The organism is Pseudomonas sp. NY15435 (assembly GCF_048068295.1).
GTDB lineage: Bacteria > Pseudomonadota > Gammaproteobacteria > Pseudomonadales > Pseudomonadaceae > Pseudomonas.
This window is the reverse complement of sequence record NZ_JBLUQA010000016.1, coordinates 1-56,185: the sequence shown is the minus strand read 5'-3', so window position 1 is coordinate 56,185 and position 56,185 is coordinate 1. Positions and strand designations below refer to the sequence as shown.

At 58.7% G+C, this 56,185-nt stretch carries 54 protein-coding genes and 1 pseudogene (1 of these 55 cut by a window edge); 21 read left to right on the top strand and 34 right to left on the bottom strand.

Going from position 1 to position 56,185, the window contains the following annotated elements; translation table 11 throughout:
- Positions 1–226 carry the 3' portion of a hypothetical protein gene (locus ACNFH5_RS27605; RefSeq protein WP_416751617.1) on the top strand. The gene continues 113 nt to the left of window position 1, outside the view, so the window shows 226 of its 339 coding nt (coding positions 114–339); its start codon lies beyond the left edge, outside the window; the stop codon is at positions 224–226.
- A gap of 456 nt (positions 227–682) precedes the next feature.
- Here ACNFH5_RS27605 and ACNFH5_RS27600 read toward each other — a convergent pair whose 3' ends face one another.
- The 5 genes from ACNFH5_RS27600 to ACNFH5_RS27580 all read right to left on the bottom strand — a co-directional run bounded on the left by ACNFH5_RS27600 (position 683) and on the right by ACNFH5_RS27580 (position 8,263).
- Positions 683–2,608: a UvrD-helicase domain-containing protein gene (locus ACNFH5_RS27600; protein ID WP_416751615.1), complete on the bottom strand. Its 1,926-nt coding sequence runs from the start codon at positions 2,606–2,608 to the stop codon at positions 683–685.
- Complete coding sequence (locus ACNFH5_RS27595; protein WP_416751613.1) at positions 2,605–5,022, bottom strand: AAA family ATPase; 2,418 nt, start codon at positions 5,020–5,022, stop codon at positions 2,605–2,607. The genes ACNFH5_RS27600 and ACNFH5_RS27595 overlap by 4 nt, the downstream gene beginning before the upstream one ends.
- A gap of 346 nt (positions 5,023–5,368) precedes the next feature.
- A complete protein-coding gene (locus ACNFH5_RS27590; RefSeq protein WP_416751611.1) occupies positions 5,369–6,175 on the bottom strand; it encodes a hypothetical protein in 807 nt (268 codons plus the stop codon).
- Between the two features lie 172 nt (positions 6,176–6,347).
- Positions 6,348–7,712, bottom strand: coding sequence for a reverse transcriptase domain-containing protein (locus tag ACNFH5_RS27585; protein ID WP_416751609.1), 1,365 nt, complete (start codon positions 7,710–7,712; stop codon positions 6,348–6,350).
- The gene (locus ACNFH5_RS27580) at positions 7,709–8,263 is read right to left on the bottom strand and encodes an SLATT domain-containing protein (RefSeq protein WP_009617044.1); all 555 of its coding nucleotides are present in this window, start codon (positions 8,261–8,263) and stop codon (positions 7,709–7,711) included. The genes ACNFH5_RS27585 and ACNFH5_RS27580 overlap by 4 nt, the downstream gene beginning before the upstream one ends.
- 276 nt (positions 8,264–8,539) lie before the next feature.
- Here ACNFH5_RS27580 and ACNFH5_RS27575 point away from each other — a divergent pair, with 276 nt between their 5' ends.
- Complete coding sequence (locus tag ACNFH5_RS27575) at positions 8,540–9,082, top strand: HEPN domain-containing protein (protein ID WP_416751606.1); 543 nt, start codon at positions 8,540–8,542, stop codon at positions 9,080–9,082.
- A 531-nt stretch (positions 9,083–9,613) separates the two neighbouring features.
- Here the strand turns inward: ACNFH5_RS27575 and ACNFH5_RS27570 are convergent.
- The 7 genes and pseudogenes from ACNFH5_RS27570 to ACNFH5_RS27540 all read right to left on the bottom strand — a co-directional run bounded on the left by ACNFH5_RS27570 (position 9,614) and on the right by ACNFH5_RS27540 (position 15,933).
- The gene (locus ACNFH5_RS27570) at positions 9,614–9,970 is read right to left on the bottom strand and encodes a hypothetical protein (RefSeq protein WP_416751703.1); all 357 of its coding nucleotides are present in this window, start codon (positions 9,968–9,970) and stop codon (positions 9,614–9,616) included.
- 28 nt (positions 9,971–9,998) lie between these two features.
- Positions 9,999–10,280 (bottom strand): annotated as a pseudogene (locus ACNFH5_RS27565) (mCpol domain-containing protein); the annotation flags it as partial.
- A 218-nt stretch (positions 10,281–10,498) separates the two neighbouring features.
- On the bottom strand, positions 10,499–10,894 hold the full coding sequence (locus tag ACNFH5_RS27560; RefSeq protein ID WP_416751604.1) for a hypothetical protein: 396 nt from the start codon (positions 10,892–10,894) through the stop codon (positions 10,499–10,501).
- Between the two features lie 931 nt (positions 10,895–11,825).
- A complete protein-coding gene (locus ACNFH5_RS27555) occupies positions 11,826–12,953 on the bottom strand; it encodes a hypothetical protein (RefSeq protein WP_416751602.1) in 1,128 nt (375 codons plus the stop codon).
- Positions 12,937–13,581 (bottom strand): hypothetical protein, encoded by a 645-nt coding sequence (locus tag ACNFH5_RS27550; RefSeq protein ID WP_416751600.1) that lies wholly within the window; start codon positions 13,579–13,581, stop codon positions 12,937–12,939. Before ACNFH5_RS27550 ends, ACNFH5_RS27555 begins: the two co-directional genes overlap by 17 nt.
- 298 nt (positions 13,582–13,879) lie before the next feature.
- The gene (locus ACNFH5_RS27545) at positions 13,880–14,134 is read right to left on the bottom strand and encodes a hypothetical protein (RefSeq protein ID WP_416751598.1); all 255 of its coding nucleotides are present in this window, start codon (positions 14,132–14,134) and stop codon (positions 13,880–13,882) included.
- A gap of 815 nt (positions 14,135–14,949) precedes the next feature.
- Complete coding sequence (locus ACNFH5_RS27540) at positions 14,950–15,933, bottom strand: hypothetical protein (RefSeq protein WP_416751595.1); 984 nt, start codon at positions 15,931–15,933, stop codon at positions 14,950–14,952.
- Positions 15,934–16,154: 221 nt separating this feature from the next.
- On the opposite strand from ACNFH5_RS27540, the gene ACNFH5_RS27535 reads away from it, so the two are divergent.
- The 5 genes from ACNFH5_RS27535 to ACNFH5_RS27515 are packed head-to-tail and all read left to right on the top strand — an operon-like array spanning position 16,155 to position 19,559.
- Entirely contained in the window at positions 16,155–16,910 is a 756-nt protein-coding gene (locus ACNFH5_RS27535) for a metallophosphoesterase (protein WP_416751592.1), read from the top strand.
- A complete protein-coding gene (locus tag ACNFH5_RS27530; RefSeq protein WP_416751590.1) occupies positions 16,907–17,314 on the top strand; it encodes a DUF6957 family protein in 408 nt (135 codons plus the stop codon). Before ACNFH5_RS27535 ends, ACNFH5_RS27530 begins: the two co-directional genes overlap by 4 nt.
- Positions 17,315–17,341: 27 nt before the next feature.
- Positions 17,342–18,652, top strand: coding sequence for a type II toxin-antitoxin system HipA family toxin (locus tag ACNFH5_RS27525; protein ID WP_416751588.1), 1,311 nt, complete (start codon positions 17,342–17,344; stop codon positions 18,650–18,652).
- A gap of 33 nt (positions 18,653–18,685) precedes the next feature.
- Positions 18,686–19,381: a helix-turn-helix domain-containing protein gene (locus tag ACNFH5_RS27520; RefSeq protein WP_416751715.1), complete on the top strand. Its 696-nt coding sequence runs from the start codon at positions 18,686–18,688 to the stop codon at positions 19,379–19,381.
- A complete protein-coding gene (locus ACNFH5_RS27515; protein WP_416751586.1) occupies positions 19,275–19,559 on the top strand; it encodes a type II toxin-antitoxin system PrlF family antitoxin in 285 nt (94 codons plus the stop codon). The genes ACNFH5_RS27520 and ACNFH5_RS27515 overlap by 107 nt, the downstream gene beginning before the upstream one ends.
- Before the next feature lie 1,312 nt (positions 19,560–20,871).
- Here the strand turns inward: ACNFH5_RS27515 and ACNFH5_RS27510 are convergent.
- The 11 genes from ACNFH5_RS27510 to ACNFH5_RS27460 all read right to left on the bottom strand — a co-directional run bounded on the left by ACNFH5_RS27510 (position 20,872) and on the right by ACNFH5_RS27460 (position 28,769).
- Positions 20,872–21,876: a tyrosine-type recombinase/integrase gene (locus tag ACNFH5_RS27510; protein ID WP_416751584.1), complete on the bottom strand. Its 1,005-nt coding sequence runs from the start codon at positions 21,874–21,876 to the stop codon at positions 20,872–20,874.
- A complete protein-coding gene (locus ACNFH5_RS27505; protein WP_416751582.1) occupies positions 21,876–23,171 on the bottom strand; it encodes a hypothetical protein in 1,296 nt (431 codons plus the stop codon). Before ACNFH5_RS27505 ends, ACNFH5_RS27510 begins: the two co-directional genes overlap by 1 nt.
- Before the next feature lie 140 nt (positions 23,172–23,311).
- Positions 23,312–24,493, bottom strand: coding sequence for a zonular occludens toxin domain-containing protein (locus ACNFH5_RS27500; protein ID WP_416751580.1), 1,182 nt, complete (start codon positions 24,491–24,493; stop codon positions 23,312–23,314).
- Between the two features lie 12 nt (positions 24,494–24,505).
- Positions 24,506–24,832, bottom strand: coding sequence for a DUF2523 domain-containing protein (locus ACNFH5_RS27495; protein ID WP_259753269.1), 327 nt, complete (start codon positions 24,830–24,832; stop codon positions 24,506–24,508).
- Positions 24,832–26,340 carry a virulence factor TspB C-terminal domain-related protein gene (locus ACNFH5_RS27490; RefSeq protein ID WP_416751578.1) on the bottom strand — a complete coding sequence of 503 codons (1,509 nt, stop codon included), beginning with the start codon at positions 26,338–26,340 and terminating at the stop codon, positions 24,832–24,834. Before ACNFH5_RS27490 ends, ACNFH5_RS27495 begins: the two co-directional genes overlap by 1 nt.
- 144 nt (positions 26,341–26,484) lie before the next feature.
- Complete coding sequence (locus tag ACNFH5_RS27485) at positions 26,485–26,727, bottom strand: major capsid protein (RefSeq protein WP_242015387.1); 243 nt, start codon at positions 26,725–26,727, stop codon at positions 26,485–26,487.
- Positions 26,728–26,740: 13 nt separating this feature from the next.
- Positions 26,741–26,953 (bottom strand): hypothetical protein, encoded by a 213-nt coding sequence (locus ACNFH5_RS27480; protein ID WP_218435645.1) that lies wholly within the window; start codon positions 26,951–26,953, stop codon positions 26,741–26,743.
- A 98-nt stretch (positions 26,954–27,051) separates the two neighbouring features.
- Positions 27,052–27,465, bottom strand: a complete 414-nt coding sequence (locus ACNFH5_RS27475; protein ID WP_138215344.1) for a DNA-binding protein — start codon at positions 27,463–27,465, stop codon at positions 27,052–27,054.
- A gap of 224 nt (positions 27,466–27,689) precedes the next feature.
- Positions 27,690–27,917, bottom strand: a complete 228-nt coding sequence (locus ACNFH5_RS27470; RefSeq protein ID WP_416751575.1) for a hypothetical protein — start codon at positions 27,915–27,917, stop codon at positions 27,690–27,692.
- Positions 27,918–27,920: 3 nt separating this feature from the next.
- Positions 27,921–28,253, bottom strand: coding sequence for a lysogeny maintenance protein PflM (gene pflM, locus ACNFH5_RS27465; RefSeq protein WP_416751573.1), 333 nt, complete (start codon positions 28,251–28,253; stop codon positions 27,921–27,923).
- 300 nt (positions 28,254–28,553) lie between these two features.
- Positions 28,554–28,769 carry a DNA-binding protein gene (locus ACNFH5_RS27460; protein WP_259753261.1) on the bottom strand — a complete coding sequence of 72 codons (216 nt, stop codon included), beginning with the start codon at positions 28,767–28,769 and terminating at the stop codon, positions 28,554–28,556.
- 562 nt (positions 28,770–29,331) lie between these two features.
- Here ACNFH5_RS27460 and ACNFH5_RS27455 point away from each other — a divergent pair.
- From ACNFH5_RS27455 to ACNFH5_RS27445, 3 genes are read left to right on the top strand one after another with little or no spacing between them, the layout of a single operon-like run.
- Complete coding sequence (locus ACNFH5_RS27455) at positions 29,332–30,456, top strand: PP2C family protein-serine/threonine phosphatase (RefSeq protein ID WP_259753260.1); 1,125 nt, start codon at positions 29,332–29,334, stop codon at positions 30,454–30,456.
- Positions 30,440–31,495: a serine/threonine-protein kinase gene (locus ACNFH5_RS27450; RefSeq protein ID WP_416751570.1), complete on the top strand. Its 1,056-nt coding sequence runs from the start codon at positions 30,440–30,442 to the stop codon at positions 31,493–31,495. The genes ACNFH5_RS27455 and ACNFH5_RS27450 overlap by 17 nt, the downstream gene beginning before the upstream one ends.
- Entirely contained in the window at positions 31,495–32,565 is a 1,071-nt protein-coding gene (locus ACNFH5_RS27445; RefSeq protein WP_416751568.1) for a serine/threonine-protein kinase, read from the top strand. Before ACNFH5_RS27450 ends, ACNFH5_RS27445 begins: the two co-directional genes overlap by 1 nt.
- Positions 32,566–32,966: 401 nt before the next feature.
- Here ACNFH5_RS27445 and ACNFH5_RS27440 read toward each other — a convergent pair whose 3' ends face one another.
- Complete coding sequence (locus ACNFH5_RS27440) at positions 32,967–33,137, bottom strand: hypothetical protein (RefSeq protein ID WP_371318959.1); 171 nt, start codon at positions 33,135–33,137, stop codon at positions 32,967–32,969.
- 281 nt (positions 33,138–33,418) lie between these two features.
- Between ACNFH5_RS27440 and ACNFH5_RS27435 the strand changes: the two genes are divergently transcribed.
- Positions 33,419–33,628 (top strand): cold-shock protein, encoded by a 210-nt coding sequence (locus tag ACNFH5_RS27435; protein WP_218435701.1) that lies wholly within the window; start codon positions 33,419–33,421, stop codon positions 33,626–33,628.
- A 225-nt stretch (positions 33,629–33,853) separates the two neighbouring features.
- Complete coding sequence (locus ACNFH5_RS27430; RefSeq protein ID WP_416751565.1) at positions 33,854–35,698, top strand: diguanylate cyclase; 1,845 nt, start codon at positions 33,854–33,856, stop codon at positions 35,696–35,698.
- 31 nt (positions 35,699–35,729) lie between these two features.
- On the opposite strand, the gene ACNFH5_RS27425 is transcribed toward ACNFH5_RS27430, so the two are convergent.
- The 3 genes from ACNFH5_RS27425 to ACNFH5_RS27415 form a co-directional block, all read right to left on the bottom strand.
- A complete protein-coding gene (locus tag ACNFH5_RS27425; protein WP_416751563.1) occupies positions 35,730–36,401 on the bottom strand; it encodes a hypothetical protein in 672 nt (223 codons plus the stop codon).
- 88 nt (positions 36,402–36,489) lie between these two features.
- Positions 36,490–37,710 (bottom strand): cytochrome c biogenesis protein DipZ, encoded by a 1,221-nt coding sequence (locus ACNFH5_RS27420; RefSeq protein WP_416751561.1) that lies wholly within the window; start codon positions 37,708–37,710, stop codon positions 36,490–36,492.
- Positions 37,711–37,793: 83 nt separating this feature from the next.
- Positions 37,794–38,066, bottom strand: a complete 273-nt coding sequence (locus ACNFH5_RS27415; protein WP_416751559.1) for a DUF2790 domain-containing protein — start codon at positions 38,064–38,066, stop codon at positions 37,794–37,796.
- 224 nt (positions 38,067–38,290) lie between these two features.
- On the opposite strand from ACNFH5_RS27415, the gene ACNFH5_RS27410 reads away from it, so the two are divergent.
- The 4 genes from ACNFH5_RS27410 (at position 38,291) to ACNFH5_RS27395 (ending at position 41,708) form a co-directional block, all read left to right on the top strand.
- Entirely contained in the window at positions 38,291–39,031 is a 741-nt protein-coding gene (locus ACNFH5_RS27410; RefSeq protein WP_138521520.1) for a response regulator, read from the top strand.
- Positions 39,028–40,338 carry an ATP-binding protein gene (locus tag ACNFH5_RS27405; RefSeq protein WP_416751557.1) on the top strand — a complete coding sequence of 437 codons (1,311 nt, stop codon included), beginning with the start codon at positions 39,028–39,030 and terminating at the stop codon, positions 40,336–40,338. The genes ACNFH5_RS27410 and ACNFH5_RS27405 overlap by 4 nt, the downstream gene beginning before the upstream one ends.
- A gap of 124 nt (positions 40,339–40,462) precedes the next feature.
- Positions 40,463–41,101 (top strand): hypothetical protein, encoded by a 639-nt coding sequence (locus ACNFH5_RS27400; protein WP_416751555.1) that lies wholly within the window; start codon positions 40,463–40,465, stop codon positions 41,099–41,101.
- Between the two features lie 91 nt (positions 41,102–41,192).
- On the top strand, positions 41,193–41,708 hold the full coding sequence (locus ACNFH5_RS27395) for a DoxX family protein (RefSeq protein ID WP_416751553.1): 516 nt from the start codon (positions 41,193–41,195) through the stop codon (positions 41,706–41,708).
- Between the two features lie 969 nt (positions 41,709–42,677).
- Here the strand turns inward: ACNFH5_RS27395 and ACNFH5_RS27390 are convergent.
- From ACNFH5_RS27390 to ACNFH5_RS27370, 5 genes are all read right to left on the bottom strand, one after another.
- Positions 42,678–43,100 carry an organic hydroperoxide resistance protein gene (locus ACNFH5_RS27390; RefSeq protein ID WP_416751551.1) on the bottom strand — a complete coding sequence of 141 codons (423 nt, stop codon included), beginning with the start codon at positions 43,098–43,100 and terminating at the stop codon, positions 42,678–42,680.
- Positions 43,101–43,112: 12 nt separating this feature from the next.
- Positions 43,113–43,886, bottom strand: a complete 774-nt coding sequence (locus tag ACNFH5_RS27385; RefSeq protein ID WP_416751549.1) for a DNA-binding domain-containing protein — start codon at positions 43,884–43,886, stop codon at positions 43,113–43,115.
- Positions 43,879–44,724, bottom strand: coding sequence for a DUF692 domain-containing protein (locus ACNFH5_RS27380; RefSeq protein WP_416751547.1), 846 nt, complete (start codon positions 44,722–44,724; stop codon positions 43,879–43,881). The genes ACNFH5_RS27385 and ACNFH5_RS27380 overlap by 8 nt, the downstream gene beginning before the upstream one ends.
- Positions 44,725–44,785: 61 nt before the next feature.
- Positions 44,786–45,310, bottom strand: coding sequence for a hypothetical protein (locus ACNFH5_RS27375; protein ID WP_416751545.1), 525 nt, complete (start codon positions 45,308–45,310; stop codon positions 44,786–44,788).
- A 522-nt stretch (positions 45,311–45,832) separates the two neighbouring features.
- On the bottom strand, positions 45,833–46,210 hold the full coding sequence (locus ACNFH5_RS27370) for a RidA family protein (RefSeq protein WP_017519416.1): 378 nt from the start codon (positions 46,208–46,210) through the stop codon (positions 45,833–45,835).
- Between the two features lie 450 nt (positions 46,211–46,660).
- Between ACNFH5_RS27370 and ACNFH5_RS27365 the strand changes: the two genes are divergently transcribed.
- The 5 genes from ACNFH5_RS27365 (at position 46,661) to ACNFH5_RS27345 (ending at position 52,804) form a co-directional block, all read left to right on the top strand.
- Positions 46,661–47,989 carry an OprD family porin gene (locus ACNFH5_RS27365; protein ID WP_416751543.1) on the top strand — a complete coding sequence of 443 codons (1,329 nt, stop codon included), beginning with the start codon at positions 46,661–46,663 and terminating at the stop codon, positions 47,987–47,989.
- 368 nt (positions 47,990–48,357) lie between these two features.
- Positions 48,358–48,702 (top strand): hypothetical protein, encoded by a 345-nt coding sequence (locus tag ACNFH5_RS27360; protein ID WP_416751541.1) that lies wholly within the window; start codon positions 48,358–48,360, stop codon positions 48,700–48,702.
- Between the two features lie 203 nt (positions 48,703–48,905).
- A complete protein-coding gene (locus tag ACNFH5_RS27355) occupies positions 48,906–50,576 on the top strand; it encodes a diguanylate cyclase (protein WP_416751539.1) in 1,671 nt (556 codons plus the stop codon).
- Between the two features lie 384 nt (positions 50,577–50,960).
- On the top strand, positions 50,961–51,764 hold the full coding sequence (locus tag ACNFH5_RS27350; RefSeq protein ID WP_416751537.1) for a gamma-glutamyl-gamma-aminobutyrate hydrolase family protein: 804 nt from the start codon (positions 50,961–50,963) through the stop codon (positions 51,762–51,764).
- A gap of 266 nt (positions 51,765–52,030) precedes the next feature.
- The gene (locus tag ACNFH5_RS27345) at positions 52,031–52,804 is read left to right on the top strand and encodes an SDR family NAD(P)-dependent oxidoreductase (RefSeq protein ID WP_416751534.1); all 774 of its coding nucleotides are present in this window, start codon (positions 52,031–52,033) and stop codon (positions 52,802–52,804) included.
- Here ACNFH5_RS27345 and chrA read toward each other — a convergent pair.
- Both chrA and ACNFH5_RS27335 read right to left on the bottom strand, forming a co-directional pair.
- A complete protein-coding gene (gene chrA, locus ACNFH5_RS27340) occupies positions 52,801–53,997 on the bottom strand; it encodes a chromate efflux transporter (protein WP_416751532.1) in 1,197 nt (398 codons plus the stop codon). The two genes, ACNFH5_RS27345 and chrA, sit on opposite strands and share 4 nt — an antisense overlap.
- A 57-nt stretch (positions 53,998–54,054) precedes the next feature.
- A complete protein-coding gene (locus ACNFH5_RS27335; protein ID WP_416751530.1) occupies positions 54,055–55,308 on the bottom strand; it encodes an RNA polymerase sigma factor in 1,254 nt (417 codons plus the stop codon).
- Positions 55,309–56,185: the final 877 nt, after the last annotated feature.

Sequence of the window (56,185 nt, the reverse complement as noted above, 5' to 3'; positions counted from 1 at the left end):
TCAATCAATTGGTGATGATGCTGACGTCCATTGCGAGAACTGGGGGATTTGGTATAGCCCCCATCTACGGCGCTACTACGCCGTGACCTATGAGCCTCGCAACTACGACTGGCACGGGATTCGACTGAAAGCCAGAAGCACTCGTGTAGCTCAGGAGGAGCTCAACAACATAATTCGTAAAGCGGATGACGCTGTTGCTTACGAGCAGTACGACAGAAGCAACTGAGGGCACCGGCACCAAGTCACTATGGCATTCGAGACCGGAGCCCTCGACCTGCAACTTCCACAGATCTCTCCGGCCACCCTCCTCCACCTCAACTCCCCTACCTGTAAACCAATTTTCTCGCCTGTAAACTTGATTGGTTAACAGTCGAGAAAATCGGTTTACACCCTCTCTACAAGCCACGTCATTAGCCGCCTCCAGGCATTCTAGGGCATCCCAAAAGGTGTCGGCAGTGAGGCCTCAAAACTCCGGTTTCGGCTCACTCCACCACTGCCTAGTCATCACGATATCTATGTCGATCAGCACGTCGACAGCCAGTCGGCTGCACGCGTTTGCGTGCTTCATACATGACGACCTACCTGACCTGGCAGCCCATGATCAGGTGTCGTTGGCATACGACGAACCTAGGTCCGCTTTCGGCTCTGGCTTCAAATAGGTCAGGCAATCGTTCGCCTATGGTCATCCAACTAATACTTCCTGCGTAAAGACTGCGCTTCGCGGCAAGATCCCGCTCGCCACGACGTTTTCCAGGGTGGCCGCAGGGTCGGCGACAAAGAACGCTAGTACCAGCCCCCGCTGGGCACGAGTGCAGCAGACGTAAAGCAGTCGCAGCGTTCGGCTCCAAGTGTTTTCATCACCGTCTAGTGCTCGTGCACGATCAGCAGCACGGGCCTCAGCACTCGCGAAGACACGCTCGTAGTTGTACGTTCGGTAGTCGCTTTCTTCCTCGTCCATCACCACCATGACGCGTTCGAACTGCGCTCCCTTCACGCCGTGCTGCGTGGCATAGGGGGAGCCTTCTGAGACATAGCGTTCATAGGGCAAAAGCTCTTGCGCAGAGCAATTGAAGAACTTGGCCATTGCCGCGTCCAAGGATAATCCTTCGGCCGGAACTGCATCAGCAGCCTCGGGCTCCTGAGCGGTGTCAGCAATATCCCTGACAAACCCAAGAACACGCGCATAGCGCTCGTCGAACTCAAAAAGACCCGTGTCACAGAGATGGAGAGCTATGTCACCAATGGTGGTCCCTGCCTCGTCCAGCATGGCGACAAGCCTCGACACGGCAGCGTGCAGCTCTCGCAATACTTCCGCGGCACGTCGGCCGGTCAGAGCCGCAGGCGCCAGGCGCGGGCTGAATGCCCGGAGCAGGCTCATCGCCGCGAACTCATTGCCGGCCTTCACAGCTGCAATGATCGGTAGCGCAAAACTTAGGAAGGGTCGAACGGGCCAACCGGTGCCGTCCTGCATTCCTTGCTTCATGGCATCCGACGTCTTGTCGTTCAGCGCCGAGTAGATGCCGCCGAAGCCAAGCCGGTTTGCGGCCATGCGGTGCACGATGACAAGAATCTTGACTGCGATGTCTGGGGTTGTCCAACCCTCGTCGTTGTTCGTCGCCGAGCTCCACGCTCGGACTCTTGCCAAAGCCTCGGTTCGGTTCAGCGTGTTCGGCAAGACGAACATCCGGGCCGACCCCTCCACCAGCTTGAGGTTCCCATCGACCCTCTCGTGCAGCCCGCGGACTTGCTCCATGCCATCGCCCTGCGCGCGCACGGCATTCGCGACGTCAAGGATCTGCTTGGCGCAGCGAAAGTTCTCCGGCTTCGTGATGGCCCGCCAATGATCCGCAAGCTGGATGTCCCCTGCGCCTCTCATGAAGATCGACTGCATCGGGTCGCCGAAAAAACCAAGGCAGAACTTGCCCTGCATCTGGGCTTCCACTTCCTTGAAAGACTTCACTACACCCGGGAACGTGTCCTGACTCTCATCGATAAACACGAACGGGTAGCTCAGCGCCACGACCCGTCGGAACAGCGGGCGGTTTTGTAGCAGGAAGTCGGCGAGCTGAAGGATGTCCTCGTGGCCAAGTATGCCCTTGGCGTAGTCACTGCCCACGCCGTAGTTGAACGTCCTGACGCCGGCCACAGCCTCCAGGCTTCGGGCATATCGCTCTTGGTCGGCCTTGTTCCTGTCGCGCGTGGTCTGCCGGACACGCGAGCTGTAATTCTCGAACTCTTCTTCAAGTTCGGAGATCCGCCTGCGGATGTCGTTCTGCAGCCAAACCTTGATGTCGGCCTGGAACGTCTTTGCAATAGACCAGTAAAAGCTGTGGATGGTCGAGACATGAACCAGCGGGTCATCGTTGACGTCCGCCAGGATTTCATTGGTGGCAAGGTCAGTATACGTGATGCACGCGACCTTCTGCTTCCTCGCCCGCATGCTGGCGCCGTGCTCCGAGATCACCCAGTCCAGCGCCTTGATGAGGGAGGTGGTCTTGCCGGAACCTGCGCCAGCACGAACCACGAAGGGCTGCGGAGGCGTCGCTACAATGCATGCGTGGATCTCGCGGTCGGCGTCGGTATCTGGGCTATCAATTCGTCTGCTCATGCCGTCTGCGCGGGGTCAACAATGATAGCGACAACATCGGCTGTAGTCGGCTCAATAGTCGCGACCTCGGTGGCGATGGCGGCATCCGCCTCAAGCTCGTGGGCCACTTTGGCTTCGAGCCAGGCCAAGCCCTCGGCGATGTACGCGGGAACCTTCCAGCCATTGAGCGGCCCGCTTGCGAGTACCTCCAGCGCAAAGCGGGTCTTGTCGAAGTTCTTGCCGACCACCCTATCGTGTAACTTCTCAGCCAGCTCTTCAGGGCTGCTCGGTGCGCGCTTGAGCTTGAGGCCGACCGACCGGTTTGCCTCAGCCTGGCACCAGTCCGCGTTCTCAAGACCAAAGGCCTCCTCAAGTGTGCGGCCGCAGAGCTGTGATGTCGTCGCACCCACCGTCACCGAGACCTTGGTCTGGTAAGCCACCCGAACCTCAGCGCTGGAATCCTCAGCCAGCGACAGCGTCTTTTGCTCCGCCGTGACTTCCCAGAGTTCTGCCATCGACCGCTTCTTCGGGATCCAGCTGATGAGGGTTTGGTTGGACGTGACGGCACCTTCCACATGTGCATGGCAGGTGCTGCCACGCTTCTTGGACTTCTTCTTGCCACCCGGTTCTGCTTCGTCGTCGTCTTCAAGCTCGAAGGGCTTCAGGTCGTCGTCCTCGTCATCTCCGTCAACGGCGCCCTCAGCGCCTGCGCCTTGCGCGGCGGCCTTCTCGGCGTCGGTCTTGACCGTCACGCTGTCCAGATCCGTGATGACTAGTGTTGTGAGCCCAACGAAGGCGATCAGCTCCTGGAACCGATGCGCGAACGCACCACCGACTTCAAGGATGGTTAGGGCGGAAGAACGCAGGCGCTTGGCCACCAACTCGATCATTGCAGGCAGGAGCAGACGCTCGACGTTGCCTTCCACCAATATCACCGCGTCGGAAAAAAAGAGATCGCAGTGCGTCAGCTTCAGATACCGCTGGAGGAATTCGCGCGCTGGAGCGTCGGACGCGCCCGTTTTGAATAGCGACAGATTGCGCACATCCGTGTGATGGCCCAACTGGTCGCTGACGCGGCGGAAGTAACGAATGGGCGAGAATCCGCGTTCATAGAGGATGTGCGGGGAGTGCGTGGTGATGACGAGCTGCGTGTGGAACAAAGTCGCGTGATCGTTAGCATCCTCAAGGAGGCGCAAAACGTTCCTGATGAAGACCTGCTGGATCTGCGCGTGCAGATGCGCCTCAGGCTCCTCAATGAAGACCAAATGAAGCGGAGCTCGCTTGTCCTCCTCGGCTTTCCACTGCTCGTGCAAGTCGAGCAGCTCAACCACCATGTAGACCAGATTCTTGAACCCCAGGCCATTGTAGCTGTCTGGCAGTTGGGCGGAAGCTACGCCCGGGATCACGTAGTGAACCTTGGCGTCTTGCCCCAAGACAGTGGTCGGATCCAAGGCCGCCCGAATCACGATCTCGGGATTGTTGACGCCCGGATAGCCGAGCTTGGCCAAGCGCGTGAGGGTGTCATTGAAGACTTCCTTCAGGTGGAAGTTCAGCTCCTTCTCCGAGGTATCTAGCGCCTTGAGAGCCGCATGGTCGTCGCCACGCTTCTCCAGGTTGCGGTGATAGAACCTGCTCAGACGCCGCGACAAGCTCTCTGCGCGATCAGAGCTACCGGCATCTGGGTCATCGAGGTGCCGCTGCGCGCGCAGGAAGTCGACCCTCACCAGCGACTTGAGAATGGCCGCACCGCCCGGCTCCTTGCCTAGGGGTAGCGGCTCGTAGTCGGCCTCCTTTGCCTGATAGCCGACAAAAGCCCGCTCATCGAGCACGTAGTAGCGGAAGGTGTATTCCTTGCTCAGTTCCTTGGTGAGGTACTTCGTCAGGCTTTCCGGCCAAGGCTTGTACTCGCCGGCATCGGCCACCACCGCAGCCGCGTCTTCCGCGCCCGCCTCCACGGCTTGCTCCCCGGCGGCCTTGCGCTTGGCCGCAAGCGCGACAGCTGCGTTGTTGGCCTTCTCATGTAGTTCATGGAACTTCCAGACGAGCTCGTGGGCATCTCGAGGCTCGAACGCCACCCGGATCCCGACGCACTTGCCGTCCCACTCAGTGCTCGGCAGCAGCGACATCGCAGTGGCAAGGTCGTCTTCACCGACGCGGAACCAGAGATCCAAGAGGATGGACGGTAACCTTTTGGGCGCATCCTCATCGCCAGGGGGCGTCCTGCCGACCGCGTCGATCTCGGCCCACAGCGCCGCACTGAAGTCGAAAAGTTCGAACTTCTTCGCTTCGCCACGGAGCATCGAGTACAGGCCTTGTACGGCAGACGTCTTGCCGCTGTTGTTGGCGCCAACGAAGATGGAAATCTCGTCGTCAAGCTCAATGACGACGTCGCGCAGTCGGCGATAGTTCTGCAGCCGATATGCCTGTAGCTTCATGATCACCTATTCCTAAGTGTTGCCGGGACAACTTGGTGCTGAGCACGCAAGCCGGCAGCTTTCCTTTGAGCGCTCGCGCTTTTTCCCACTAACTGCATCCATGTGCGGATGCCGAGATGGGACTTATATAGCGCACGCCATGCTGACTCACCACGCTAAACCTCCAACCTAAGCCCCCTCAGGAGCTGTTGAACAGCGCAAGCCTCCTATTTAATCTGCGTCGATATGCGTGCAACCCATCAGTTTGAGGAGATCACTTTGCACTTGAACCGCGCTGCAGAATACGCCAAGGGTATGCTTCTGTTACCTTGGCGGTGAGCTACTAGTGCAGCGGGAGACAAGGATGCTACGCACACATTTCACACCAAGTTATGTTGCTTACGTACATGCCCGGTTCGCGATGGACGTCCCTGATGCGCTCGGGGTGGTAGTGATCCTTGATGCAGCCAGCCGGAATATCCTCATGAATGACATAGCAGGGGGGTGAGTCCATGCCGAGGCGCTTACCTGTCACGTTCTGCCCCCACGCGGACAAAATCATGTTCGCGACTTCAGTTCTCTGCTTTGGTTGGATAAGGGCAAAGGGGATGTCCACTTCAAGAACAGTGGGCACGCCAATCTCGCGAAGCCTCCAGCGATAATCCTCTCCATATAGGTCAAAGCGGGTCAGCCTGGCAGCCAGCGACATCAGGTATTCGCTGCCATTGATGGAGTAGTGTCCGAAGTCATCAAGCATTTTGCGATCGTCCCCGGTCAGCCAAATTTTCCCTTTCTCACTGGTGCTCCGGCTGCCCAGCTCATCGATAGCTTTCTGGAGTTGATTGGGATCGACGTCGTGGAACAGCTCTCGAAATCGAGTCTGGATTCGGTCTGGCTGATGTCCTTGTAGGCCATGCTCGTAGTAGGAACGGGTGTTCTCAGGGCGGCAGCCATGAAACGCTTTCACATAGCTGTAATAGCTCGCCAGCAGTTCACAGAAGGCGGGTACGAGTTCTTCGTGGTTAGGCAGCCAAGACAGATCATCTGACCAACATTGTGGCCGTTTGCGCTCAAGGTGTCGGCGCAGGGCAGGATCTAACAGCTCACCTGCGTAGAAACGAATCGAGCCGAGCCAACTACGGCGATTACGCCAGTCAAGTGTCCGTTGTTTCATCTGCTTTCCTTGAGTAAGGCCGGAGCTTTGGGGGAGCGCGTTACAAGCGATCCAGGGCGGCCGAGGGTAGGGCAATCGCGCTTTGATGCAGCGAAGAGCAACGCAGAGCCGTGACTGACTAATAGCCCAAACACCGTGCTCGAAAGTGCACCGTAATGGGGGGCTGGCAGCATCAGGAAGCTTGAGCGATATCCTCCTCAAGCTCCCGAACGGCCTTAGTAACTTTGATTTCAAAGAGCCGTTCAACGCGGGCATCGGACATTTCCCGCACTTCGTCGCCGATCCAAATCGCCAGTAGCGACCTCTTCTGATCAATGTCGAGATCATCCAGATTGGGAATGTAAGAGTGGCTCTTAGGTTTGCCTCGCTTCAGCTCATAGAAAGTCTTGATAAGTGACTTCGTCTGAATCTTTCCCTCTAGGGAGAAGCGCTGGGTGAGCTTGCGAATGGTGTGATTGACCGATCGCAGCTGCGTCGTCGAAGTAATCTGGGAAAAGTAAGATGCCCAGCCTCGTCGTTTGCCCTCAAAGAAACAGCCGGTGATCCGCAGGTTGACCTTCCACTCGCAGTAGGCCCTGGCTCGCTGTAGGTCTTTATTCGAGCGGGAGGCGGCGACCTTGTGCCGGTAGGCGGTGAAAATCTTCGCGAGGGAGGACTCAAACCTGAGGATGCTCTCGTGGCGAATCTTGATCTGATCGCCGTCGATCTGGTAACCCAGAAAACTGAAAGGCTCAGTGAGATCCGCCACTTTCGACTTGGATTCAGGGCCGAAGTCGTGGGGCGAAAGCCCGAGGCCTTTCAAGGCCGCGATGAGATCATCAGCCACGCGTTTGGCCTTGCCCTTCGGCGCCAAGATCAGGATGTCGTCGACATAGCGCTTGTACCAGATGCGTCGACGGGCCTTGAACTCTGCATCGATGTCCTGAAGGGCGATTTCAGCAAGCAGGTTTGAAATGGCAAGTCCTTGAGGAACACCGAGAGTCGAGTCGGGCGAGTCCTTTCGGCCCTTGGATTCGGGCACTGTCGGTGTGATGATCGCTGATTCGATCAGATGCCGGAATTGAGGTTTGCGCACCTTTTTCCAGATCGTCGACTTGATCAGGGAGTGGGGAATTGACGGGTAGAAATTCTTCAGATCGATCTTGGCATATTCTGCGTATTTGCCTGACTTCAGTCCTTCCTTCAGGTCATCGATGACTTCTTGGGGCAGCGATAGCTTTGCCGCAGGAAAGACCTCCGCAAGACTGTCGCATAAAGCTCGCAACACGATCCTGTCTCGGGCCGTTGGAATCGAGATCTGTCGAGGGGTGGAGGTAGCGCCCTTGAGGATCAACTTCTCTTTGTACGCAGTGAAGCGATACGTCCCCTCATGAGCCTTGCGAATGATGAAGTCGAGCACCTCACTCAGGTTTTCATCCAGCTTGGCGGGCCGCATACGATCAAGGCCAATAGCTCCTGACATTTTGACCTTTTCGGTATAGATCCGGAGCAGTGGCTTGCGGGCAAAGTGTTTGTTGAAGCTATGCGCAGCGCTCATATGACTGACCGAGCGTTAAGGCCCACGATCAGCGGCAGGGCGTACAGCGCTGTGGTCATGATTAGGCGAATAGAAAGCCAGTAGAAGGCGTACGTGTTCTCAAAGACTGTTGGATGGCGACTGCTGAGATTGTTGGCGAACACCCGGGCGATACGGTCGTCGACTTCCGTGTGGTTCTCGCATTCAGCCAAAAGGTCAGCGTACTGGCTAATCTGTGTCGGCGTTGGAGGATTGCCGGCAGCCTCCTCAGCAACCAGTACATTGTAGAGGTTTTGCAATTGCAGGTAGTTATTGCGCATCGCCATGGCACGACCTCGGAAGTCGCGGTTGGTCACAGCGAGGGATACCCCGAGCAGTGCAACAGAAAGCACGGTGGCCATAACATCGGTGTCAGGACCAAGGATGTGAGGGTAGCGAATAGTCAGTACGCAAAGAACCGTACTGAGGATTGCATACCAGACAAGTAGCGTTTGAGAGTGGAAGTCCAACCACTCCAAGCGCTTATGTGCTTGGATGCGCGCCTTGAAGGTAAACCAGACCTTGTCCTTCACCTGTACCTCTCCTGAGAAATGGGGGAAGAAGGCAGGAGGATTTGAGTAACATTGAACATCCCCAGGGGATCAGTGAGCGTGCGCTCAACGGTCGAAACCGTTCATTATCAGAACCACCCTCGTGTGAGCGAGAGGAAGAACCTGCCTCTTCCTGGGGTGATTCTACAATGCCATTATCCGCACTGGAAAGGAGGGTGCCCCAGAGCGGGATGGGTTGACCACTACAGGGTGTGGGCCAGTGACGCGGAAATCGCGTTATCTACGAAAGGGATTTTGATGTCAAAAGCAGAGCAAGCTTTCCAGTACTCGATTAAAGACGCCGAGGAGCTCCTAGAGCACTTCGACTCACTCAACGCCAACCCACCACCGGCCAATGCTGAGATACTCAAGCGTGCGGGCCTAGTAATGGCCCTGACCGCCTGGGAAACCTATGTTGAAGATCGGGTCACCGAAGCGCTGGCGATCCAGCTCAAGCTGATCAAGGGAAGCAGATGTGGAGACTTTATGGCCGAGAAGCTGGAGAACGAGCTCAAGCGTTTTCACAACCCTGATTCAACTAAGACTAAGCAGCTGTTTCTGGACTACCTCGGTGTTGACGTCACCGCCAGCTGGGCCGGTATGAGCACTGATGCGGCAGGAAATAGAAAGGCGCTTGATACTTTGATCAGCAAGCGGGGCCAAGCTGTGCATCGATCCAAGGTACAGAGCACGGGTGCGCCAGCGGCTCATTTGGTCAAGCGGGAGGAGCTTGAAAAGGCTATCCGCCTCATCAAGCTGCTTGTAGAAAAGACGGATAATTGCCTTGATGCGAACATCTGAGCAATCCACTCGAGTGACTAGGCTAAGGCCAGCATTCGAATCACCACGAGTTTTCTAGACACTTTTCAGGCTCTTTGCGTAACGTTTTTCAAACTCTATCTCGTAGGCACCTCTGACGGCTTGCTATGGCCGGAAGCTGCCCATGGTCACCGGCTGCAATCGCCAGATGCGGACATTTAGAGTACAGAAAATAAATCTGACACCTTTTTTCTCCGACACCTTTTTTCTCCGTTTTTTCTCCTTTTTTCTACACCGTGCTCTGCGAAAATATGGAAGCGCCAGCGAGCAAGCTTTCCGCAGCAGCCCCTAGTTAGGATTTTTAGTAAAAGGAAACATCATTATTAGAGTCTTTACTAGCTTGAGCCAACCGAACCCTGCCGATTGTCTTTCGGTCAGTATAGTAGTGACCTGAAAGCTCATACTTTTTCCCTTTTCCCGAACCTATAGTTCGTATGTCGAATAATGTAGAGCCATTGCAAGCAGGCCACGCCGGATTTTTGGGGTTGAGCGATAAACGTAATATAGTTTCTTCTACCCCTGCTCAATTGTTGGAGTCGTTTCTAGAGTAATTGACTTCGTCGTTTTGCCATGCATATCAATCTGAGTTGCAAGCAATGTTTGACGAATCACAGCTTTGGCGGAAATCACCTCACCATTCTCAAGAGTGATTCCCCCCTCCCACGTCCCATTTAAATCAGGAAACATTGACTTATCGAAACAAGCCAAAACCGCCCATATTTTTCGAGACACGAAAGAGGCCAATAACAGCAGAATTAAAACAGTGCTTACAACCGATGATATAGTGATAACTTTAAATATAGATATACTAGGCAGCCAATATGCCTGCAAAAGGGTATAAATACCCATGCTAATGGCTACCGTAGTCAAGGCTATGTACTTTAAAAGAAGGTCAAATCTAACAACCCTGAACAATTTCGCTCTCCTTGCCTGCCGAGACTAATTCGGAATAATCATGCAAGCAATTTTTTCCATTGCTTTTAGCTGAGATTAACGCAACATAGGACTCACGAAGGCTTGTCCCAGAGCCAGCAGAAAAGGTCACCCCATCTGGAAAAATCTCTCTTATTTCAGAGAGCAATGATTTAAAATCAACATCTAATTCCGTCGAGGCCACAACCCCATCGGCAGCACAAAAAACAACTTCAAACCTATACCTCTGAAGCTTAATAGATATTGCATTAGTAGAATGCTTGGAGAGAAAGACTTAACGCCGCAAGTCCATTGCGATCATTGCTCAAATAGCATGACGTGATTTTTCTACCCACATCACCACCATCAATTGAAATATATTTCAACTAGATCCCCACCTATTAAGATGCTTAGATTCCGACAATTAATATAATGAACAGCTAAAGCGTAGCTTTGGGCGGTCCAGCGAACAAATTCATCGATAGTTTAGTGCACTTTTGGCGACTGCACAGCCAGGCTATTGTATGCATGCGAGTAAATGATTAATGCAACGCAAAATGACAAAAACAGAGTAATAAGAAGCCAGGCACTAACTGATAGTGATAAAACCCCAAGGCCTCCCAAGAAGGAAAGCCCTCCTGCTGTAAGAGAGATGGCATGCATGAGGCTAGCTTTTTTTGTTGTATTTTCGTGGATCGAAATTTCTTTTGCTATTGCAGTTCCAGCCGCAGAAAAGGGCATTGAAATAACAAATAAAACGGCTGCGCTAAGATTTATTTCTGCGGAGGAGATTATGTAGATAAATAAGGCTAGCGACGCAGCAGCTGTGCCAGTACTCAGCCACTCAAAGAATTCATTAGCCTTGAGGGAGCGCGAACTCATTTCCACCTCTAAAATTTGAGTTAAGGAGCGACCGATTTGTCGGAAGAACCTGCCAGTGGAGCAGTTGATCTCAACGAACCATCATATTATTCATTGGCAGATTGCTCTGCTGTCTACTGATACCAAAACATATGAAAATCCTGTAGCACTAACTGCCGGCCTAAGGAATCTTTTTCACTTATAGTGCTTCACCATCTGATTTCTCAAAGCTCATGTAAAATCCTGCTGGTGATATGCCTAACTCGAAATGAGCAAATTGCAAGGCTTTTACAAGATCTCTAGCCAACGCTGTAGCCTAGGAATAAGTATATATCGTCAGTCGTCATTCCCAGCGCAACAGCTAAGATGAAGCCCAGAGATATGATGAATATCTTCAGTCGCCAGACAATAGATATATACCTTGCCATTGACGAATTTTTAGGCAAGTAATACTTCAAGATACTTCTATATGGACCACCAATTGAAAAAAGCCATATCAAAGATACAAATAACGAAAACCATGCAAATGGCTCAGGGTGATCCGATTGCAAGGCGGAATATCCGAGAGATACGAGCAGAAAGGCAACTGTTCCATTTGCCTGGGAGAAATACTCAGTTGCTATAGCTTCTTCCTGACTACGATGAATCATATGACTCCAGTAGGGTTTAACGATTAATGGTATACATGGTTTTTCATGTCTGGCGAAAACCAAATACTACAAAATACTTTTAGCTATTAACGACTAGTAGCGACCTAGCATGACCGTTATCGGCCACTCCCGAGAGCGAACTGCCAACCAATATAATCCTTCGGACGAGGCAAATACCCTATGAGACCTGCTCAGTAACAACTATGCCTCTAGACAGCCCCTTGCAATAATGGCATTGCACGTATACCGGATAACTCTCCTGTGACCGCACAAGGGCAGGCACAGGAGTTGTTTTGGAGTATTTAGAGTATCGCAGACTTAATCACAGTTTCTCGACTCGCATCCAGCATCGGCGTCTCGGAGAATCTCAGTTGGTGGTTTTGCTCTTTCGCCACCTCGCGCAGCAAGTTGTCCATGGCAATGGAAAGATAGAGCAATCCGGTAAATTTTTCCTCTTCATTAAATATAAAACGCGAGCCGTCTGGAACCAATAGCTTCCTTGCGGCTTCTTTGTGGACCCAAAGATAGTCCAAATGCCTTTGAGTCTCAGCCAAAATTGCCAACTCATAGAGTGACCCAACGGTGAGGCTAGTCATATTGGCATGATACATAACGGAAGCGATATCGAAACTTGAAATGGGCACGCTTTGACCTTCCGCCTCTAGCTCGGCCTTCAAGTTCTTGCACAGTCTAATTGATTTACGTAGGCCACCCCCGGTGCTCTCACAGCGCTCACGTACTCGTTTGATGTGCAGGAAAGGCCAGTTATCGGCAGTGGTATTCTTATGTGAATCAAGAATAGTTACTGCCCGGTCATGTTTCTGGCGCGATGCCTGATACTCGATGGTGTCGTACCAGTGGGAAGGCACGACATCAACGGGCCGTGCCAAAGAGCCGCCATATAACTTGATAGCTTTGGATCCCGACGTATCCACAGTTGCGACAGGAAATGCCTCACGAAGAACTCGACTTATCTCTGCCCTTCTAGCGGTCAACACACCAACCGAGGTGCGCGTGGATGGTGAGTTGTACTGCCCAGAGAGGCTTATCGCCCCACGTCTGTCGTAGGTGTAGAAATCGGCATCCAATGCCAATAGGTCAACATCACTGACTCCACGGATATGGACATTCAGCGGCACAGACCCTTGCAACTCAAACTCCATGCTCCCAGACATTCGCCTTGCCAGCTGATTACTCACCCGCTCTGCCGTTTCGAGACTGATGCGTGTGTAGGTAGGATCGACTTCCTGCATGGCCCCCAGTGCAAATGTCGTGTAGGGCTTGTCTTTGGCCCGCCCCTCCCATCGCTCCTGATTGAGGCTGCGATTCACAATGAAGTCTTTGGCATCCAATGCAATCACGGAGGATCTATCGAGCCCTGAGCGCCTGGAGCGGAGACGACTGATACGGTCATTAATTGAGTTGCTCATTTTTCCTCCTCAGCTCCATACGCCCATATGTAGGGCGACCATAACCATTGAAATAATCACCCGTCGCACCATCTAAGGAAATCGTGAATAGCAAATTTGCACTACCTACATGCCCCCTAAGCTCAGGCTCACCAGGGTTAGGATCATTTCGGTAGTTATAAAGAAGACGGTAGCCATCAGCCTCGTCGTAAACCAACGCAGCGGTAATGCTATTTGAACCAGACTGGTGTGTTTTCAAACGCACCCTGATCTTGTCCCAAGTTTGGCAAATGTAAACATTTGCCTCCCAATTGCACACTGGGTGTCCTGCCGCATCCAGCGTGGTTCCATTACATAACCACTCTCCAGACAGATCAGGAACCTTCAGATATTTCACTGCCCACGGCCATTTCCACACCGTCTTATTAAACAAGGTGTATAGCAGAGCGAAAACCACGCCCGCCCCCAGCAATGAGAGCGCAGTTGGTGGAAGATTTACAGGTAGGTTGTATCTCTTCGCCAAATCCTCAGCTGAGAGCAACAAAAAAACTGCAACACCAGAAATGGCGCTTGCCAGTATCGTTAGGTATCGCCCAATCAACGCCCGATTGACACCACCGAGCAAACTGTATTCATGATCGTGAATCATTCGACTTTACCGCCCAATCGACTTAGCAAAGGACTTCACTTTTCAAATGGGGACAGCCTTTCGGCTGCCCCCAAGTAGCCCAATCGAAGCCTATTGGGTGTGACAGACCGAAGAGCACGTACGACAGCCATTCGACTGCGGAAAGATATTGCGCGCCTGACGTACTGCGGTCATGCAGGTTGTGTGGTAGCCAAGATCAAGGCGGTTGTGTAATGCCGGCAAGAAGACGCACGAACTGGTATGCACTTCGTGATCACCATTGGCCTGGGCGTTGCGGTTCACGTAATACTGGGGCATGTCACACCTCCCGCTCTCTGTTCGATTGGGAGAGCACCGAAGCCGCGAGGGTCTTGGTGGTGGCGTTGTACTTGTCGCTTTCCAGCACACGGCCGGCCTTCGCCTCCATGTCCGCGCCGGTTTGCTTACTAGTCGATGCTTGCGACATAGCCGATCCCGCCAGTTCTTTCTGAATGGCCGAGGAACTGTCGTTGCGGAGGACTTTGGAAGCCAGGCTGGCTACTTGGGACGATGTTTGCTTCGTATTTTTCGGCACGATTAGGTGCTCCTGTATCTACGTAGGATCAAGTAGGCAGGAGCGACCCTTCAGCGGAAAACCAACTCGATTGATTGACAGCCAGAGTTGGATTTTTCTCTAATGCGCGTCCCACCAATGTCCGCATTGGATCAGGGAAGGCGGATATGCGTGTTCGGCGACCAAACTTTGCACGCATACCCGCTGCCTTTGCTGACTCCGCAGCGCGCCCATCAAAAACACAAGATGTGGGGTTTCTGCTGGGCTGGGATACAAGGTAATGGGGTGTTTTTGACAAAGCAAGGCATCCACCCTGTGGATAACTTGTGCGCAAATTGTGAACTGGTTTTATTTCCACCCTGTATGGATGGACAGGCTTTCAAAATCGCGGCTTTCAGCCGATTCATCCTGTAATATCTTGAAACAATCTCCCCTTTCCGCAGCATTTGAGCCCTTATAGACAGCGCTTCTCGATCACATTGGTCATGATCATGGCGCCATTTATCCGTGCATTTAAGGTGTCCGGACAAGGGGTACACAATCGAAGATATCCAGCACTAGCCTTCTGCTGCACGGCTGACGCATCTCAGCCAGAGAAGCGGGCAGTCAATGAATGACAGCAATTGGCCGATATCCGCCGGTGACTGTGGTTCGTCTAGATAGGACGCACCATGGTCATAAGGGCTTTTCACAATTGCTCCCGGCCCAATCAGTAGCTGCAACTACTGCCCCAGATGCACATGAGCTTACGGCGTCTGGATCAATCCACACGCATGCTGAACGGTGCTTTCCAGCATATGCACAGGATGGCAACCGCTATCACATCGATTGCATGACTATCCATCTGCGAGAGCTCTGAAATAGTTGAGGCTTATCTCTTCGCCTGTCGCAACGTCGCGCCCTGTCCAGCGAAGTTCGCTCAAGTCGGACTCAAAAATAGATAGAGAGGCCTGAGCCAAATAAGCATCATCACTCTGCACCTCAAGGCTTCTATTCTCCGGATCGAGCGTTGCAATCCTCAGCCACCCTTTCTGATGCGGACCTCCACCCACTATGGTTGCCAGGCGAGTCAGCGGGGCAACGACTGGACTGTCCTTTGGCAGCAGATACCAAACTCTGGGTACTAGCGCATGATGGGCGATTGCAAGTTGGAGGAACTCCAAGCTGACAGCCATTGCGGACTTCGATATTCCTCCGACCCGAGTAAAAATGGCGGCCTGAATCTTCTCCCCCTGCGTCACGACAAAATTTGGAGCCTGGTACTGCGTGCTGCCAATCTGCCGCAAGATACTGCCATTGGGTGATCCAAAAAAAACCGCGCCGGAACGAGCAATGGCTTCAGCACAATAGCGCTCATGGGCTAGGACAAGCCGCCTAGTGCTGTCCCTGTTATGAAGTGATGCTGTCTCCGGTTGCGTCTGTTGCAGCTCGATCAATGCAGTCTTAAGTTGCTCGATAGTGCAGTTGTTGTTCAGCACTGTATCGAGCAGCGCTTGTGCACGGACTGCTGATATCTGGGCGATCTTGCCAAGAAAGTCTGCCTGCATGTACGTGCAGCGCACCTGCTCGACCTGAAGCTCGGGCATCAGATTATCCAACGCTCGGCCAGCTTTCATCATGCGAGCAAAGGTCGACTCTTTGACCCCCGCGCCCTGGGTGTGACGCAGCAACACCTCTCCTCTACGCTCCCCATTGGCTAGAGCAGAGGGAAGCTCAGCAGAGGCCGCTCGATATTGGCTGAACCATGCTGTTTTGATGCGTCTTCCCACCGTCCCCTCCTTCCAGCGATGACTCATTTTGCCGGAAATTACGCGGATCATGCGATTAATTGACGGCAAGGATGGAGTGCGCTATTCATATTCAACCAAAATAGATAACAGGCCGTTATTAAATTGATCGTTCAAACAGATGCTCTATGGCCGCGGAAAGGGCACGTCGTGAAGACCGGTGCCGCTTCTCCGCCCCGCAGCAGAACCGTGGCTCGTAGCTCCCACTGCGGACAGCAATCCTCTATCGCAACTGGCATTTCGTGGGGTTAGAGATGCACATCTACGTGCTATCGGATTTGCACAACGAGTTCGAGCAATTCCAACCGGCCCATGTTGCGGCAGATGTCGTGATCCTTGCTGGCGATATCGACGTTGGTGTTCGCGGCGTTGAATGGGCGAAGAAGACCTTCTCCTGCCCGGTGCTGTACGTGCCGGGTAACCATGAGTTCTACCGAGGACACCTCGGGCGAACCTTGGAAAAGCTACGGGCGGCACAGACCGATCAGGTTCGGGTGCTGGAGCGAGATGTCGTGGAAATTGGCGGGGTGCGCTTTCTAGGGACTACCGCTTGGACGGATTTCACTGCAACAGGCAATCAACCTGTCGCAGCGGCGATGGCAGAGCAATTGCTAAACGATTTCCGGCAAATCCGGACCGATAACTATCGCCCTTGCCGTCCTATGGATTTCATCACTCAAGCGTCACTGACGCGCCTGTGGTTACGCGACCAATTAGCCATGCACTTTGCCGGCCCGACCGTGGTGATTACCCACCATGCGCCCTCACTGAAATCTCTGCACGGCAACCCCCACGCGGGGGGGCACTTGGATGCCGCCTTTGCGAATCAATGGGATGACCTGATGGGAAGCCCGGTGGTGCTGTGGGTGCATGGTCATGTGCATACAGCCGTGGATTATGAGCTGTCAGGTACCCGAGTTGTATGCAATCCAAAGGGGTATCCCGGTGAGTTGACAGACTGGTCTCCCCATAAATTGATTGAACTGCATGTACCGGAGGTACAGGGATGAATTTGGAACAACTGGTGGGCCAAGCCTGGGACACCTTACATGGAGATGGAACCCCACTGGAGGGATGCATGCTGAGTGAGGCTGATGCAGAAGCGGAGGTCCTACGACGCTTCCCCAGGAGACCTTACTGCCTGGTGCGAGACTGGTCGTTGATTGACCTGGAATGCCCACCTGAAGCTCTCGCGGTAATCGAGCGCAGCGGTAGGCGTCCAACCGTAATCCTGGCCCACCGCGTCGTTCTGGATAGCGCGCTGCGCTGTCCACCGGGCTCTTGGATCCGCAGTACGTTCGAGGTCTCGAGAGACGATGCCGGTTTTTTCGTAAGTCGGAATACCGTTTATGTGTTGCTGGGCAAGGGTACGCGCAGGTCCGCCCCATTGAGTGTTGTTCTGTCCATTCACTAGTCGCCAATGTGGTGACCGGAGGGGAGCATGTCAAAGCCCCTGCAGTTAACTCTTCAGGCGTACATAGGTGATCGCTGGTACGACGCGATCAACATGGAATTCATCCATCCCAAGCAGGGGCGTTTCGGCCCCTGCGCATTTCGTTATGCAGATGCCTTCCTGACCGCATTTTATGATGAGCTTGGCTCTCCCCTCGCTCCCTCCATCAGCGCGTGCCATCGCCTCGATTGGGATTGCCATTACTCGTCTGGCTTCCCGGCCTTTCTCTACGACATTGCTCCCTCAGGAGCGGCGCGGAGGTTTTTGGCACGAAGCAATATGGAGCGGAGGCTGGATATTGCGCAGGACTTGCACTGGCTGAAGTTGTGTACGCCCGCGCCAATTGGACACCTGCGAGTGAAGGAATCGACAGAGCTTGTGTCAGAAGCTCCAACTGAAACTCTGCACCGCGAAGAGGTGATTCAGCAAAACCTCCGCCTCCTCGAGCCAGGCAATGAATATGGAATGGCTGCCGGTGCCCTTGGTGCAGGCGGCGAAGCTCCCAAGCTACTGTTGACTGAAACCCGGGCGGGAGTGCTTCAGGCCGATGCAGCACTTCCTGATCATTTGGCGAAGAGACATTGGCTAGTGAAGTTTCCGCGCCGTGCAACCTCATTGGATCGAGACATTCTGTACAGCGAATATCTCTACTATCAGGCTGTTGGTAAGGTGGGGCTGGAGTCAATTGCGCTGGATGGGCTGTCATTCGAGGAGGATCGTATTCCCAGCCTCTGGATGCCCCGCTTTGATCGATATGTCCTCAAGGAGCAGGTGCGACGAGTTCCCGTGGAGTCGATTTATTCTCTCTGCGGCAACGTGCAACCAGGCTCCTCCATGAGACACGAGAACGTGATCGCCGCCCTGGCAGCGCTATGGCGCGACGCAGGACAATCTCACCAGATTGAAGACCTCGTGTTCGAATATCTACGCCGGGATTTGCTCAATCGCGTTTTGGGCAACCCTGATAATCACGGACGAAACATCGCAGTTCTGCGCGAAGGTCAGCTGAAGCTAGCTCCCATCTATGATCTCGCGCCGATGGTGCTCGATCCTGAGGGCATCACCCGCTCGACCAAATGGACAGCAGAACGCTCTGAGCGGCAGGTATGGTGGCCTGCATGCCAGGCGTTGGCGGAGTTTGCTGAACCTAGCGCAATGTTTGATCGGCTGCGTGACACCGCTCAGACGTTCCGTGCATTGCCCGACCTTCTCTGTGATTTGCCCACAGCAGTCAGGAACGCCGCTGTCATCCCCCTCAATAATCTGGATGTGCGCCTGCGTGAGTGGGGCCTTCGATGAAGTGATGTGCCGGGACAGCATGAGGAGAAGGACATGTCGAAAACCGTGACGCCCCAAGACACCTTTTGCAGTGCTTGCCTCCGGGTGCTTCCACTTGAAAATAGTCGTCCCCAGTGTGGCGAGTTGACTGCGAACTGGGGACAAGGAGCAAGACACGCCGGTGAGAATTACCGGCTGAGTCTCTGTGAAGCTTGCTTCTTTTATGCCCTTTCAAGCCTTCGTAGGGATCAACGCACAGTGAGACTTTTCGATGATGCGCCCTGGCCTGATGAAGAGCGCTTCGGTCGAGTGGATCACGCTCCCCCCACGACTATGGAGGTTCTGCCGAAACCCACCTTGTTGGAGCACGCCTGCGCGCATTGGTTCTTTGTAGAACCACTACTGAGAAAGCCCGCGAATGAGCGGGACTACCTAGCTTTGGTGGAGGTGCTAGATCAGCTATTGGCCATGATCGGAAATGACGAAATGCACCCGTTTTCAGGGCTTTCCGCCCGAATTGGTGACAGCCTGGAAGAGTACGACGCGACTCACTATCCGGCGTCCCAGGTAAGCGCAGCTGCAATGTTGCACTATCTGATGACCGAGCATGATCTAACTCCTGCGGACCTGCCAGAGGTGGCCGATGCGAAAGTCGTTGGCGACCTTCTCAGCGGAAAACGCCAACCCACTCGGCGACAAATCGTGGCGTTGTCGAAACGCTTTGGAGTATCCCCTGATGTGTTCCTCTGACCAGAAAGACCAGGATGCAGACACGATGGATGACCCGGCGCTCTCCCGGTTTCTGGCGCTATTGGCTAGAGACATTTCTGCTCATCCAGAGCGCTTGTTGGCCGTGGACGCGAACCTCAGACAGCGTGCTCAGAGCCTTGTTGAGGGTATTGCCGTAGATCTTGATGCTCCGTTGTGATCCTCGGAACACGTCACCTGGCTTTAGCTCATCCACTCCCCCGCTGTCCAAGAGGTATGGATATGGCGCCTTTCCTCAACTAGATGGATCAACAGCCTAACCTCGCCCTCTCAGCACAAAAAATTCTTCGCATTGGTGCTGGAAATTATCTGAAATCCGGATATCATGACGACGTGCTGACCTGATCAGTTCCTGATATCGACTGCATCCATATCCATCCGGAGAAGCAGTCGATATGCGGCCTAAGGCGAATGGTTGCATTTCCCTTCGCCCGCTCCAGAACACCCTGCCGAACCCCTGAAATGCCTAGCGTTTCGGGGGTTTTGCGTTTTTGGGGGCGGGAAGGTGTCGAAAAAGTGTCGAAACAGCTCAAAAGACACGCATAAAAAAGAGGAGATGGATTACCCATCTCCTCTCCTACTGAGCGCTAGAAATCGAACGCTAGCTGCCCAGGGTGGCTCCTGTAGTGGGACGAAACATCTTCCCACCGTCCAAAGCGGAACCTACGGTATTGATGCACATATACCATCCGCAGCCGCCGGTATCGCGAAGCATGCTACTTCTCCTTCTTCCGGCGAATACGAAGCCGCCAGGCCTTTAGGCCATACGCCCTCGCATCCAGGAGGCGGTTACCGCACTTCCTGTAACGGCAGTAAACGTACTCAAACTCGTCGTCTTTGCTGTCCATACTTGGACTCCTCGCAAACGAGAAGCCAGACAGAACGAGAGGTGGTACAAATATCTGATCTACACGCTTGACCAGATAGGCTTCCTGAGCCTAAAAGTGATTGTGCGAAAACGTGCAAATCTGTAGAATGCCAAACCGCCTCCAGTCTTATCGGGCTTGGGGTTTAGCGCTCTGAAGGGCTCAGTTTGACGGCCGACCCAACTTTGCGCTGCTAATGCCCTTGCCACTCGCGTGGCAGGGGCGTTCTTTACTGGATATAATTCCAGCACTTTATATGCTATCGCCCCAAAATAGGGCGGTCAAGCATATCTCTCATATCCAAGCTTCAATACCTACCTTCTGTAGCGTCGGCTGCAGCTTTCTCTGCCTTAAATCCCTTTGCTGGCGGCCATCATATTGACATGGCGACCAACGGCTGAGCACAAGATATGCCCTTAGCGCCGTGATTGCAAGGCGACAAATAGGGGAAAAGCTGTGGATAACTTGTGTGCAACATGTGACTTATGCACCGGTGCATAAATCGGTCTAGACCCCATTCCTACGGGCTTACACGCAAAGTGTAATTTCTAACGTCCTGATCAGGTCATAAATTAACCACAGCACTGCCGTACCAGGAGCTGACCACTACATATTGTGGTTACTGTCGTTCACCGCGAGCGGCCCATACCTCACCGCATCAATCAGATGTTCGGGCGATAAATGCGCATAGCGCATTGTCATCGACAGCGAGGCGTGCCCCAGGATGTGCTGCAACGTCACGATATGCCCACCGTTCATGATGAAGTGACTGGCAAAGGTATGGCGTAGCACGTGGCTGGCCTGCCCTCTCGGAAGCTTGATCGACGTGGAGAGCAACACCATGCGGAACACGCCGAGGCAGTTGGTGAAAGGTCCGTGGGTCCGCCAGTGTTGGCGAATCTCGCTGGCCAACTGCTCGGAGATCGGAACCGAGCGAACACGTTTCGACTTGGTGTTGGCGAAGATGACCGTATTGCCTTTCAACCGCTCGGGAGTCAGAGCCTGGGCTTCTCCCCATCGAGCACCTGTTGCGAGGCAGATGCGAGCGACCATCTTCGGATGCGGCGACGTAGTGCGAGCATCGAGCGCGGCCAGCAACTCGGACACCTGATGCTTGGTCAGGTACGACAGCGGCTTTTCCTGAAGCTTAAGTGGTCGCATGCGTCCGACAGGATTCTCGTAGTCGATGGTCCCGAGCTGCCGGAGTTCGTTGTACATGGACTTGAGGTAGCCGAGGCGGTTATTGGCGTACTTCCCCGACATGCCTTTAGCGACCTGCAAGGAGCGCACACGGGCCACTTTGGCCGGCTCCAGGGTTGCCGCTATAGGATCGCCCAAGTCCTTCGCTATCAGCCGCAGAATCGCCACGCAGCGCTTGCCGTTGGCGAGAGTCTGTCCGTGCAGTTCATACCAGAGTTCGACCAGCTCGGAGAGTTTGCGGCGGTCCTTGGGCTTGATCGACCAGCTAGGATTTTCGGCGCATTTCTGGCGCGCGTTGGCTTCGAACTGCTGCGCTTCCATCTTGGTCTTGAAGCGCTTACGGAAACGCTTTCCCTTGATCGGCTCGACATCGACAAACCAACGGCCATCGAGGAGCTTGGTGATGCTCATTAGATCGCATATCCCCGCTTCAAGTACCGGTCGTTGATGAGCCCGATGATGTGCCTTTCGAGGTCGCGAGTGCTGTAGCCCTTGGCGGTGTAGTGATCCTCAATCACATGCCAGAAGGGAAGCGTTCTCCCGACCTCAAGGGCTTTTTTTGGCGGTACGCGCTCCCTTGCGATCAGGCTGGCGAACTGGCCCAGGAACATCTCACAGTTCTTGCCCGAGAATCCCTGAGCTGTCTTGTAGTAACGACGGTATTCCGTGCGCTCAATGAGCGGATCGGCCTCTACCTGCACCTTGGTATCCAGGGTTATCAACGACCAGAACGGATCGAACCACTTCGGGTTATCCAGCAAGAGGCGGAAGCTGTCGCAGGCGTATTCCCACAGCCCTTGCAGGTGCGGGCAGAGGCCCGAGTAGGTGCGGCAGCCGATCACTTCACCAGAGGCCATACGGGAGCCTTCGGAGAACTGCTGCACCACCGAGTGATGGAAGCGGAACTCGATGCGCCACACCGTTTCCAGGGGGTTGTAAGCGGGTTCGCCATCGCCAAAGGGATCGCCGTTGAGGGAGGCCCAGACGTTTTCCCAATAGTCGAGCTTGTCCGTGCTCCGGGCCTGTAGCGTCTTGTTGTAGATGCAGAGTTGCAGGCCGTTGGCCGAGCCAAACATGAAGGTCTCACCGCGCCCATACACCGAGGCATTGCCGTCGAATTCGATACGGTCGATCCCGCTGATTTGGCGCACCCGGTGCGAGCGGCAGCGCATGCGGTCAACGAGGTCAGAGGTAGGCGTCCACCCCTGCACGTCGAGCGCGAGGTGCACGGCGCATTGGTTCACTTCGCAGCCAGCCAGGACACCCGCCGCAAGGTCATCGAGCACACCTTGCAGAATCGTCGGATCGGCGCCATCCAGGGCGTGCGGAGACACTTCAATCTTGAGGTGCGGGCCGATGTTTTCGAGCTTCACGTTGTGGTTCTTGATCAGCAGGATCAGGCCCATATCGGCGTTCTGGAGCCGGTACTGGTAGCCCGAATCACGCCCTACCCTGCCCTTGGCCCACTGGTAGCCGGCGAACTCTACGATGTCTTCGGGTTCATCGAACACCGCCATGACCTCGGGACGAATCAGGCCGTTGTAAAGCTGACGGAGCGTGTCCACGCCACAGCGAAGCAGGCGCACGCCGGATAGGTCAGTGAATTTGGCCAGCTTGTCATCGAAGAACAAACGCCCTTCGGGCGACTCATAAATCTCGCCACCGGGTTTGAGGGTGACACGGACTTGGTGTTGTGGCTTGGTCATTGGAAACACTCCAAATAGGAACAAAACGAAACAGTGATCAGTGGGTTATCCGACGTGTTACAGGGTCGTCGGCCGCCCCGCCGGGCCGTTTGCGGGTGGCCTCCTGCGTCGGCTCAAACCGCAAAACGGCCCTGGCGGGCTCACCACAGGAATCTGCCCTTCTCATAAGGAATGACCGTCACCGTGGGCCCGCTGGGCTCATTGCTGGTCGTTGGCTGGGCGCTCGGGTAGATCGGGGGTGGAGGTGACGGCTGCGCCATGCGCGCATCAGGGCCGGTGCCACGGTCGGGCAAGGTCGGATCGAAGTAACCGTTGCGCGCCACGCTGAGGCAGAACTCGAAGCTGGTGGCGAACTTGGTCGCCTGCTGCGTGTAGCACTGGCACGACTGGCCGTCCTTGACCGTCTCCGGCGGCCGTCGCTCTACCAGCCTCGGGTCACTGGTGGACAAACAGTAAATGCGTGGCTTGCTGACTGGGGTGGTGAGCTGGTCGTACACCGGGGCCGAGGCTGGCAGGTCAGCAATGCGGGGTTTTCGCTGCTCGATGTACTGCTCGGGAGTGACAGGCTTCGGGGCGTCGCCGCCGTTAGGGCTGATCAGCGAGCCCACCATCGACTTGGCCTGATCGACCATGCCGGGTTGGGTTTGCTGTGCGCTGGCCGTGGCCGCCGCTTCTGCCGGCTTGCTGCCCTGCTGGTAGCGCTCGAAGGCGCGATACACCATGAAGCCGGCGCCGACGATCACCGCCAGGGCGAGCACCATCTTCTTCGGCGGCTTGAATTTGAAATGGTGCTGCGCCTGGGTGCTGGTGTAGACGCCGAAGTACTTCTTATCGAGCTTGATGACCGTCTTGTCGGCATCCTTGAAGCTGGTCTTCTTCTCGACGGCCTCGATCACGGCTTCGGATTCGAAGCGCAGCAGCTGCTGGCTCTTGAACACCCGCCAATAGTGGATATGGCCGTTGCACAGGCGGCGCAGGTGCACATCGATATAGCGCGGGTCCTGAGTGACCAGATGCACTTCGTGGCCCTGATGGCGCATCGTTTCGAAGCGGGTGATGTGCTCCGGCGGGCGATTGCGCGGGTCGCGCGCGCCGAACCAGCCCTGGGCCTCGTCCACGACGATGATCGCGTCCTGGGGCAGCTCATACCATTTGAACGGGTCTTCGAACTCGAACCAGGCTGCTTCGAGTTTCTCGGGCTTGAGGCCGGCGACGTTGTGGAAGTAGACGATGCGGCCTTCAGCTTTGGCCTTGGCGTCCACTTCGCGAATGGTGTTGAGGGTTTTGCCGTGGCCGGGCTTACCGGTGCGGATATAGAGCATGACCGGTCCCCCTTAGGCGTCGATGTAGTCACGGCCCGGCGGGTTCCACACCTGCCGACGGAGACGGTCCTGCGCCTTGAGCCAACCCGCCATCAAGGCACGGGTGGTGACCGCAGCGAGATACATGTTGATCGCCACATCGATCTTCGCGAGGCCGAGGATCTGCTGAATGGGCACGGCGACGTTGCCCATCTGCGACATCAGGTAACTGCGGGCCATGTCGATCAGCAGGTTGAAGCCGACGTAGCTGACGACCGCAAAGCCGATGGCGCGCAGGACCATCTTTACGATGGGGACAGCGATGATCAGGAGCATCTGGACGATAAAGGCGTATTGCATCATTCACCTCCTAAGGAGCGCCCGACGTAGAGGACGCAGAAAGCCCCGACCGCGATAACGATCAGGTAGCCAAGGTCAGTGGCAGCCGCGCACAGCGGCTCATAGGTCACGGCGAAGGTGCGGCCGCCGTTGGTTCTGAGGGAGAAGGTCTTGTCAGCCGGGCAAGAAGCCGGGAGAAAGCGCGTGCCCTGGTTGATGAAGGACGGGATTTGAATCTCGGTGCTGTCGTCCATTTCGAACTTGGCACCGGTGACGGCGGCCTTGATGTCGGCCTCATGCTTCTCGTAGTCGCTCTGCTTTTCGTAGGCGCAGCGCAGGGCTTTTTCCTGGGTCAAGACTGCGCAATCGATGGCGTCGCCGGAGCAGGACAGCGGCACGTCGCAGGGCTCACCGGAGGCGAGGCGTTCGGGCTTTTCCTCATCCTCCTTGTCCTTTTCTTCGTCGGGCTTTTCCTGAGGGTCACCTTCATCCGAGGTGGTTTGCTCGCCGGTCTTCTGGCCGTCCTGATAGGTCGTGGTGGTGGTGACCGTGTCGTAGTCGAAGTACGAGTCGCCGTAGCGGATGTTGTAGGTGGTGTTGGTCGTGGTGGAGGTGTTGCCGAGAGTGCCGTCCGGCCGGTTGTAGGTGCCGGTGGTGGTTTGCTTCGGGCCCTGGACGGAAGCCGGGCCGGTGATGATCGCCTTCGATTGCTTCTGCAGGTCGTCGTAGCAAGCCTGCGGGGCCAGCGAACCCTCGCAGGTGGCTTTCAGCAGATCGCGCAGAAAGGGGGCGGTCTGCGCGCTCACCCACGGGTCCAGCTGATTCAGGTCGGAATCAGTGACGTCGGTCTTCAGCGACTGGACTTCATCAATGGAAATAGTCCGGGTGGCGGAGGTCGGCCAGTAGCCGGTGGCGCGGTTCCAGTCGTAGCCGAGCGCGGTGTTGGTGCAGTTGTTGAGAAATCTGTAGCCCGAAGGAATGCCATCGCCGGGCTTGGCGCCGGACGGCCATGCGCCGATGGCATAGGTGACGCCACCACTGGTCACCACCTTGATCTTGTTGAGGACCTCGGTGGTCGGGTACTGACAGGCATCGATAGAGCCGGTGCCGCTGCCTGACACCGGGATGCCATCCACCGACTCCTGTTTCTTTTGCAGCTTGGTGTTGTCGTCCGACATCACCCAGCCCACCGCCGCGATGGCTCCGGAAATGGCGGCGCTCATCGCCAGCTGGCCGGCATTGGTCTTGAGGCCGGCCTTGAGCTTGGAGCCGATGCCGCTGACCGGGATGGTGACCTTGGGCTTTACCGTGACCGGAGTCTTCGCAGCGGATCCGCCCATCCAGCCCTTGCGCTCGGCTTCGAGCAGAAGATCGGCGTTGGATTTCGACGGCACGTAGCCGGTAATCGAGCCGTTGGCGGCGCTGTAGCCAGGGCCGGCCTTGATGAAGGGATCGACCTTCACCCGCTCGGTGGCAATCGTCGGTGTGGCGACCAGGGCGGCGAGCAACAGAATCAGAAAACGGCCCATGGTCACACCCGTCCGAACAGGACCACGGCGAAGGCCACGGTGGTGACGATGAGGACGAACCATTGAACGGACATTGTTCGGACTCCAGAAGAAAGAACCCCGCCGGAGCGGGGTTCGGTGCTTCGGCTGTTAGGCCGGGTGGGCTTACAGGGCGCGGCGCATGTACTTGAACGCCGCGGCGGCGACCAGCACGGCGAAGACGGCCCAACCGATGGTGTTGGTGTCGTCGCCGGCGGTGGTCAGGGCGGCAGTGGCGTCAGCCGGTACAGCCGCATAGGCGGTGGCCACCAGGGTGGAACCGACAGCGGCGATGCCAACCACCGCTTGGCGAGCGCGGCGGCCGTAGCCGGAGGCGCGGTTTTGCAGGTGGGTCTTGAGCTGTTTCATGGGTATTACCTCGCTACTTGAGCAGTCGTTTGAGGACCAGGAAGCCGAAGGCAATGCAGAACAGCGCGAGGACTTCGCCGCGCAGTTCTGCCACCTGATCCCAGGTGAGTGCAGAGCCGAACTCGCTCTGCATTTCCTCGCTGGTGACGACGTGCAGGGTGCCGGTACAGATGGCCGAGCCATCGGCGCTGACAGCCCAGCTGCCGTCACAGGCGAGGAAATTCACAGGAAGCGCGCCACGCCATCGAGCCAGCCCCACAGGTAGCCGGTGGCGAGACCCACAGCGAACAGGGAGAGGTATCGAGTCATGGCGCTACTCCCGAATTAGCTCTTGGCCGAGTCGCCGGGTTTGTCGGCGGCGGGCTGTTGAGTGGGGCGCTGAGCCTGCGGAGCGGCTGGGCGGGCGGGTGCCGGCGCGGCTGCGTCTTTGCCAGTGGCGAGCAGTTCGGTCAGCACCTGGGTGTTCTTGGTGTTGCCGAAGCGGTCTTTGGTCGGACGGACCACGGTGGCGAACTTGCAGAGCACCGGAGAGCCTTCGAAGACGATGCCGTCGAGCAGGGTCGGCTCGATGTCGTACTGGGTGATTTCGAAGCCACGGGCATTGCCGCGAGCGCCGTCCGGGATCGGCGAAATGGCCTGAACGCTGGCGTAGATTTCGCCGGAGGTTTTCGAGGTGAAGGTGTCGGTCTGAGTAACCCACAGTTCAACGATTCCGCCAGTGGTCGCAAACATGTTCATCTGAAGCTCCTTTGCCTTTTTCGGGCATGAGTTGGCCCGCTGCTGCAAATTGGGCGCGTTGGTGGCCGTCTTTCAGCGGGTGTGGTGGTGCCTGGGTTTTGCGGTGGTGCGGGCGGTGAGTGGGGAAAACACCAAGGGCGCTGCCCTTGTCATCCCGCTCTCGCCGCCGAGGGCTCAGGAGCGCGGGGCGGTGAAGCTGCCCCTCGCTCCCGAGCGGAGGCTATTCAGGGCGGGGGGCGGTCAAGGGTGCGCTTCGCCCGGCGCTCCGTTTGTCCGAACGGGAAAGCGCGTTCGGACAAGCCGGTGCGGCGGCCCTGGACCTGATTGGCCTGGGTGCGGTTGTGGCGGTCAGCCCACTTCGAAATTTCGTGGGCCACGCACATCAGCGGAAAGCCAACGCAGGTGAGAAGAGCGAACAGCAAGGTAAGACTGAAGGCGGCGTCAGTGTGCATAACTCAGGCCTCCAGCTCGAAGGGCTCGCGGATCGGCACGAAGGGAGTCGGTTTGCCGCTGTCGTAGACAACGTGCCAGTACTTCGGAGGACGGAGCGCGGGCATGTGTTTCGCGCAGGTAAAACCCGGTTCCACCCGGTACGTCGAGTGGATCGAGCGCCACACTCCCGCGACCAGCGCCATCGTGGTAACGACCGTGAAGACTCGCGTAGGGCGGCATTCGGTGCAGCGTGTGGACTGGCAGGGATCGGGCTTCGCCAGTTCGCGACGGGACCAACAGACAGAGCAGTCGCAGTCCGGGGCGTGCGGTTGGTGCGGGCGCTTCGAGGGACTCATCAGCTATCGCCTCCCCTGCTTTCTGGCAGCGTTTGAACGCCTCCCAAGACGGCATCACAGGACCAGCATTGAGAGCGCTGGGGAATGGACGGCCGCTGTATCCGATCGCGTTAAAAACGAGGGCTTCCATGCGGGAGAACTCGTCGTATCCGATCTCCCCAGCCATTTCGAGAGCGTCGATAAATCCCAGCAGACGGCCATAGCAACTGGCGTTGTGATCCCGCGCCCAAGTGCCGAGCTGCAAATCAGAGCAGCGAAAAAGAGTCAGCGTCCGCAGAAACTCGGCACGAATCTCAGCCTTCATGCCGTCCACTCCTGTTCCAGCAGCCACGTACGAAGCAGCGCGCTATTCACCATGCGAAGCTTGCCGAGCTTCACAGAGGGCAGGACGCCCCGATAAACCCAAGCGCGGGCAGTGCCAAAGGTGACGCCGTTGCGTTCCGCCCATTTCTCGATGGGCTCTACGTCCTGTTGCGGCCCTACCAGGGCATTGGGAGACAGCTCTTCCAGTTCCATGCTCGTTCCGTCACTATTCATTCCATTAGGACGAGAAGCCCTAATAAATTATTTATCACAGGCCAATCCTAGCACTGATAAATAATTCATCAATAAATTATTTATTAGCTCTTAGAGCGTTTTGGAATGATAGAAGAGCGGGTTAGAACCCTTGTGAGGTTTATCGGTGCGACAAAACTGGCCGAAACCACCGCTATTACAGAGCGACAGCGCTGGCAGACCGTCGCGACTAACCGCAAGGTCAAAGCCCGCATAGAAGACTTGGAAGAGCTGTTACGAGTGTTCCCTCAATACGAGCTATGGCTTCTGAAAGGTGACGTAGATCCGGCTCGAGGTCAGATAGCCCCTGGCTACGAGGAAGCAGATGCCAAATTAGCCGTACCCGGCGCGGGATAGAGCTAACACGGACAGTGGCACTGCGTTGGTACGTCAAAAAAGGGAATTAAGCACAAGGAGTGTAATTAAATGCCTAGCTACCACGAATCACTTAAAAACCCTTTGCCCCTCTGCTTAACTCAGCACGACCATCTAAATTTCGCCCACTTTCATCGAAGCCATTGATATGTTGAATAGTACATTAATTAAGTGGCTGTCTAGAGATGTCCCGGACAAGAGCAGTGGACTGACAGCAAGAAAAAACATCGCACTATTTACGGACATTGGTTTAAAGAGATCACAGAACCAAGACCGCGTTGCCTGCTTAAAAGTTAGCGGGAACGAAAAAAATGACGGTGGCTTTTTAGCGATTGCCATTTCGGATGGAATGGGTGGAATGAAGGATGGAGCAGAGTGTGCTACTAGAGCAATAGCCTCCTTCTTCAATTCGCTAATAAAATACCGGCACCGCCCAGAAATGGAAAGATTGCGGCAGTCGACCATAGACTCTAACGACTGTGTTTACGATTTTTCCGGTGGAGCCGGCGGCGCAACTCTTTCAGCATTACTAATAACAGAAAAACATGGAACATTTTCGGTTAATGTCGGAGATAGCCGAATTTATGCCGAGACGATTGAGTCACCTAGACAACTACGCAGACTGACGACAGATGATTCTTTAGCAGAAGCAGTAGGTGGCCATGGCCGAGAGCTACTTCAGTTCATGGGAATGGGCCCAGGAATACGGCCTCACATTAGCTTCATTAATAACACCTATAACCGCTTCCTCTTGACGACTGATGGCATTCATTTCCCTGAAGAGAGCATGTTTTCTTCAATCTTCATAAACTCTGCGGATATCTATCAAGCTGCTCAGCGACTGGGGACTCTCGCTCGCTGGCTAGGTGCTCCTGACAATGCTTCTGGCGCAGTCGTTTCTCTACAAGATGCAAAAGAACTCATCACAAAAGATGAATCCTCCATTCAAATCCTTGACCCATTCAGTGAACTTCACATTGCTTGGATCAAAGATGAGGTGAGAAATCATTCACCAAATGAACTCCGTCCTATAGAAAGACAACCACCGGCGCCTAGCTCTACGCCAGCATTGCCAGTCGAAATTGGTAACGAACCGGAAGCTAAAACTCCGCCTGACAACGACCAAAGACCTAGCCCAAACAAGAACAGAAAAAGCAAGGCAAAAAAGAAGACAAAGCTTCCAAAAGTTGAAGCACCAAAAGATGAAGATCTTCAAATCGTAATTGAAATGGATATAGAGCATAAGGATAGTGCTGATGATTCTTCCAAGTAGATATGAACTATCCGCCCCTTTGACTGCCGGCGGAATGGGTGAAATATACAAATGCACCGACACCCACCTCAACAGAGAAGTCATCCTCAAAGTCCTAAAAAAGGGCGAAGAGGCCCGTCGACTGCTAGATGAGCAAAAAGCCCTTCTTCAAATTCGCTCAAGGCACGTTGTTCAGCTTTACGACATAATTGAGATAAAAGAAGACGGAAACACAAACCAGGCACTAATTCTAGAATTTATCGATGGAGACACTCTCACACCCGGCTGCCAAAGCTTAGACAATGAATATTTGAAAACACTTTGGCAAATAGCTTGCGGACTCTCAGCCATACATGCTTCGGGAATTATCCACCGAGACATCAAACCTTCCAACATAAAAATTGACTCCAGTGGAAACCTGAAGATTCTCGACTTCGGACTGTCCCGGAGGCATGGCGAGGACGCAGCTACAGTTAACGCCATTGGCACCCCTATCTTTATGGCTCCGGAATTGTGGAAAAAGAGTGATGTCAGTTTCGATAACTCGATTGATGTATACGCCTTCGCAATAACCGCGCTTGCGCTGAAAAAGGATCAGCGAATCCCGGCAACGCTCACAGCTTACCCACCGGGAAAAATAGAACCGGGAGAGCTGAATGAATATCTCAAAGGAATACCTTCCGACATTATAGGTTTACTTGAAGATTGCCTCAGCCATGACACACAAAAGCGCCCCCACATTAGCGAAATAGAGAAAACTCTAAATCGTCACTTGCTTCACAATAAGCATCGAGCACTGTTAGTTGCAAACGGAGCCACGTACGAACTGAATAAAGACTCGACTAACGTCAACGTAAAAATCGCATCACTCGGGGAAATAAGTATTAACTATGACGGCTATCAATTCATAGTCAAATCCCAATCCGGACAAGTCACCGCCAACAATAGAAATATCGCAAATGGTGAAGCTCTGCCTCACTGCTGCGTCCTGACATTCGGCACAGGATCTAGCAGAAGATTTATAACTTTCGACGTGTCTAATCCGGAGGTAATGCCATAATGAAAAAAGACCTTCTGATATCTAATAGATACCAAGTAATAAAACATATCGGCAGTGGCGGCATGCAAGATGTATATCTCGCAAACGATAAGTTACTAGGAATGCACGTCGCGCTAAAAACCCCACAAGCTGGGCAAGCCGAAAAACGATTCAAGAACAGCGCTATTATTGCGGCAAAAATCAACAATCACAATGTTGCAAAGACATTAGACTACATCGAAGAAGACGAGCAATTCTTCTTGATTGAAGAGTTTGTTGAAGGGGAAACCCTTGACGCGAAGTTAAAGAAATTTGGATTCCTTGACCCCCACTTAGCAGCACACGTTCTTCATCACCTAGCTAAAGGCATACTGGCATCGCATAGAGCAGGTGTAATTCATAGAGACTTAAAACCAAGCAATATCATCACCTCCCACGGCGTGAATTTATACGAATTAAAGATCACAGATTTTGGTATCGCCACCTTAACTGAAGAAGTTTTCGAGGACGCACATAGAAAGGGGGACTTCACCAACTCAACATCAGGAACAATTAAAGGAGCCCTTCCATTTATGGCTCCTGAAATGATGTTCAGAAAGGCAGGTGATCGGACTGAAAAACCAGTAGACATTTGGTCCCTTGGCGCAATGATGTTCCTTCTATTAACTGGCGAACACCCTTTTGGTTTATACCTAGATGCGGCGGTTAATGTTAAGACCAAGGATCGAAAACCGTGGCCGGCATTTATGACCTCCAACCCCCAATTCAAACCGCTGTCCGAAGAACTGCAAAGAATTGTAGATAGTTGCTTAGCCTACGAGGCCGAGAAAAGACCTACAGCTCTTCAACTCGCTCAAATGTGCCAACACTTATGCTATTTAGGAACAGAACGAGAAGAGGCCACAGTTACCAATCTTATTCAGAATGGATTTAGTGGGTTCGCGGAGAACGATAAAAAATCTGTTTTCTTCAGTATGGAAAGCGTATACGGCCCAACCAGACCTAGCGCTGCAGCCAATAGCAATATTTGCTTTTCAAGCTTCCCTGGCCACCCTAGGGAACGGGCGCACCCCATTTTGGTACTCAAATAGACGAGTTGGGCCGGGATTCTGTGTCGAAAAAGTGTCGAAATAGAGGGGACACAATGGCATTAAATGAACATGGCAGGCGGCTGCATTCCCCCTAACGATACTCACTGGGATGCTCTAACACTACATCTTCGAGGGTTCGATTCCCTTCGCCCGCTCCAGAATCCCAAACAAAAGCCCCCGGCAACTGACGTTGCCGGGGGCTTTTGTTTTCCGGCCCAGTCCTTTGGGCACCTATCAGAACGGTAGGTCGCTTGGGGCAGGAGAAGGAGATGGTTGCCACGCCATCCCATTACCTATTGCACTTCTCGCGAGCAGCAGTGACAGGCACCAAGCCGCGCCTGGGTGTGCGTCCCAAGAACCGTATCCGACGATACGGCCTTTGCGTTGCTACGGAGGAGGAATCAGGCGTCGGGCTTTTTCGGCCTCGCGATGGTGAATTCGGACCGCTTGTATGGCTCCTTGCGACCATGCTTGCCAGCGGGAATTTCCTGGATCTCTCCTCCTTTCGAAAGAAAGGCCGAGACTTTCTTGTCCAGCTCCAAACGTGCGCTTTTCGTCTCTGAATCGGACATCAGGTCACCCAAGGTGATGAGCCGCCAGATTGGCGACTAGGGGCCCACTATACGCGGGCAATCCGCGCCGCATTGACCGCCTGACTGATTTCTGCAATTTCACGCAAAATCGCTACCTATTCCCCGCCAACTCTGTATGCTGCCCGCCTGCCTGCTCGGTTTAGCGGCATCCGTTTGATGATTTGTCTTCTTGATTCTCCATCCTTGCGGCCCCTTCACTTCGCATCCAGTCAGACCACGCATGTTGTTGGGTCTGATTACTTCCTGATTGGAGATTCATCATGGCAACTCGCCAAACCGGTATCGTCAAATGGTTCAACGCTGAAAAGGGCTTCGGCTTCATCACCCCGGAAAGCGGCCCGGACGTCTTCGTCCACTTCCGCGCCATTGAAGGCACAGGCTATAAATCGCTGGACGAAGGCCAGAGCGTCAGTTTCAACGTGACCGCCGGCGCCAAAGGTCCGCAAGCTGAGCAAGTGCAAGTGATCTGACCGTAGCGGTCAGGAGAAGCCCCGCGAATGCGGGGTTTTTCGTTTCTGGCCATCCCGTCCCGGAGGCATCCACTCAGACCCACTGCGTCGCCAGGCCCGAACCGTGTTCCCGTTCATTCAGGATCACGAAAGTAGACTCTGTGTTTTTGGCGGCAACAAACCAGGTCTTGTAGAATTTCCTACATCACCATCTGACCGATACCACCTTCAGTCCGGACTCTCCGTATGCCCGCTTCTGCATTGCACCGGCAGCTGATGTCCTGGCTCCTGCTTCCCTTTTTGCTGTTCACTCGCCTCGCTTGCGCAGGGACAGTGGTCGATGCTGCCAGCGTCACCACCCAGCCGCTGACGCTGACCACCTATGTGTCTGTCCTCGAAGACCCAACCGGCAACCTGACGCTGGCGGACGTGCAATCTCCCGAGCTGCAGACGCGCTTCCAGGGCGACCAGCCCCCGGGCAGCGCACTGGCGATGGGGTTCACCCGCTCGGCGTTCTGGTTGAAGTTGCAGTTGAGCAACTCCAGCGACGCGCCGTTGCAGCGGTTTCTCGTCGTGGAAAACCCGCGGGTGTCCCACGTGCAGGCAAGCATTCCGCAGGCCGATGGCTCGTATAAAACCATCAACACCGGCAGCGATGTGCCGCAGTCGAGCAAGGTCTATCCGAACCGTAATTTCGTCTTTCCGCTGAACCTGCCGGCGCAGTCGGAGCAGGTGCTGTACCTGCGGGTCGAGTCCAGTATCGGGCTGCTGGTGCCGCTGCAGCTATGGCCGGTGAAGGCGTTTCACGCCTACGAGCGCGACGACTACACCGGTAAGGCGTGGTACTTCGGTATCGCCATGGCGATGATCCTGTTCAATCTGATGCTGCTGTTCGCCCTGCGCGACCCGATCTACCTGCTCTATGTGATTTTCGTGAGCTGCACGGCCGGGGCCTTGGCGATCAAGAACGGCCTGGCGCCGGACTGGTCGCTCCTCGGTGAACCGCTCAACTCCAACGTCATCTACTACTCCGGCGTGTCGCTGGCCCTTGCCGCGCTGCTGCTGTTCGCCCGGCGGATGATGCAGCTCGACCGCCTGCTGCCACGCCTGGACTGGGTGTTGCGCGGGATGATCGCCCTCTACCTGGTCAGCCCGATTGCCTATGCGCTCGCGCTGCCGTATGTCTCGCGCGCGGGCATCCTGCTGAATTTCGCCACCGCGCTGATCCTGCTGCTGTGTGCGGCGCTCTGCGCCTTCAAGCGCCAGCGCAGCGCATTCTTCTTCATGGCGGCCTTCGCCCTGCTGATGCTCGGCGGCGCGATGACCTCGCTGCGCGCCATGGGCATCGTGCCGACCAATCTGTTCACCGTGGACGGTCTGCAGCTTGGCTCGGCGATGGAGATGATCGTGCTGGCCTTCGCCCTCGCCGATCGCTTCAACGTGATGCGTCGGGAGAAGGCGCGGGTGCAGGAGGAGTTGATCCGCGCCCAGCAGCAGCTTGTGGATAATCTGCGCACCTCCGAGCACGAACTGGAGTTACGTGTAGCCGAGCGCACCGACGAGCTGCGTGAGCTGAACAACCAGTTGGAAGCCATGAGCCTGACCGATGCCCTTACCGGCATCGCCAACCGCCGCCGCTTCGACCAGGTGCTGGACCAGGAATGGGGGCACGCGCGCCGCTCCGGCGAATGTCTGGCCCTGGCGGTGGTCGATGTGGATTGGTTCAAGCACTACAACGACCACTACGGTCACCCGGCCGGCGACGCCTGCCTGCGCGAGATAGCCCAGGCACTGGCGACCACGGTGAACCGTTCCACCGACCTGGTGGCGCGTTACGGTGGTGAGGAGTTCGTCTTCCTCGCGCCGATGACCGACCTTGCGGGTGTGCGTGGCATGGCGCAGAAGCTGCTGCAGGCGGTGGAAGCCCTGGCGCTGGCCCATGAGCTTTCCCCGTTGGGGCGGGTGAGCGTCAGTATCGGTGTGGCGGCGTCGGTGCCAGGCCAGGAAGCCTCCGCCGACGTGCTGGTGGCAAGGGCGGATGCGGCGTTGTATGAGGCGAAGAAGCAGGGGCGGAACCAGCTGGTGGGCTGAGGGCGATGCTTCTCAAGCCAGCCGGCAGCTCTTACTGACCGCCCTCAACAATCCGCCGGTACTCCTGCTGATACTGCTCATACGGCAGGTTGCGCTGCTGTAGTTCGGCGAGCTTCTCCTCAAGGGAGGCCTGTGCGGCCGCCTTCGATGGTGAGTTCGCGACAGATTGGGATCGGGCAAGCACACTAGCGCCACGTACATCCGCCACAATTGATTGCGACAACGCTTCCAGTTGCTTGTCAGTCATCGCAGAAAGAATCCCCTCCCAAGCACTGGACGATGTGTCGTAGTTGCGCGAGCCCATGAGCTTGCCGGTCTGCCCATCGAGGTATTGCACCTCGGAATTGACCCAGGCGTTGCCGACCATCACACCAAGGTTCACCCGTTCACCGGTGGTCAGATAACGGAAGTTCGTGACATTGATCCGGACCAGGATCGCAGGTGCCTGCGTCAGGCGTGTCTCCCCCACCTGCTCCGAGTACTTCATGCCTGCCGCCACAGCCTGGCGCTGCATGGCGTTCATCCAGACGTTACGCAGTACGCCCCATTCGGCATTGTTCTGTACCCGCTCGGTGCCTGTGATGTTGAGGACGATGGAGCCACGCGTGTCGGAATACAGCGCCAGAGGTTCCTCGGCAGACTTTTTCACATGAGCGGCACACCCCGCCAGCAACACCATGAACAATACAGCGATCAGCTTCATACGACCTCCCTGTCAGCAATGAGCTCATTTTGACATCACTCAGTAGCATAAGGGAAAGGGCGGATATCCCATCCGCCCCATCGCTCACTCAAGCCCCAGCCTTCGCCCCATCCCGCTCCCTCAACAACGCCTGAATCACCTGCTCCTGCTCGTCATACCCGCCCTCGCCAATTGACAGGTGACGAACCCGTCCCTGCGCATCGATGAAGTAATGCGCCGGCCAGTACTGGTTGGCGAAGGCGTTCCAGATGCGGTACTGGTTATCCAGCGCCACGGGGTAGTGGATGTCGTGTTTCGCCACAGCAGAGCGAACGTTGGCGGGGATACGCTCGTAGGGATACTCCGGGGTATGCACGCCGATCACTACGAGGCCCTGATCCGCATACTTCTTCGCCCAGGCGTTCACGTACGGCAGGCTGTGCTGGCAGTTGATGCAGTCGTAGGTCCAGAAGTCGACCAGCACCACCTTGCCACGCAGGTCCGAAAGCTTCAGTTCGGGGCTGTTGATCCACTCCACCGCGCCTTGCAGTTCTGGAGCGGGGCCGAGGTCGGGCAGCCGTTCGGCGCCATGGGCCATGTCGCCGGGCATCAGTTGGCTGATGAGTGCGGGCACGCCGTCGATGACCTTATGTTCCAGGCTGTTCACCAGTGTGGATGAGCTACCCGATGCCAGTTGCGCGCTGGTGCCGCTGGCGATGCCGACCACGGCCAGCAGGGCCAGCACGCCGGTGGCGCGGCGCAGGCCTTCGATGACGGCCAGGCGCGGACGCAGGTGTTGCATCAGCCGGCGACCGGCGAAGAGCACGACGCCCAGCACAGTGGCGCTACCCAAGCCGTAGGCAAACAGCAGCAGGCTGGTCTGGGCGCTCGGGCCTTGCAGCATGGCGCCAGAGAGAATCAGCCCCAGCACCGGTCCGGCGCAGGGCGCCCACAGCAGGCCGGCGGCGAAGCCCAGCACCCAGGTAGAAAGTACCGGAGGAAGGCGGCGCGACTCGCCCTGCAGGTGATCACCGATCCACGCCCAGGGCTTGGCCAGCCAGTCGCTGAAACGTGGCCAGAGCAGCGCTAGCGCGGAGACCGACAACAACGCCAGGGCAAACCAACGTCCCCATTCACTGGCGGCGATCACCCAGTTGCTGGAGACGGTCGCCAGGCTCGCCAGCACGGCAAAGCCGCTGGCCAGGCCGAGCAGCGTGACCCAGGGCGACCACGCCGGGCCGCCAGCGCGCTGCAGCAGCAAGGGCAATATGGGAAGGATGCAGGGGCTGAGCAGGGTCAGCGCCCCGCCGAGAAAGGCGATGAGCAACATGGGCACCTCGGTGGGCCGTCGGCCCGTGGGGGTCACGCTTGAGATAAACGCCGCGGCCTTCCGTGGCCACGGCTCAGGGGGAATCAACCGCCTTCGTTGCAGTTGGTGGCGAACTTGCGGTAGGCCACGCTGTGCGGCTGGCCGTGGGAATCCAGGTAATCCATGCGGGCGTTGACGATGCCGCAGTCGAAGGGCGACGACGCCTCTTCCTGGATGGCGATGACCTGCTTCACGTCCAGTTTCTGGCCGTAGTGGTAAGGCTCGGCGGGCTGGGTGTCAGCGGCCTGGGCGCCGAAGCTGGCGAAAGCGGCAATGGCGGCGAAGAGGCAAGCGTTGGCGATCTGGATGGTTTTCATGGCGGTTCTCCTGTCCTGTGTCGGGTTTGGCCGGCGGGGCTGTCTGCCTCGCCGTTGGTGCCCATTTCACGTTCAGGAGGTATCGGGCTTGTGTCGCGCAAGCCCCTGGTTTGCCGCGCCGGGTATCGGCGACGGCTCTGGATACAGTGGAATACAAAGCACGGAAGGCAAGCGCGACGCTGCGCTATAAACTCGCCTCAACCCACTACGAACGAGGCACCGGCATGGACCATGTCGATCACGTACTGATCGTCGACGACGACCGCGAGATTCGCGAGCTGGTCGGCAACTATCTGAAGAAGAACGGCCTGCGCGTGAGCCTGGCGGGAGACGGTCGGCAGATGCGCGCCTTCCTCGATGCCAACTCGGTGGACCTGATCGTCCTCGACATCATGATGCCCGGCGACGACGGCCTGAAGCTGTGCCGCGAGCTGCGCGTGGGCAAGCACAAATCCACCCCGGTGCTGATGCTCACCGCGCGCAACGATGAGACCGACCGCATCATCGGCCTGGAAATGGGCGCCGACGACTACCTCACCAAGCCCTTCTCCGCCCGCGAGCTGTTGGCGCGGATCAACGCCGTGCTGCGCCGCACCCGCATGCTGCCGCCGAACCTGCAGGTCAGCGAGGCCAGCCGGTTGATCGGCTTCGGCCGCTGGAAGCTGGACACCACCGCGCGCCACCTGCTCGACGAAGACGGCACCCTGGTCGCCCTGAGCGGCGCCGAGTACCGCCTGCTGCGCGTGTTCGTCGATCACCCGCAGCGCGTGCTCAGTCGCGAACAATTGCTGAACCTCACCCAGGGCCGCGAAGCGGACATCTTCGACCGCTCCATCGACCTGCTGGTCAGCCGCCTGCGCCAGCGCCTGCTGGACGACGCCCGCGAGCCGGCCTACATCAAGACGGTGCGCAGCGAAGGCTACGTCTTCGCCCTGGCCGTCGAACTGCTCGAGCCCAACGCATGAAATCCCTCCTGCACTGGCCACGCACCCTGGCCGCGCGCCTGGCACTGATCTTCCTCGCCGGGCTGGTGTTCGCCTACAGCCTGTCGTTCTGCTCGCAGTTCTACGAGCGCTACCAGAGCGCGCGCAACATGATGCTGGGCAACCTGGAAACCGACGTCAGCACCGCCGTCGCCCTGCTCGACCGGCTGCCGCTGGACGAACGCGAGCGCTGGCTGCCCATGGTGCAGCGGCCCAACTATCGCTATCGCCTGGACGGTGGCCAGCCCGGCGAGCCGATGAACATGGCGCAGGCGCCCATGGCGGCGAGCTCCATCGCCGACGCTATCGGCCCACGCTACGGGTTGCGCTTCGAGACCATTCCTGGCCCTATCCCGCACTTCCAGGTGCACCTGAAGCTGACCGACGGCATGCCGCTGACCATCGACGTGACGCCCAGGGGCGTGCCGGTTGCGCAGTGGCTGCCCTGGGTGCTGATCGTCCAGCTGGCGTTGCTGCTGTTCTGCACCTGGATCGCCGTGCGCCTGGCGATCCGTCCGCTGACGCGCCTTGCCCAGGCTGTGGACAACCTCGACCCGGACGCCCCCGCGCCCGAACTGGACGAGCGCGGCCCGAGCGAAGTCGCTTACGCCGCCCGCGCTTTCAACGCGTTGCAGGGACGCATCGGCTCCTACCTGAAAGAGCGCATGCAATTGCTTGCCGCCATTTCCCACGACCTGCAGACCCCCATCACGCGAATGAAGCTGCGCGTCGAACAGATGGACGACTCCCCCGAGCGCGAGCGCCTGTGGAGCGACCTCGAAGAAATGCAGCACCTGGTCCGCGAAGGCGTGGCCTATGCACGCAGCATGGACGGCGCCAGCGAGGCGGCGGTGAAGGTCAACCTCGATGCCTTCCTCGACAGCCTGGTGCTCGACTACCAGGACAGCGGCCAGGCCGTGGAACTGCAGGGCAACAGCCATGCCGTGCTGGAAACCCGCCCCCACGCGCTACGCCGGGTGCTCACCAACCTGGTGGACAACGCCCTGAAGTTCGGCGGCTCCGCCCAGGTGGAAGTCGAGCGCGATACCCAGGGCGTCGTGTGTGTTCGTGTACTCGACGACGGCCCGGGCATCCCCGAGGAGGAACTCGCCGAAGTGGTGAAACCCTTCTACCGGGTGGAAAGCTCGCGCAACCGCAGCACCGGCGGCACCGGCCTGGGGCTGGCGATCGCCCAGCAGCTGAGCCAGGCGCTGGGCGGCACGCTGACCCTGTCCAACCGCGCCAGCGGCGGGCTGTGTGTGCAGCTGGAACTGCGCCCTGCCAGCTAGGGCTTTGTACAGAGAGATACAAGACGGACCTCGCCGGACACATCCGGGATAAAGCCCGTCGACAAGATGGCTCCACGAACAGCGGCGGCACCCCGCCCGCCGCGTTCCCCCAAAGGAGCCCGCCATGAACCACCCCACCCAACCTGCCCGCCTGCATGGCTGGCGTCTGTTTTCCCTGCTGTCGCTGCTGGTGCTGATCGTCGCCGCCCTGGCCCTGTGGTCGCAGCCGCAATGGGTAGAAGCGCTGCGCAGCTCGATCCGCGTCACCGCCCGCACCTCCTTCGCGCTGTTCCTCGCCACCTTCCTCGCCTCGTCCCTGGCAGCACTGGTACCGAGCGACTTCACCCGTGGCCTGCTGCGCGAGCGACGCTTCCTCGGGCTGGCCTTCGCCTTCTCCCATGCCGTGCACGCGGTGCTGATCATCCTCTACGTGAAGTTCTTCCCCGAGACCTTCTGGCACGGCCGCAGTGCCGCCGCGAACATTCCCGGCTCCATCGGCTATCTGTTCATCACCCTGCTGGCCATCACCTCCTTCCCCTACGCGGTGAAACTGCTCGGCGCCCGCGTCTGGAAGGGCCTGCACAGCAGCGGAACCTGGGTGATCGCCGGGGTGTTCCTCCTGTCCTTCTACAAGCGCTTGCCGATGGGCTCCTGGTACCCGCTGGGCTTCGGCCTGATCTTCAGCGCCATCGCCTTCAAGCTCATCGCCAAGCTGGCCGTCCGCCTGCGCCGTAGCGCACGCCCCGCGCTGCCCAGCGCCTGATCCCGACGCCTTCCGCCACCGGGCGCCCCCGCCCGGCCGCCCAAGCCTTGCCCACGACCGATTGCCCAAAACTTTACCCTCGAGGTGCACCATGACCCTGCTGACCCTGAACCCGCTCAAGACCGCCTTCGAACAACTCGACCGCCTCGCCGCCTGGGGCTGGGACATCCCGCTGCGGCTGTTCCTGGCCTGGGAATTCTTCGAATCCGGCCTGGAGAAATGGCATGGCGACAACTGGTTCGAACAGATCCACGCCAGCTTCCCCTTCCCCTTCAACCACTTCTCCGCCGGCTTCGACTGGCAGGTGTCGATGTGGGCCGAGCTGATCGCGCCGATCCTCCTCCTGCTGGGCCTGGCGACCCGCTTTGCCTCGGCCTCGCTGATCGTCGTGACCCTAGTTGCCATCGCCGCAGTGCACTGGCCGGCACAGTGGTCGAGCCTCGCGGAACTGGCCCAGGGCTACTCCATCACCGACCATGGCTTTGGCAACTACAAGCTGCCGCTGATCTACCTGGTGGCGTTGCTGCCGCTGGTGCTCAAGGGCGCGGGAGCGCTGAGCGTGGATGGGCTGGTGCGGCGGTTCCTCGGAGCCTCACGGAAAGCCTGATCAGCCAGCGACTCGTTTGTTCCAGCAGCAACGCCCTCTCCTTTGGAGAGGGCGTTCTTGTTTGTCTGCGGAAAGTCCGTACAGGGGAATGGGCGCCGACTTTTCCGGCGTTCGCGGGCATGGCCCACTCCTACAAGATGGGCATTACCCTCGGGTTGGCCTGCCAGTCTGGACTCCGCCGCGGTGATTGCAGGGCACATAACGCGCCAGCGCTACCTGCCGCAAGGCAATCGGCGGATAACCCGGAACGGGTTATCCGCCCTACATGCTTGCCCTGGCTTTGGCTTTGGCTTTGGCTACTCAAGACTTCCAGAAAAACATCCGCGCGCACCGAATGCCCCGTTCAGGAGGCCTCGTTGAAGCGCAGTTTCAGGGGTTGAGCGACATGGATGTCGCGAGAGCCGCGAGGGGCCAGGGATGGCCCCTCGCGGCGGGCCCCTGAAACTTCGATTCAACGAGGGTATTTTTCGCCCCAAGCGAAAAACCGGATGTCCGGGGCAAGACCTTTGCCTTCTTTGGGTCGTTTGCCAAAGAAGGTCGCCCGAGGGGGCGAAACATGAAGCCCACGCGCGCACCGAAGCAACACAGGAACTCCCCATCCGAAGTAAAAGTATCGCGAGCATGGCGCACTCCTACAAGATGCGCATTACCCTCGGGTTGTCCTGCCAGTCTGGACTCCGCCGCGGTGATTGCAGGGCACATAACGCGCCAGCGCTACCTGCCGCAAGGCGATCGGCCGATGGCGATTGCACCGGGCGCCAGACTGGCATCCCCCCCTATCCACCCATCCTACGAGACTGACCCAGGCACCCATCGGTGGGCAGTACTGTAGGAGCGAGCTTGCTCGCGAATGGCTTTCCCGGCGCCTTCCAGGCTGGGCAGGTTCGCGAGCAAGCTCGCTCCTACAGAAAAGCAAAAAGCCCGCGCACCGATGACGGTGCGCGGGCTGCGTGGTGGATAACGGATCGATCAGGGAATCACGAACCCCACCTCGATATTTCCGCGGGTGGCCTTGGAATACGGGCAGATCTGATGGGCCTCATCGACCAGCTTCGCCTTGTCCTCGGCGGCCAGCCCCGGCAGGTGCACGGTGAGCTGGGCGGCCAGGGCGAAGCCGCCGTCGGCGGTGTTGCCCAGGGAGACCTCCGCGTCCACCGCCACATCGGCCGGCAGGCGCACGTTAAGCTTCTGCCCGGCGCGGCGCAGGGCGCCGATGAAGCAGGCAGACCAACCGATGGCGAACAGCTGCTCGGGGTTGCTGCCAGGGCGGCCGGAACCGGGAGGGCTCAGGGGCAGGTCCAGTTCACCGTCGGTGGTCTGGCCGCGGCCATCGCGTCCGCCGGTAGTGTGGGTGTGGGCGGTGTAGATCACGGTTGCCAGGGTGTCAGTCATGACGCTTCTCCTTCAGGGGCGAGCCAATGGGGGACGACGTGGGGTGGTGCAGTTAGGGCGAGTGCCAAGCACCACGCCTTGTTCTTTCAGGCTGCGCAGCAGGGCGATGCCCTGCTCTTCGATGACGGCCAGTTCGATACCGGCGATTTCCGCCAGCGCCTGGAGATGTTGGCGACCGGTGAGCTGCCACTGTTGCAGCGACACCAGCAGAGCATGGGCCAGCGGCGCCAGGCGCGAGAAGTACACCATCAGGTCGGTACCACGACGGGCCAGCAGCAGCGTCGGCTCGGCAGGCGCTTGCAACGGAATATGCTCAGGGCCGATGTGGCTGACCGGCCAGGCGTAGGCCAGCGGCTCGGCGAGGCTGGACAGCAGCGGCACGCCATCGAGCAGGTCTCCCTCCGGATCATGGGCGGGTTCGGCCTTGGCACTGAGCAGCAACGCGGTCTCGATGAATTCGTAGTGCGCCAGCTCGGCGACCCAGCCGGGCTGCTCGGTGCGGCCCTCCAGGTATTCGACGAACTCGCCGGCGATCTCTGTGAACAGTGGCGTCTGGCAGCGGAAGCCAGCGTAGAAGTCCTCCGTCAGCGCCTGCCATTGGTCACCCGGCAGGCTGGCGTGCAGCACCGGGAAGTTGCCGGCCAGCAGCGATTGCAGGTTGCCGAAAAACAGTTGCCGGTACACCGCCAGGCGCCGCGCCCCGATGCCTGGCGGCGGCTCGTTGGCCTGCGGGTCGCGGATATAGCGGGTCATGCGCAGTTGTTGTTCGCGCAGAGACTCAACCATGACGTACCTCCGGCTGACGGGCGACAGCTTGCAGGCCGCGGATGGTGTCCACTTCGTCAAGCAGTTCGGCCAGCGGCGGCATGTTGAAGTCGCGCTCCAGCAGGGTCGGCACCGTCCCCAGGTGCCGGTAGGCGCTGGCCAGCAGGCTCCAGACGTCGTCCTTCACGGCGGCGCCATGGGTGTCGATCTTCAGGTCTGGCGCTTCGTCGTAGTGGCCGGCAACGTGCAGGCAAGCGACCCGCTCGGCCGGCACACGGGCCAGGAATCCGGCGGCATCGTAGCCATGGTTGTGGGCATTGACGTAGAGGTTGTTGACGTCCAGCAGCAGGTCGCAATCGGCTTCATCGAGCACGGCGCGCAGGAAGTCGATTTCGCTCAGCGCCTGATAGGGCGCGGCGTAGTAGGAGATGTTTTCCACGGCGATGCGGCGGCCGAGGACGTCCTGCACTTCACGGATGCGGCTGGCGATGTGGCGCACGGCCTCGTCGGTGAAGGGCATGGGAATCAGGTCATAGAGGTGGCCTTCGTCGGAGCAGTAGCTCAGGTGTTCGCTGAACAGCGGCACCCTGTGCTGGTCAAGGAATTCGCGGACGCGGCCCAGGAACAAGTGGTCCAGCGGCTCCGGGCCGCCGAGGGACAGCGACAGGCCATGGCACGACAGAGGGAAGCGCTCGGCCAGGCGGGCCAGCCCCTCGCCATAGGTGCCGCCAACGCCGATCCAGTTGTCCGGCGCGACTTCGAGGAAGTCCACGGCGCGGTCATCCATGGTCAGCAGGTCGGACAGCATCGCGCGGCGCAGGCCGAGGCCGGCTCCTTGCAGGGATGCGGTAGTGGTCATGGCGATCTCCTTTGGCGAGGTGTCCTCCCCGGCCGATGGCGCGGGGAGGCGTCGGCGTGGCTCAGTTCTTGGCCTGGCTCAGTTTGCTGTACAGGTCGGACGGGAAAGGCTTGCCGTTGGAGTCGAACTGGTTCTTGCGGAACTGGTAGACCTCGGCCTCGGAGAGGTAGCCGTCGTGGTTGGCGTCGATGGCGTCGAACTCGGCATTGGCCTTGGGCGCCACGGCCAGCAGTTCGGCGCGGGAGACGCGGCCGTCGTGGTCGCTGTCGGTGCGGGCAAAGGAGGCATCGCCGCACTTGCCTTCACCACACTTGCCCTCGGCGCCAGTGGCCTTGGCCTGGGCGCCGTCGGCACCGCATTTGCCTTCGCCGCACTTGCCTTCACCCTGCTTCGCCTTGGCCTGGGTCTTGGCCTCGTTGGCGCCGCACTTGCCCTCGCCACACTTGCCCTCCCCAGCCTTGGCCGCAGAAGCCAGCTGATAGCCCTGCGGCAGGGCTTCGACGGCAAAGGCGGAGGACGCCATGTTCAGACCGCCGGCCAGGGCGATAGCGAGCAGGCCAAGCTGGGTTTTCGATGTACGGGTCATTGTGCTTCTCCAGATGCTGTGGCGCGTGCCGCGCCGGGTCGTGCCGCAAGGGCGAATCCCTGGAACGTTGCGCTGGAGGGTTTTCCCTGCCGAAGCGCTGTGTCGTTCGGGTAGGGCTATTTCGCCTTGGCGATGTATCACGGGCGTATCGGCGGCTGGAGGCTTTTGTATGCGTGTGTCCGCTCAGGGAGCGGCAGATACAAAGGAATACATTCGGCGGGGGGAGTTGGAGCGGGGCTGGAGCGGTTCGCGAGCAAGCTCGCTCCTACAAAAGCAGCATGGCACGGACCTGTAGGAGCGAGCTTGCTCCTACGAAAGCAGCATGGCACGGACCTGTAGGAGCGAGCTTGCTCCTACGAAAGCAGCATGGCACAGACCTGTAGGAGCGAGCTTGCTCCTACGAAAGCAGCATGGCACGGACCTGTAGGAGCGAGCTTGCTCGCGAACCCACGGAATGACCATGCCGCAGCGGTGCGAAAAAAAGAAAGGGCCGCAAAGCGGCCCTTTCCAGAAGCAGGAGGTTCAGCTGGCGCGCTTGGCCGCGATGGCGGTGACTTCCACCTTCATGCCTTCCACCGCCAGTTCGGCGATACCCACGGCGGCGCGCACCGGGTAGGGCTTGGCGAAGAAGCGGCAATACACCTCGTTGAACGCGGCGCGGTCGGCCATGCTGGTGAGGTAGATGGTCAGGTGCAGTACGTGGTCCAGGCCGCTGCCGGCCTTTTCCAGGGCCAGTTGCAGGCTGCGCAGGGTCGCTTCGCTCTGGGCCTTGATGTCGCCCAGTTCCAGGCTGCCGTCTTCAAGCGTAGGGATCTGCGTGGAAACCAGCAGGCCGCCGAAGCCGGCGACGTCGGAGGAGATGGATTCGGGGTCCGCGTCGGGGATGAAGGTAGGCGTCATAAGACAAATCTCTGCTGTCGGTGAGTGGGGCACGTCGCCGCATCAGGTGCGGCAGCCGGGTCGCGCAGCTTAGCCGCAACGCCCAGCCGCGCGCCATGTCACCGTGCCCGCAGCCCCCGGAAACAGTGACATTATTCATATCCACCGAACTTCCGAATTACTTGTGTCAACTCGACCAACGTCCTGATTATTACAGTTTGAGACATAGACCTTTTCATAATCCGTTATTTAATCAGCAAACTCTTTCGGCATTATGACGTCGGCTCTCCCGCGTCTGGAGCAATTCGCGGGGGAATTCAAAGCCAGTTAACTGCAACAATGCCAACGCAACTTCCTGCGACTTTCCGCCGTGGTCAATCCATGTTCGGATTCATTGTGCCTGCCTATAAAAACGTCCGGCTCTCACGCACTTCATCGAGCCGGTCCTCCAAGACTCTAGGGGCAATATCCATGAAGCACCTCAAACGCAGCGCCATCGTCCTCGCTGTTTCCGCCGCCGCCAGCCAGTTCGCCAGCGCCGAACCCTTCGTCACCGACCAGGCCGATGCCAAGGGTTTCGTCGAGGACGCCAAGTTCGATGTCCTGCTGCGCAACCAGTACTACGACCACGACGGCAAGAACGGCGCGGGCGACAACCGCGACTGGACCCAGGGCTTCCTGGCGAACTTCTCCTCCGGCTACACCCAGGGCACCGTCGGCTTCGGCGTGGATGCCTTCGGCTACCTGGGCATCAAGCTCGACGCCGGCGGCGGCCGCGCGGGTACGGGCAACCTGCCGGTAGGCAACGACGGCAAGCCGGACGACGACTACGGCAAGGCCGGTGGCGCGCTGAAGGTGCGCATCTCCAAGACCGAGTTGAAATTCGGCGACATGCAGCCGACCTCCCCCGTCTTCGCCGCTGGCGGCACCCGCCTGATTCCGCAGACCGCATCGGGCTTCAACCTGTTCAGCAGCGAAATCGAAGGCCTGGATCTGGAAGCTGGTCACTTCACCTCCGGCACCAGCCCGGTCACCACTGCCCGCGACGGTGGCCTGTGGGCGGCCTATGCTGTGCGTGAAACCAGCGACGTCGACTTCCTCGGCGGCAAGTACGCGATCAACGACAACCTGAGCGTTTCGCTGTACGGCTCCGAGTTCAAGGACATCTGGCGCCAGTACTACGGCAACCTGAACTGGGTGCTGCCGGTGGCCAATGACCAGTCGCTGGCCTTCGACTTCAACATCTACCGCACCAACGACGAAGGTCAGGCCAAGGCAGGCGAAATCAGCAACACCACCTGGTCGCTGGCCGCCGCCTACTCCTTCCTGCAGGCGCACACCGTCACCCTGGCCTACCAGAAGGTCCACGGCGACACCCCGTTCGACTACGTGGGCTTCGGCGACGATGGCGCCGGCGCCACCGGTGACTCGGTGTTCCTCGCCAACTCCGTGCAGTACTCCGACTTCAACGGTCCGGGCGAGCGCTCCTGGCAGGCCCGCTACGACCTGGCGATGGATACCTACGGCGTACCGGGGCTGAGCTTCATGGCCCGCTACATCAACGGTACCGGCATCGACGGCAGCCACGCCGATGCGGATGGCGCCTACGCCGGTCTGTACGGTGAGGACGGCAGCCACCACGAGACCGACCTGGAAGCCAAGTACGTGGTCCAGGGCGGTCCGGCCAAGGACCTGTCCTTCCGCCTGCGCCAGGCCTTCCACCGCGCCAACGCCGACCAGGGTGAGGCCGATAACAACGAGCTGCGCCTGATCGTCGAATATCCGCTGTCGATCCTGTAATTCAGCACGGATATCCAGCTGAATTATTGACCGGGGCAACTTTCGGATTCGTCTGAAAGTTTGCCCCGTGTTCGGGCGAGATTATTACGCCCATGCAGAAAGTCTCTTCCCGGAATGGCGGTTTATCCCACGGATGCAACTTTCTAGAATTACCCCATCTTCCCGCTTCCGCACTTTCCCTGCGGAAGACAACTCCTGACGTTGATATTGTGATTGCTCCTTCGACGTCCTTCGAGCCGCTCCTCTGGAGCGGCTTTTTTTATGCCCGAAAATCCCCACTGAACAAAAAGTGAGCGACCACCGAGCGAAGCGGTCCAACTCTGCGACAACGCGTTGTTTCCCTACGCGAACCACGGAGGCACCTCACCATGAGCGCAATGACCCTCGAAGGCTGGTGCAAGACCACCGCCGAGCAGAAGCCCACGCCGCTGGAAGACATCCGCTTCTACCTGACCGACGACGATCGCCTGCACCTGGAACAGGCCGAGGTGTACCTGCAGGAGAACGGCCAGCGGGAAATGATGGTCGATGCCGACCTCAACACCCTCGACCTGCACATGCCCGAAGGCTTCGGGCCGCTGGCCGACTGCATGTTCCGCGTGTACCTGGGAGGCGTGGAGCATCGCGGACAGTTCCACCTGGTCGGTCATCGGGCCAGCGACGGCAGCCTGATCTACACCAACGCCGTGCTGATCGACCAACTGATCAACTGACCCACCGCGTGCATCGGCAACCTCCATCCCGCAGTGCCGGGCGGAGGTTGCCGATGCACGCTCGTCGCTCTTGTCGCAGGCGGAGATTGTGGCCGCAGACCTACCCGTGATTTCATAAAGCCACCTGCGTCCGCCTGCCGCATGACCGGCGTGGCTGACAATCCAGAACGACGCCCATCCTCCGTTGAAGAAGCTACTATCGGATGCGAACTTCCAGTAAACCTGGGGTAAAGGAGTACGGGCGATATGACGGCCTGTTGCGTCTCGCTCGTCATGCCGGTGGCAATTGCGCCGTCCTGCTCATCGACATGCGCGGCCAGTTGCTCGGCCAGCTCGGCATCGACGGTGCCGGCGCCCTCTCCCTCGCCACCCTGCTGTCCCTCAATGCCACCACCCGTCCTCTGAGCCACCAGGGTCAACTCCTGAACCTGCTGACCAGCCAGACGCTGCGCGACCAGGACGGCTTCCCGCAGGCGCGCCTGCTGCTGCTTGGCGAGGGCGCCAAGATGCTCAGCCCGGAACAGCAGACGCTGCTGGCCGACGTGCTGGAACTGGGCGAAGCCCTCCTCGACCGCGCCCGCGCACCGCAGAAGGAAAGCGAGCGGCGCATGGCCCTGGCGGTGGACGGCAGCGGCACCGGCATCTGGGACCGTCACGTGCCCACCGGCGAGATCCATTACTCCAGTGCCTGGAAGTCCCTGCTGGGCTATGGCGAGGACGAGATCGGCAGCCGCATCGAGGACGCCTACACCCGCGTTCACCCCGAAGACCTCGAGTACGTGCAGAACACCATGCGCGAACACTTCGAGGGCCGGAGCGAGGCCTACGAAGTGGAGCATCGCCTGCAGCACAAGGACGGCCACTACATCTGGGTATGCAGCCGCGGCAAGGTGGTGGAGCGTGACGCCGCCGGCAACGCCCTGCGCATGCTCGGTACCACCACCGACATCACCGCCCTGCGCGGTATGGCCGAGCAACTGCGCGAGAGCGTGGAACTGCTCACCGACCTGACCAATGAAATTCCCGGCATGGTCTTCCAGTTTCGCCGGCGGCCCGACGGCACCGGCACCTTCCCCTATGTCAGCGCGGGGGTGATGGACATCTACGGCATTCCGGCCGAGCAGATGCAGCACAACTCCGTATTCCTGCGCGACCTGATCCACCCCGAGGACCTGCCCGCCTGCCTCGCCTCGCTGGAAACCTCCGCGGCCCACATGCAACCCTGGCGGCACGAATACCGCGTGCAGATTGCCGGACGCGGCACGCTCTGGCGCCAAGGCAACGCGCACCCCAAACGCCTGCCCGACGGCAGCCTGATCTGGCACGGTTTCATCACCGACATCACCGAACGCAAACGCATCGAAGCAGAACTGCAGGTGCTGGCCACCACCGACTTCCTCACGCAGTTGCCCAATCGTGGCCATTTCATGCGCCTGATCGAGGCGGAACTGGGCCGAGTACAGCGCTCGACGACGCACAACGCGGCGATCCTGATGTGCGATATCGACCACTTCAAGGCGATCAACGACCGCTGGGGTCACGCCGTGGGTGACGAAGCCCTGCGCCACTTCGCCAGCATCCTCGGGCGTGACATCCGCCGCGTCGACTTCGCCGGGCGAATGGGCGGCGAGGAATTCGCCGTGGTGCTGGGCGACGCCGACATCGCCGCCGCCCAGGTCTTCGCCCAGCGCCTGCAGCAGCAATTGCTGGAGCAACCGCTGATGCAGGGCGGCCAGCGCATCCCGCTGAGCATCAGCATCGGCATCGCGGCACTGGAGGCCTCCGACGCCTCCGCCGAGGCCGCACTCTCACGCAGCGACAGCGCGCTCTACCGGGCCAAGCAGAACGGCCGCAACCGCATCGAGCACCACTGAAGGCAAACCCGCGAGGCAGAGCGTGCCGCCGGCGCGGGCGTTGCCGATCCTGAACGGCCGCCGTGAAAAAACGTGCAGAATTTTTCACCATTATGAACCAGCGTTTTAAATAATGGACTTTTCAGCACGTCTGGATATTTATAAAAATCCTTTAAAACCAATTACTTGCAATAATTGTCCGACAAGATTTCGGCCATTATTTTTGACGCTCGTCGTCGAATTCGTTTGACATATTTAACGGCTCTGGCAGGCTGGTAGGCAGGTTTCGACCGGGAAACTTCGCCTTCTGTGCGCTCCCGGCAGTGCTCGGGGCCTCAGGTAGCGCGCCTTTCCGCTGCGCGCCTGCACAAAAACGATGGGCTGCAGCCCGTCCAAAGGTGACATATGTCCAACAGCAACATTGGCAACAAGAAACAGACTCTCCGTAAACCCGTCGTCCTGATGTCCATGGGCAGCCAAGAGCGCAAAGGCCACGACTATCAGGTAATGACCCACAAATACATCGTGCCCCTGGTTGAGCAGTCCGATTGCGTGCCGGTACTGGTACCGACCTGCTGCGGCATCGAAGACCTCGAGCAATACCTGGACATGGCCGACGGCGTGTACCTGACCGGCGCCGGCAGCAACATCGATCCGACCCTGTATGGCCAGGAGAACGAAACTCCCGGCAAGGGCCAGGACAAGGACCGCGACAACTTCGACATCCCGCTGATCAAGGCCGCCATCGCGCGTGGCCTGCCGATCTTCGGTATCTGCCGCGGCATGCAGGAAATCAACGTGGCCCTGGGCGGCGATATCTACCAGAAGGTCTACGCCGAGCCCGGCTTCAATGACCATCGCGAGAATCCCGAAGACCCGGTCGACGTGCAGTACAGCCAGGTCCACGGCGTGCGTCCGCAAGCGGGCAGCTGGCTGCAGAAGCTGCTGGGCGACGAGATCCGCGTCAACTCGCTGCACGGCCAGGGCCTGAAGAACCTGGGCAAGGGCATCGAAGCCATCGCCCACGCTGAAGACGGCCTGGTCGAGGCGATTCACGCTCCGACCCTCTCGCCCTTCCTCTTCGCGGTGCAGTGGCACCCGGAATGGCAGGCAGCGAAGAACCCCGACTCGGTGAAGATCTTCCAGGCGTTCGGCGATGCTTGCCGCGCGCAGGTGAAGAAGAAGCAGGCTCGCGCACTCGCTGCCTGATTCGCTTCCCGCGTCATGAAAAAGCCCGGCCCTTGAGCCGGGCTTTTTCGTTTCTGCTCACGGTAGGAACGAGCTTGCTCGCGACAGCTCTTGCTCCGGCATTGGGCGGTTCGCGAGCAAGCTCGCTCCTACATGAGAAAGCGCAGCTCGATAAAAAAGCGCAGCTCGTCATTCGCGCTGCGAATGGCGCGCCCTGCACGCCCTTGAGGGCTGCGCGGGCTAACCTTGGCGGTCAGCGATTCTGCTTGATCAACGAAGGAACAGCCATGAGCGACGACCTCTTCTCCCTGGCCGGCAAGACCGTCCTGATCACCGGCGCCTCCAGTGGCATCGGTGCGCACCTGGCGCATGTAGCCGCCCGTGCGGGTGCCCGCGTGGTGTTGGCGGCACGTCGCACCGAGCGCCTGGCGCAGCTGGCTGAGGCCATCCGCGCCGCGGGCGGCGAAGCCCATGCCGTGGCGCTGGATGTGACCGACCGCGCCAGCGTCGAGGCCGCCTTCGACAGCGCCGAGGCACAGTTCGGCGTGGTCGACGTGGTGCTCAATAACGCCGGCATTGGCAACGGCCAGCGCGCGCTGGAGGTCAGCGAGGAAGACTGGCGCGCCATGCTGTCCACCAATCTCGACGGGGTCTGGCGCGTCGCCCAAAGCGCAGCGCAGCGCCTGGCCAAGGCCGGACGCGGCGGCAGCATCGTCAACATTGCCTCGATCCTCGGCCTGCGCGTGGGCGGCGGCTACAGCCATTACTGCGCGGCCAAGGCCGGCGTGGTGCAGCTGAGCAAATCCCTGGCGCTGGAACTGGCGCGCTTCAACATAAGGGTCAACGCCATCGCGCCCGGCTACTTCAAGACTGAAATGAACGACGCCTACTTCGACAGCGACAAGGGCCAGGCCTACATCCGCGACACGGTACCGATGCGCCGCCTCGGCCAGTTGCAGGAGCTGGAAGGCCCCTTCCTGCTGCTGGCCAGCGATGCCGGTGCCTTCATGACCGGCTCGGTGCTGGCCGTGGATGGCGGCCACCTGGTGAGCAGCCTCTAGAACGAATCGACCAGGGCCCCACCCAACGCACCCAGCAGCACCAGCGTCCAGGGGGGCAGGCGGCCACTGAGCAGCACCAGAAAGGCCAGCGCGACCAGGGAGATGTCGAGCAGGCCAACGATGGTCTCACTGCCGATGGGATGGATCAGCGCCGCCAGCAACAGACCGACCACGGCGGCGTTCACCCCGGCCAGCGCCGCGCGCAGACGACGCTGGCGGCGCAGGCTCTCCCAGAACGGCAAGGCGCCGAGCACCAGCAGGAACGACGGCAGGAAGATCGCCACCAGGCAAAGCAGCGCACCTGCCACGCCGCCCGGTTCAGCGATGGCAGCACCGAGGAAAGCGGCGAACGTGAACAGCGGCCCCGGCAACGCCTGCGCCGCGCCGTAGCCTGCGAGGAAGGTCTGTGCATCGACCCAGCCAGGATTGACCACTGCGCTCTGCAACAGCGGCAGCACCACATGCCCGCCACCGAAGACCAGGCTGCCGACACGGTAGAAGGCGTCGAACTGCGCAAGCCAGGGCACATGCCACGCAGCCGCCAGCACGGGCAGCAGCGCCAGCAGCGCGAAGAACAGCAGCAGGTAGAAGCCGCCCCGACGACGGGACGTCGACTGACCCGGGCTCACCGAATCGCTCGCAGCGGATGGCCGCAGCCCGCCCATGCCCATCAGCGCAGCCGCGAGGATCACCAGCAACTGCACAGCCATGCCAGGCCACCGCAACGCCACGGCGGTCACCAGGATCATCAGCCCCTGGCGCTGCCAGTCCGGGCACAGCGACTTGGCCATGCCCCACACGGCGTGGGCCACCACGGCGACCGAGACCAGCATCAGCCCATGCAGCGCGCCGGCAGGTAGCCATTGGCCATGCCGTGAGAGCCCCAGGGCGACCAGCCACATCAGCCCTGCCGAGGGCAGGGTGAACCCGATCCATGCCACCAGCGCGCCCCACTGCCCCGCGCGCAGGGCGCCCAGCGCCATGCCCAGCTGGCTGCTGGCAGGGCCGGGAAGGAACTGACAGAGGGCGATCAGATCGGCGTAGTGCGCTTCATCCAGCCAGCGCCGCCGACTGACGAATTCCTCGCGGAAATAGCCCAGGTGCGCCACCGGCCCGCCGAAGGAGGTCAGGCCCAGGCGCAGGAAGATCAGGAAGACAGTCCAGAGGGAATCGCGCGGCGTCGGTTCGGTCATGGGGTGTGGTCGGGCAGGTCGGTCGAACAGTGTGGCAGTTTGATATTTCACTGCAACTCAACGGTCGAGTTCGCGAATCCTCTGCTCCAGGAAGCGCCGCTCCGGCTCCAGTGTCGCCAGCTCCAGGGCACGCTCGTAAGCGGCACGCGCCTCCGTGCGGCGCTCCAGTCGACGGTAGAAATCGGCGCGGGCGGCATGGGCCAGGTGGTAGTCGCGCAGTTCGCCCCGGGCGAGGATCGCGTCCACCTGCGCCAGCCCGGCTTCCGGTCCATCGCGCATGGCCAGGGCCACGGCGCGGTTGAGTTCGATCACCGGCGACGGCTGCATGGCCAGCAGGAGGTCATACAGGCCGACGATCTCCGCCCAGTCAGTGCTGGCCATATCCGACGCGGCGGCGTGCACGGCGGAGATGGCCGCCTGCAGGGTATAGGGGCCGATACGGCGGGTAGCGAGCGCAGCGGTGATCAGTTGCTGGCCCTCGTCGATCAGAGCGCGGTTCCAGCGCGCACGGTCCTGGTTTTCCAGCAGGACCAGTTCGCCGTCTTCTGCGGTGCGCGACTCGCGCCGGGATTCGTGCAGCAGCATCAGCGCGAGCAGGCCCATCACTTCGGCTTCGGGAAGCAACTCCAGCAACTGCCGGCCCAGGCGGATGGCTTCGGCGGAGAGGTCGGTGCGGGTCAGCGAGTCGCCGGCCGAAGCCGAATAGCCTTCGTTGAACACCAGGTAGATGACCCGCAGCACGCTGGCCAGGCGCTCGGGCAATTCGGCCGCTTCGGGCACCTGGTAGGGAATCTGCGCGTCGCGGATCTTCGCCTTGGCGCGGACGATGCGCTGGGCGATGGTCGGGGGCGCGGCGAGGTAGGCGCGGGCGATTTCCTCGGTCTTCAGGTCGCAGACTTCGCGCAGGGTCAGCGGCACCTGCGAGTCCGCCGGCAGCGCCGGGTGGCAGCAGGTAAAGATCAGCCGCAGGCGGTCGTCCTCGACGCTTTCGTCGGCCAGTTCCTCCACTGATTGCGCGTCGATCTCCAGTTGCTCGGCGATCTGCGTCAGGGAGGCGTCGAATCGCGAACGCCGGCGCAGGCCGTCAATGGCCTTGAAGCGCCCGGCGGACACCAGCCAGGCACGCGGGTTGGCCGGCACGCCGTCGCGTCGCCACTGGTCCACGGCGGCGACGAAGGCTTCGTGCAGCGCCTCCTCGGCGAGATCGAAGTCGCCCAGCAGGCGGATCAGCGTGGCCAGCACCCGGCGCGATTCGCGGCGGTAGATGTCGTCCACCACATCGCGCAGGGGCTGGGTAACGTACTCGTGCATGCGGGCCGGTGTCCTTGGCGTGGAAGGTCTGCCTATCCTGCACGGATTCTCGTCAGGCGGGGAGATGACCGGACGGGTGCGTCGGGGAGATCGTTGCGGGTTGTTTCGTTACGCCGAGGCCAGGGGATTGCTGTAGGAGCGAGCTTGCTCGCGAACCTAGCCGGGCACCCGCGGCATCAAGCGGTTCGCGAGCGAGCTCGCTCCTACAGGCACAGTTCAAGGCTTGGCAGTGAACAACGCCCCCTCTTCGCCGGCCGCAGCATGAGCGGCTCTTCGTAGGAGCGAGCTTGCTCGCGAACCTCGCCGGGCACCCACGGCATCAAGCGGTTCGCGAGCGAGCTCGCTCCTACAGGTACAGTTCAAGGCTTGGCAGTGAACAACGCCCCTCTTCGCCGAGCCGCAGCATGAGCGGCTCTTCGTAGGAGCGAGCTTGCTCGCGAACCTCGCCGGGCCCCATGGCATCAAGCGGTTCGCGAGCGAGCTCGCTCCTACAGGTACAGTTCAAGGCTTGGCAGTGAACAACGCCCCCTCTTCGCCAGGCCGTAGCATGAGCGGCTCTTCGTAGGAGCGAGCTTGCTCGCGAACCTCGCCGGGTACCCACGGCATCAAGCGGTTCGCGAGCGAGCTCGCTCCTACAGGTACAGTTCAAGGCTTGCCAGTGAACAATGCCCCCTCTTCGCCGAGCCGCAGCATGAGCGGCTCTTCGTAGGAGCGAGCTTGCTCGCGAATCTCGCCGGGCACCCAGGGCATCAGGCCGTTCGCGAGCGAGCTCGCTCCTACAGGTACAGTTCAAGGTTTGGCAGTGAACAACGCCCCCTCTTCGACGGGCCGCAGCATGCGCGGCTCTTCGTAGGAGCGAGCTTGCTCGCGAACCTCG

Coding starts and splice junctions, on each gene's coding strand:
- ACNFH5_RS27600 (WP_416751615.1), bottom strand. CDS start 2,608: ATGAGCAGACGAATTGATAGCCCAGATACCGACGCCGACCGCGAGATC.
- ACNFH5_RS27595 (WP_416751613.1), bottom strand. CDS start 5,022: ATGAAGCTACAGGCATATCGGCTGCAGAACTATCGCCGACTGCGCGAC.
- ACNFH5_RS27590 (WP_416751611.1), bottom strand. CDS start 6,175: ATGAAACAACGGACACTTGACTGGCGTAATCGCCGTAGTTGGCTCGGC.
- ACNFH5_RS27585 (WP_416751609.1), bottom strand. CDS start 7,712: ATGAGCGCTGCGCATAGCTTCAACAAACACTTTGCCCGCAAGCCACTG.
- ACNFH5_RS27575 (WP_416751606.1), top strand. CDS start 8,540: ATGTCAAAAGCAGAGCAAGCTTTCCAGTACTCGATTAAAGACGCCGAG.
- ACNFH5_RS27560 (WP_416751604.1), bottom strand. CDS start 10,894: ATGAGTTCGCGCTCCCTCAAGGCTAATGAATTCTTTGAGTGGCTGAGT.
- ACNFH5_RS27555 (WP_416751602.1), bottom strand. CDS start 12,953: ATGAGCAACTCAATTAATGACCGTATCAGTCGTCTCCGCTCCAGGCGC.
- ACNFH5_RS27550 (WP_416751600.1), bottom strand. CDS start 13,581: ATGATTCACGATCATGAATACAGTTTGCTCGGTGGTGTCAATCGGGCG.
- ACNFH5_RS27540 (WP_416751595.1), bottom strand. CDS start 15,933: ATGATCCGCGTAATTTCCGGCAAAATGAGTCATCGCTGGAAGGAGGGG.
- ACNFH5_RS27535 (WP_416751592.1), top strand. CDS start 16,155: ATGCACATCTACGTGCTATCGGATTTGCACAACGAGTTCGAGCAATTC.
- ACNFH5_RS27530 (WP_416751590.1), top strand. CDS start 16,907: ATGAATTTGGAACAACTGGTGGGCCAAGCCTGGGACACCTTACATGGA.
- ACNFH5_RS27525 (WP_416751588.1), top strand. CDS start 17,342: ATGTCAAAGCCCCTGCAGTTAACTCTTCAGGCGTACATAGGTGATCGC.
- ACNFH5_RS27520 (WP_416751715.1), top strand. CDS start 18,686: ATGTCGAAAACCGTGACGCCCCAAGACACCTTTTGCAGTGCTTGCCTC.
- ACNFH5_RS27515 (WP_416751586.1), top strand. CDS start 19,275: ATGCGAAAGTCGTTGGCGACCTTCTCAGCGGAAAACGCCAACCCACTC.
- ACNFH5_RS27510 (WP_416751584.1), bottom strand. CDS start 21,876: ATGAGCATCACCAAGCTCCTCGATGGCCGTTGGTTTGTCGATGTCGAG.
- ACNFH5_RS27505 (WP_416751582.1), bottom strand. CDS start 23,171: ATGACCAAGCCACAACACCAAGTCCGTGTCACCCTCAAACCCGGTGGC.
- ACNFH5_RS27500 (WP_416751580.1), bottom strand. CDS start 24,493: ATGCTCTATATCCGCACCGGTAAGCCCGGCCACGGCAAAACCCTCAAC.
- ACNFH5_RS27495 (WP_259753269.1), bottom strand. CDS start 24,832: ATGCAATACGCCTTTATCGTCCAGATGCTCCTGATCATCGCTGTCCCC.
- ACNFH5_RS27490 (WP_416751578.1), bottom strand. CDS start 26,340: ATGGGCCGTTTTCTGATTCTGTTGCTCGCCGCCCTGGTCGCCACACCG.
- ACNFH5_RS27485 (WP_242015387.1), bottom strand. CDS start 26,727: ATGAAACAGCTCAAGACCCACCTGCAAAACCGCGCCTCCGGCTACGGC.
- ACNFH5_RS27475 (WP_138215344.1), bottom strand. CDS start 27,465: ATGAACATGTTTGCGACCACTGGCGGAATCGTTGAACTGTGGGTTACT.
- ACNFH5_RS27470 (WP_416751575.1), bottom strand. CDS start 27,917: ATGCACACTGACGCCGCCTTCAGTCTTACCTTGCTGTTCGCTCTTCTC.
- pflM (WP_416751573.1), bottom strand. CDS start 28,253: ATGAGTCCCTCGAAGCGCCCGCACCAACCGCACGCCCCGGACTGCGAC.
- ACNFH5_RS27460 (WP_259753261.1), bottom strand. CDS start 28,769: ATGGAACTGGAAGAGCTGTCTCCCAATGCCCTGGTAGGGCCGCAACAG.
- ACNFH5_RS27455 (WP_259753260.1), top strand. CDS start 29,332: ATGTTGAATAGTACATTAATTAAGTGGCTGTCTAGAGATGTCCCGGAC.
- ACNFH5_RS27450 (WP_416751570.1), top strand. CDS start 30,440: ATGATTCTTCCAAGTAGATATGAACTATCCGCCCCTTTGACTGCCGGC.
- ACNFH5_RS27445 (WP_416751568.1), top strand. CDS start 31,495: ATGAAAAAAGACCTTCTGATATCTAATAGATACCAAGTAATAAAACAT.
- ACNFH5_RS27440 (WP_371318959.1), bottom strand. CDS start 33,137: ATGTCCGATTCAGAGACGAAAAGCGCACGTTTGGAGCTGGACAAGAAA.
- ACNFH5_RS27435 (WP_218435701.1), top strand. CDS start 33,419: ATGGCAACTCGCCAAACCGGTATCGTCAAATGGTTCAACGCTGAAAAG.
- ACNFH5_RS27430 (WP_416751565.1), top strand. CDS start 33,854: ATGCCCGCTTCTGCATTGCACCGGCAGCTGATGTCCTGGCTCCTGCTT.
- ACNFH5_RS27425 (WP_416751563.1), bottom strand. CDS start 36,401: ATGAAGCTGATCGCTGTATTGTTCATGGTGTTGCTGGCGGGGTGTGCC.
- ACNFH5_RS27420 (WP_416751561.1), bottom strand. CDS start 37,710: ATGTTGCTCATCGCCTTTCTCGGCGGGGCGCTGACCCTGCTCAGCCCC.
- ACNFH5_RS27415 (WP_416751559.1), bottom strand. CDS start 38,066: ATGAAAACCATCCAGATCGCCAACGCTTGCCTCTTCGCCGCCATTGCC.
- ACNFH5_RS27410 (WP_138521520.1), top strand. CDS start 38,291: ATGGACCATGTCGATCACGTACTGATCGTCGACGACGACCGCGAGATT.
- ACNFH5_RS27405 (WP_416751557.1), top strand. CDS start 39,028: ATGAAATCCCTCCTGCACTGGCCACGCACCCTGGCCGCGCGCCTGGCA.
- ACNFH5_RS27400 (WP_416751555.1), top strand. CDS start 40,463: ATGAACCACCCCACCCAACCTGCCCGCCTGCATGGCTGGCGTCTGTTT.
- ACNFH5_RS27395 (WP_416751553.1), top strand. CDS start 41,193: ATGACCCTGCTGACCCTGAACCCGCTCAAGACCGCCTTCGAACAACTC.
- ACNFH5_RS27390 (WP_416751551.1), bottom strand. CDS start 43,100: ATGACTGACACCCTGGCAACCGTGATCTACACCGCCCACACCCACACT.
- ACNFH5_RS27385 (WP_416751549.1), bottom strand. CDS start 43,886: ATGGTTGAGTCTCTGCGCGAACAACAACTGCGCATGACCCGCTATATC.
- ACNFH5_RS27380 (WP_416751547.1), bottom strand. CDS start 44,724: ATGACCACTACCGCATCCCTGCAAGGAGCCGGCCTCGGCCTGCGCCGC.
- ACNFH5_RS27375 (WP_416751545.1), bottom strand. CDS start 45,310: ATGACCCGTACATCGAAAACCCAGCTTGGCCTGCTCGCTATCGCCCTG.
- ACNFH5_RS27370 (WP_017519416.1), bottom strand. CDS start 46,210: ATGACGCCTACCTTCATCCCCGACGCGGACCCCGAATCCATCTCCTCC.
- ACNFH5_RS27365 (WP_416751543.1), top strand. CDS start 46,661: ATGAAGCACCTCAAACGCAGCGCCATCGTCCTCGCTGTTTCCGCCGCC.
- ACNFH5_RS27360 (WP_416751541.1), top strand. CDS start 48,358: ATGAGCGCAATGACCCTCGAAGGCTGGTGCAAGACCACCGCCGAGCAG.
- ACNFH5_RS27355 (WP_416751539.1), top strand. CDS start 48,906: ATGCGAACTTCCAGTAAACCTGGGGTAAAGGAGTACGGGCGATATGAC.
- ACNFH5_RS27350 (WP_416751537.1), top strand. CDS start 50,961: ATGTCCAACAGCAACATTGGCAACAAGAAACAGACTCTCCGTAAACCC.
- ACNFH5_RS27345 (WP_416751534.1), top strand. CDS start 52,031: ATGAGCGACGACCTCTTCTCCCTGGCCGGCAAGACCGTCCTGATCACC.
- chrA (WP_416751532.1), bottom strand. CDS start 53,997: ATGACCGAACCGACGCCGCGCGATTCCCTCTGGACTGTCTTCCTGATC.
- ACNFH5_RS27335 (WP_416751530.1), bottom strand. CDS start 55,308: ATGCACGAGTACGTTACCCAGCCCCTGCGCGATGTGGTGGACGACATC.